Below are 54,679 nucleotides of genomic sequence, written 5' to 3'. Positions count from 1 at the left end.
TCTGGCTCGGCTGGCTCATGATCGGGGTGATGGCGCTCATCGCCCTTCCGCCGGTCTTCATAGGCCGCGCGAAGATGACGCTGGCCCAGGAACTGCACGACAAGGTGCTGTATGCCGATGCCGACATGAACAAAGCCGACTGGATGACCGCGGTCGGCTCGATCGTAGGGGTCACCGGCATCGGTCTCGGCGTCTGGTGGCTGGACGGAGCGGCCGCCATGTTCATCGCAGGCAGCATCCTTTGGGACGGGCTGCGGAACACCGGCGCGGCGGTCACCGATCTGATGGATGCCCGCGCCACGACCTTCGACGACACGGCGCCGCATCCGGTGGCGATCGCGGTCGATGACTACCTCCGAACCCTTCGCTGGGTGGATGACGCGGCCAGCCGCGTCCGCGACGAGGGTCATGTGTTCCACATCGAGGCCTTCGTCGTTCCGCGAAAGGGGCGGATGCCTTCGCTCGACACGCTGGAGGACGCGCGCACGGCGTGCATCGGCCTCGACTGGAAGGTGCAGGACATCGTGGTGGTGCCGGTGCGGGAACTCCCCGACGTCGTCGACCACCGCGGGTGACGCCTTCACGTCGCGTGAGCGGCCTCGATCTGGGCGGCGTTCGCCCGAAGGATCTCGAGCACCGTGCGCACGGCGAGGCGTTCGGCGGTGTCGGGCCGAAGCAGCGCGACGATGTCGCGCTCGGCGTCCACGCCTCGCAGCGGCTTCAGCACCACGCGACTCGGATCGATCCCGCCGGAGGTGGAGCGGGGGATCAGCGAGACGCCGAGGCCGGCCGCCACGAAAGCCTCGACCATCCGCAGATCGCTGATGCGCTGGAAGATGGTGGCTCGACGCCCCGCGGCCTCCTCGATGTCGTGCAGGATGCGCTCGAAGGGGAAGCCGATCGGCACGCCGATCCAGGGTTCATCGACGACGTCGCCGGGGGTGAGGTAGCTCCGGCCCGCCAGGCGGTGGTCGGCGGGGAGTGCGATATCGAGCGCCTCGGTCATGAGGGGAACCACCCGAAGGCCCCGACCGCCCCACGCGCGCGCACCGCGGAGCGAATGGGCGAGCACGATGTCGTAGTCGGCGGTCAGAGAGGGGAAATCGAGAAGCTCATGATCGCCGTCTGCGCACGACAGGATCAGTCCGGGGGTGCGCGACACCTGCTGGAGAACGCCGGGGAGCAGCACCTGGCCGGCCGAGGGGAAGGTGGCCAGCCGCACCTCGCCGCTGGGGTGGTTGCGGAACTCGTCCCACAGGGCCGAGGCGCGCTCGAGCGCGACCGCCACCTCACTTGCGCTCCGGGCGAGCGCGTGGCCGGCGCTCGTGAGCTGGATGCCGCGCCCGACCCGCTCGGTCAGCGGAACGCCCGCCTCGCGCTCGAGCACCTTCAGCTGCTGGGAGACCGCCGACGGCGTGCGGTGGGTGGCGGCGGCGACGGCCGTGATGCTGCCGCGCTCCGCGAGCTCGCGAAGAAGATCGAGCCTGCGAACGTCCATGAAGTAAACTTACATCGACATTGCAGAACGCTTCGCTTGTGCTGAAAGGTAGCGCGGCTCAGAATGGAGGTGTCGAGAAGAGCAACGGGGCTCGTGGTGCATCGACATCCACCCCTCTGAAAGGCCCGATCATGGTCGTCTTCTTCGCGCTCCTCATCACCACGGCCGTCGCCGCGATCGCCGGCGCCGTCACGCTCACGCTGACCGACGGCTACGGTCGCGTGCCGACCCGCACGTACGCCCGCGTCATCTGACCCTCGGGGCAGCGCTCCCGTCGGCAGGAGCGATCCTCCCCGTAGGCTTGACGACCATGGCCGCCGGCGCAGTGATGCACACCTTCGAGGTGCAGTTGGCCGATGTCGACCGAGGTGTCTACGACGAGGTGACGGTACGCGCAGCGCGGCATCCGTCCGAGACCGATGCGTACATGGTCACCCGGGTGCTGGCGTACCTGCTCGAGTACGAGGAGGGCATCGCCTTCAGCGGCGGCATCTCCTCGACCGAGGAGCCCGCCGTGCTCATCCGCGACGCCACCGGGCGCATCACGGCGTGGATCGAGGTCGGCGCGCCTGACGCCGGACGCCTTCATTTCGGAAGCAAGCTCGCCGACCGCACCACCGTGTACACCCACCGCGATCCGGCGAAGGTCCGCGCGGGCGTAGCGGGCAAGACGATTCACCGCGGCGAGGACATCGTGCTCCACAGCTTCGACCCGGGCTTCATCGATGACGCCGTTGCTGCCCTGGCGCGGCGCAACACCGTGACGCTGTCGGTGACCGAGCGGCAGCTCTATCTCGACCTGAACGGCACGGCTCTCAGCTCGGCGATCCGCGACGAGCCGCTCGTATGAGCCGGCATGGGACTGATCAGCGTCAGCGCTGGAAGTGCCCGACGAACCGGTTCTGCTCGATGACGGCGTCGGCGTAGTCGCGCAGGAACTCCTCGCGGCTGGGGGTGCCGGTCACCTCGCGGTCGAGCGCGTACACCCAGAAGTAGTAGTGGTGGCGGCCGTGCCCCGCGGGCGGCTGCGGTCCGTACCATCCGGTCTTGCCCGCACCGTTCGGTCCGGAGGTCGCGGCGGCGGTGTCGACCACCTGATCCACCGGCGGGAGCCCGTAGAGAACCCAGTGCGTGAACCCGTCCGGCAGCGGAGCGTCGGGATCATGCGCGATCACGACCAGCTCGCGGGTGCCCTCGGGGACCCCGCTGACCTCCAGGCGGGGTGCGTCGTTGCCGCCGTCGGCCGAGAAGCTCTCGGGGATGTCGCCGAGGTCGGTGATGTCAGGACTCGAGATGGTCAGCGTGTCGATGCGCATGAATACATCCTGCCCCCGGACGGATGCTGCGGGCGCGGCGATCCGCGATCGTCTGCGGGTTCTCCCAGGCGGCGCAGACGGATCACTCGGGATTTGAGGATGGCGCCCGTCGCCTGCTCCGCGAGAGGATGGCGGTACCCCGGAGGCCGTGCACCCCTCGCTGACGCGCGCCCCGGCCCACGAGAGAGGACACCCGATGGTCGAGTTCCGGTACGGGCCGGTGGAGCTGTACCTGGTCGGCTTCGACAGCGATCGGCCCCACCCCGATGCGGTGGCGGCGCTGCGCGAGATCATCGAGTCGGGCGTGGTGCGCCTCCTCGACCTGGTGGTCCTGCGGAAGTCGGCGGAGGGTGACATCGAGATGATCGAGGTCGAGGAGCAGAACGCCCTCGGCATCGAGGGCATCGAGCTCTTCGCCGCGGGGCTGACCGCCTCGGAAGACATCGACGAGCTCGCCGAGCTCATCGACCCCGGCACCTCGGCGGTGCTGGTCGCCCTCGAGATGACGTACGTGCGCGCTCTCGCGGAGAAGGTCGCGCAGAGCGGCGGCACCGTGCTGACGGCCGAGCGCATCCCCGCCCCGGTCGTCAACGCCGTGGCCGACATGATCGACGCAGAGGAGAACTGACATGCCGTTCCGACGCATGGGACGCCCGGGCCTGCTGGGCCTCGCCGCCCGCACCGCCGTGGTCGCGGGAACCGCATCGGCCGTGAGCGGTGCGGTGCAGGGGTCGCGCGAGCGCAAGGCGCAGTCGCAGTACGAGCAGGAGCAGTACCAGGCCGCCCAGCAGCAGGCCCAGCTCGGCGCGGCGGCTCAGGCGGCGGTCGCCGCACAGATGCCGCAGGCCGCGCCCGCGGCATCCGCTCCCGCCGCCTCTTCGCCGGGCGCCGGGGCAGGCGACGACATGATCGCGCGCCTGCAGCAGCTCGCCGCCCTGAAGCAGAGCGGCGTGCTGACGGACGAGGAGTTCACCGCCGCGAAGGCGAAGCTGCTGGGCTGACGCGCGCCGCGCTCCGCGCTCCGCGCGGCGTGGGTCGCGCTCGACACGCGACCCACCGCCCGCGAGAATGCAACGGGGCGCCGAGAGTGGGGGTGAACCCCGGATTCTCGGCGCGCAGATGCACTCTCGCGGAGGCCGAGGCCGAGGCGGAGGCGGAGGCGGAGGCCGGCGGGGCTGACGCGGGACAGGTGAGGGACGGACGAGGGAAGGGACGACGATGTCGGAAGTGATTGCCGTCGGAGTGACGGACGCACCCGTGACCGACCGCGCGGTGGCGTGGGCGGCGTCGCGCGCGCGCGACCGGAGACAGCGGCTGAGGCTCATCTCGATCCTCGGCGGTGCGGTGGGGGTCGTCGGCGAGGATGCCCTCGCCCAGAGCTTCCTCGCCGCGATGCGGGAGCGGTCCGAGACGATCGCCGCCCGGCTTCGCGCCGACGGCCTCGAGGTAGAGGTCATCGTCGAACGGGGCAACCCGACCGAGAAGCTCATCGCGGCCGCCGAGGGCGCCGCGCTGCTCGTGATCGGCAGCGACCATCGAGGCCCCGGCGCCGGCGCGACGCGGGGCCCGCACGGCTTCCGCATCGTCTCGACGGCGTCCTGCCCCGTGGTCGTCGTGCCCGACGTCGAGCTCGGTGAGCGTCGGGGCGTGGTGGTCGGCGTCGACGGATCCGAGACCTCGGAGCACGCGGTCGCCTGGGCCGCGGCCGAGGCCGACCGACTGGGTGAGCCGCTCATCGCCGTGGGCGCCTGGCTGCCGCTTCCGGCGCCGCGCAACCACGGCCGGTACCCCGAGCAGTATCTGCAGAACATGCAAGCCCTCACCGAGGAGACGGTGTCGATCGCCCTGGCGGGTCTGCGCAGTCGCTACCCCGACCTCGAGATCGTCGCGCGCGCGGAGCGCGGCTATCCCGCCGAGCTGATCAACCGTCACGCCGCCACGGCGCGGCTCGTCGTGGTCGGGACCCACGGCCGGGGCGCGTTCCGCCGTTTCGTGCTGGGCTCGGTCAGCTACGACGTGCTCGCCCACCTTGCGACGGTGACCGCCGCCGTGCGCTGACCCGCGGCTCGCCCCGCCCGGGCGCACGCACCGCCCTAGCCGTCCACAGCCCGACACGCCAGACCTCGCATCGGGCGCGTGGAATACGTACGGTCGAAGGATGGCGCGCGACGAGTACCGGCCGGAGGAGCTCTACACCGGCCCCATCGACCTCCCCCTGCTGCAAGAACTCGACACCGACTCCGACACCTCCGAGCCCGATACGCCGGAGATCAGCTACGACGAGCAGCGGTACCCCGCCCGCCCGCGGCGGCTGCGGCCCCGCGACAATCTCCGCGGCGGCGGACGCGTCCGCCGGGTCGCCACCGACCCCCGCACCGCGAACGGTACGAACCCCTCGTACGTCGAGTGGCTGGTGCGCCAGTCGATGCTGAAGGATGCCGACGTGCTGGCCCGGCAGGTGTCGGGGCAGCCGTCGATGTGGCGGAACCCCTACGCCCGCCCCGATGCGCGGCGCGCGATCGCGACCAGCGATGTGTGGTTCACCGCCTACCCGATCTCGCTCATCACCCGGCCCGGGCAGTCCTTCCTCGCGGCCCTGGGCGACGACGCCCTGTGGTCGGCGTTCGAGCGCGTGGGCATCACCGCCATCCACACCGGTCCGGTCAAGCGCGCCGGCGGCATCGCGGGGTGGCTCGAGACCCCGAGCGTCGACGGCCACTTCGACCGCATCAGCACCGCGATCGACTCGGCCTTCGGCACGGAGGACGAATTCCGCGCGCTGTGCGATGTCGCCGACACCCACGGCGGCAGCATCATCGACGACATCGTGCCCGGTCACACCGGCAAGGGCGCCGACTTCCGCCTCGCCGAGATGGGGTTCAAGGACTACCCCGGGATCTACCACATGGTCGAGATCCTCGAAGAGGACTGGGCGCTCCTCCCCGACGTTCCGGACGATGTCGACAGCGTCAACCTCGACCCCGCGACCGAGCACGAGCTCGCCGAGCGCGGCTACATCATCGGCGCGCTCCAGCGCGTCATCTTCTACACCCCGGGCGTGAAGGAGACGAACTGGAGCGCCACGGCGCCCGTGCTCGGGCCCGACGGCGTCACCCGCCGCTGGGTGTACCTGCACTACTTCAAGCAGGGGCAGCCCTCCATCAACTGGCTCGACCCGACCTTCGCCGGCATGCGCCTCGTCATCGGCGACGCGCTGCACTCCCTCGGCGAGCTCGGCACGAGCGCGCTGCGCCTGGACGCCAACGGCTTCCTCGGGGTGGAGAAGAGCACCGAGGGGCTTCCGGCGTGGTCGGAGGGTCACCCGCTCTCGCACGCGGCGAACCACATCATCGCCGGCATGGTGCGAAAGGTCGGCGGATTCACCTTCCAGGAGCTGAACCTCACCATCGAAGACATCCGCGACACCGGCGCCGTCGGCGCCGACCTGTCGTACGACTTCATCGGACGCCCCGGGTACCACCACGCCCTGGCGACCGGTCGCACCGACTTCCTCCGCCTCGCGCTCACCTCCTCCCTCGAGCTGGGCGTGCAGCCGGTGCAGCTCGTGCACGGCCTGCAGAACCACGACGAACTCACCTACGAGCTCGTCCACTGGGCGACCCGTCACGCCGACGACGAGTACCGGTTCCGCGGCCGCGAGATCACCGGCAGCGAGCTCGCCGAGGTGGTGCGCGCAGAGCTCACCGAGAGCCTCACCGGCACCGCGGACTTCAACCGCGTGTTCACCCAGAACGGCATCGCGTGCACGACGACGTCGCTGATCGCCGCGGCCCGCGGCGCCGCACGGCTCGACGAGATCACCGACGCCGACGTCCCGGCCATCCGTGACGCCCACCTGCTCCTGTGCGCCTACAACGCCTGGCAGCCCGGGGTCTTCGCCCTGTCGGGTTGGGATCTCGTCGGGATGCTGACGGTTCCGGCCGCCGAGGTCGCCGACCTCATCGCCACGGGCGACACCCGCTGGATCGAGCGCGGCGCGCACGACCTGCTCGACGTCGACCCGAAGGCCACCCGGTCGGCGGCGGGCATGCCGCGCGGGCGGTCGCTCTACGGCTCGCTTCCGTCGCAGTTCACCGACGAGGAGTCGTTCGCCTCGCGCCTGTCGCAGATCATCGACCTGCGGCGCCGGCACGGCATCGCCACCGCGACGCAGGTCGATGTTCCCGAGGTCGCCCACCACGGCATGCTCGTGCTCGTGCACCGACTCGACGACGGGGCGAACGATCCCGACGCGCCGCTCCAGGTCACGGTGCTCAACTTCGCCGGCGAACCGGTCGAGGGAACGGTCCGCTCGAAGCAGCTCGCGCGGCGGTCGGAAGTGCGTGACGCCGCCTCCGGCGAGGTCATCGGTCACGTTGACGATCTGCAGAGCTTCACGGTGTCGCTCCCCGCCTACGGCGCGACGTTCCTCCTGCTCGAGCCGGGAGAGCCCGACGAGGACGAGGATCTGATCGGATGACGCGGGCGGGCGCTCAGCCCGCGAGGGCGGCGTCGATCCCCGCGAGCGGCACGGGGAGCCAGGTGGGGCGGTTGCGCGCCTCGTAGATCGATTCGTACACCGCCTTGTCGAGCACGAGGGCGCGGAGGATCACCGAATCCAACCCCACCGACCCGTCGGCGCCGGCGTAGGCCTCGACGAACGCCGCGCGGCAGGCGGCGGCCCACGCCGCGGCATCCGATGCTCCTCCGACCGCACCCGCGTAGTCGAACGAGCGCAGCATGCCCGCCACGTCGCGCAGGGGCAGGTCGGGCACGGCGCGCTCGTGCATGGGCCGCAGGGGCTCGCCCTCGAAGTCGACGATGCGCCATCCGGCGTCGGGGACGGCGAGCACCTGCCCGAGGTGCAGGTCGCCGTGGATCCGCTGCAGCCGCGGCCACGGGCGCGCGAGCGCGGCTTCGTAGACCGCCTCGATCGCGGCGGCACGATCGGCGACGGCGGGCACCTCGGCGACGGCGAGCATGAGCCGTCGACGCCACGTGACCTCGGCGGCGGCGACCGCCTCCGCGCCCCCGTCGGCGGTGCCGAGCGTCCGCCCGAGCGCGCCGTGCACGCCCGCGACGGCGAGTCCGAGGTCGCGGGCGGCGTCGGTGAAGTCACGTCCCTCGCGCGCCGCCTCCAGGGCGATGGCCCATCCGTCGCGGACGCCGGGGAGGAACTCCTGCGCGAAGCCGAGCGTGCCGCGTGCGACCCCGCCCTCAAGTCCGCTGTCGGGCCATTCGGCGTCGAGACTGCCGAAGAACTTCGGGACGAACGGCGAACCGGCGGCGCTCAGGGCGCGCTGCACCGTGACATCCGGATTCTCCCCGTCGTGCAGGGTGCGGAACAGCTTCAGGATGATGGTGGGCTGACCGTCCTCGTCGAAGACGATCGACGTGTTCGACTGCTCCCCGGTGAGCACGCGGCTGCCGGTGACGCGGCTGACATCGACCCCCATGGCCTCGAGGGTGGCGATCGCGAAGGGCGGATGCTGCGCCGCGTCGATCTCGCAGCCCTCGGCCGTCCTGGAGATCAGGGCGGGAGTGTCGGGGGCCGTCGGCACGCTGGAGACCGGCACGTGGTAGAGCACCGGCCGCGCGCCGGCGTCATCCATCAGCAGGTAACGGGTCGCGTGGGGCGCGGGCTGGGTGTCGAGGAGCCGGAAGCGGGGCTCATGGCTCTTTCCCGCATACCAGCGCTGCTGCGCCACCCATCCGCCGAGTTCGTCTGCATGAGGCACCGTTCCACCTTGGCGTGCGCGGGCACCCCGGGTAAAGCACTGGACGCAGCTTGCCAGGAGGCGTAAAGGATCAGGCGTTGCGTGCTGGGTCGGGGAGGCGCACGGCCGAGCCGGAGACGACGATCCCGCCGGTTGCGGGGATGTGGACGGTCAGCACGCTCGGGCGTCCGACGTGCTCGCCCTGCGAGATGCGGATGCGACGCGGGGGCGTCACCGCCCGTGTCTCGCGGAGGTACCCGCCGAGGGCGGCCGCGCCGGCTCCCGTCGCCGGGTCTTCGGTGATCTCGCCCACGGGGAAGACGTTGCGCGCATGCCAACGGTCACCGCCCTCGGCCCACGCGATGATGATCGTTGCCGGCCACCCCTCGTCGTCCATGAGCGCGCGCGCCGCCTCGGGAGCGAACGTGATCCGATCGAGCGCCTCCCGTGAGCGGACCACGAGGAGCGGATGTCGGTTGCCGGCGTATGCCACGGCCGGCGGGAACGCGGGGTCGAGGAACTGCTCCAGGCGGCCCGGCGCATCGCCGAGGGCGAGGCCGATCGGGCCCTCCTCATCTGCGGGACCGGGCTGGGCGTGGCGATCTCGGCGAACAAGGTCCCGGGGGTGCGGGCCGTCACCGCGCACGACAGCTACTCGGTCGAACGATCCGTGCTGAGCAATAACGCGCAGGTGCTGACGATGGGGCAGCGCGTCATCGGACTGGAGCTCGCTAAGCGTCTGGTGGGCGAGTGGCTGGATTACCGTTTCGACCCGTCATCCGCCTCGGCGACGAAAGTCGCCGCGATCGACGCCTACGACCGAGAGGTGAGCGCATGAGCCGCATCGCGATCGTCGGCAGCGGCTACATGGGGGGAGGGATGGCGCAGGTGTTCGCCCTCGGCGGCCACGACGTCGTGATCTCCGATGTGACGGCCGAGATCGCCGCGGCCAACCTCGAGCGCATCCGCACCGAGACAACCCAGTTCGAGGAGCAGGGTCTCTTCGCTCCCGGCGCGACCGACACGATCACCTCGCGCATCACGGCTGCCGAGAGCATCGAGGCGGCCGTCGCGGACGCCGACGTCGTCGAGGAGGCGGTGCCCGAGCGCATCGAGATCAAGCACGAGACGCTCCGGCGCATCTCGGCTGCCGCTCCGATGTCGGCGGTCATCGGCAGCAACACCTCGACCATCTCCATCGCCGCTCTCGCCGAGGCGGTCATCCGCCCCGAGCGGTTCCTCGGCGTGCACTTCTCCAACCCCGCGCCGTTCGTGCCCGGGGTCGAGATCATCCCTCACACGGGGACCGACGAGGCGACGATCCAGGCGGCGGAGGAGCTGATCGCCGGGTCGGGCAAGGTGCCGGCCCGCGTGAAGGATGTCACGGGGTTCGTCCTGAACCGCCTGCAGTACGCCCTCTTCCACGAGGCGACGCAGCTGGTCGAGGAGGGGGTGGCCACGCCAGAGGACATCGACGCCGTCGTCCGGTCGACCTTCGGGTTCCGCCTGCCGTTCTTCGGGCCCTTCGCGATCGCCGACATGGCGGGACTCGACGTCTACGCATTCTGTTACGCATCGCTCCAGGGAACCTTCCCGGAGCGGTTCGCGACCCCGGCGGTCCTCGCCGAGCGCGTCGCTGCTGGAGAGCTCGGCACGAAGACCGGTTCGGGGTTCCGTGACATCGCGCCGGAGCGGATCGCCGAGCTCGTCGCGTATCGCAACCGGGCGTACGCCAAGATGGCCCAGCTTCTCGACGAGCTGGGGCCGTCTCCGTTCGACGCGGTGTGACGCTCGCACGGTGATCGGCGCAGCGTCGGTCGCCGTGCGCGCGATCAACCGCGCGAGGGCCGATCACCGAGCGTGGGACGCGCTTGCGGCGTGGGGCTCGGCGATCGGGGTGGCTCAGGTGCCTGCCGGTACGAGTTCGGCGAGCAGGGTCTCGATGCGACCCCGGATGTCGTCGCGAATGCGGCGGACGGCGTCGATCCCCTGACCGGCGGGGTCTTCCAGCTCCCAGTCCTCGTAGCGCTTGCCGGGGAAGATCGGGCACGCGTCCCCGCATCCCATCGTGATGACGACGTCGGATTCCTTGACGGCCTCCACGGTCAGCACCTTGGGCTGCTGGCCCGCGATGTCGATCCCCTCCTCGGCCATCGCCTCGACGGCCACGGGGTTGATCTGGTCCTTCGGTGCCGAGCCCGCGGAAAGGACCTCGACGCGGTCGCCTCCCAGCTCGCGGAGGAACCCGGCCGCCATCTGCGACCTCCCGGCGTTGTGGACGCAGACGAACAGGACGGTGGGCTTGTCGGACATCCGGTCCTCCCTTTCTCGGCGGATGAGAAAAGCATAGACCGCTATCTATCGATCGTCTACTCAGGCGCCTCAGCGAGATCGGCGAGCAGCCCGCGCACACGCGCCTCGATGTCATCCCGGATGCGACGGACCGTCGCGGCGGGCTTGCCGACCGGATCTTCGATCTCCCAGTCGAGGTACCGACGTCCGGGGTAGACGGGACACGCGTCGCCGCATCCCATCGTGATCACCCAGTCCGCGGCGCGCACCGCCTCGTCGCTCAGAGGCTTCGGAAACTCCCCGCCGAGCGGCACGCCGATCTCGTCGAGGGCGTGGACGATCGAGGAGCGCACATCCGCCGCGGGCGCGGATCCTGCCGTCCGGACGATGACCCGGTCGCCGGCGAGCTGCCGAAGGATTCCTGCCGCGATCTGCGAACGACCGGCGTTCTGAACGCACACGAACAGCACGGACGGTCGATCGGGTGCGCGGCCCTCGATGCGGGAGAGGTCGTCGAGACGGGATGCCGCGAACGAGGCCGTTCGCGACACCTCGAGGGCGGGCCTCCCGGCCGCGGTGAGCATCCGGTGACTGTCGGACACATAGCGGGCGATCGTCTCGGGGTTGAACACCCCGCGGTAGCGCGCGGTCAGGTCGTCGATGACGCGCGAGAGGTCGACCTCGCTTCCGGTCGGCGGGGGGCCGAGGAGGGTCGTCACGCGCTCCTCGTGCGCCGGGTCGAGGGAGTACCAGACCCGCCTGCCGTCCTTCTCGCGCTGCACGATGCCCTCGGCGTGGAGCGCGGACATGTGGTGGCTGACCGTGGGCTGGCGGAGCCCGAGCGCTTCGGCGACGCGCCCCACGAGCACCCGCCCGTCGGCGCTGTCGCGCATCATCCGCACGATCCGGGCACGGGTGGGATCGGCGAGGAGCGTCAGCCCCGCATCATCCGTCCCCGTACTCATAGACGGCAGTCTATGCGCCGCGGGTCTTCAGCGGCCGTTGCGGGCCGAGCGGCGCTCGAGGAACACGGTCGAGCGCCACTGGCCCGCGTGCGGGCCGTTCACCGACTGCGCGATCCGCTCGCGGGTGCCGACGACCCGGAATCCGGCGCGCTCGTGCATGCGCAGGCTTGCGGTGTTCTCGGGGAAGATGCTCGACTGCACCGTCCAGTAGCCGGCCGCGTCGGCGGCATCCAGGAATGCCCCGAGCAGAACGGCGCCGATCCCGCGGCCCCGCGCCCGGGAGTCGACGTACACCGAGTGCTCGATGACTCCCCGGTACACCTCGCGCGTCGACACGCGCGATGCGGCCACCCAGCCCATGACCTCGCCGCCCTGCTCGGCGACGAGGCGGGGATGAGCGACCTTGCCGGCGTCGAACTGCTCCCACCTCGGCACCGTGCTTTCGAACGTCGCCTCGCCCTCGGCGATGCCCTCGGCGAGGATGTGCTCCACGCGCGGCCAGTCCGCCGCGGTCATCGCTCGTACCGCGACCATCAGCAGCACGAACCCCCGAGATCGGTCGAGCACACGCCGGTCGCCGGCAGAGTGAGGGACACGGTGGTCGCGGCGGCCATATCGCCCGCGATCCACGCGACGATCGAACGGACCTGCTCGTACCCGGTGGCGAGGAGGAACGTCGGCGCCCGCCCGTAGGACTTCATCCCGGCGAGGAAGAAGCCGGGTTCGGGATGCCGCAGCTCGGCGAATCCGTGAGGTTCGACCGTGCCGCAGGTGTGGACGTTCGGGTCGATGAGGGGCGCGAGGCGTTTCGGGGCCTCGACGATGTCGTCGAGCTCGAGGCGGATCTCGCGGAGCATGTCGAGGTCGGGGCGGAATCCGGTGGCGGCGACGACGAGGTCGGTGTCGTGGTGCGCGGGCTCGCCGCGGCGGGTGCCGAAGAGGCGGATGCCGCCGTCGCGGGGCTCGACGCGGGAGATCTCGAACGAGTCGACGCGGCGGATGCGCCCGCTGTCGACGAGGGCGTCGACGCGTGAACCGAGTCGCGCGCGGTCGGTGAGCTCGTCGTCGGGGGAGGTGGTGACCCGGACGGCGGCGGCGTTTCGGATCAGCCATGTCACGCGGGTGCCGGGCTCGTCCTCGGCCAGCGCCGCCAGCGCGATGAGGGTGTTCGCCGCGGAATGTCCTGCGCCGACGACGGTGATGTCGCGCCCGGCGAGACGGGCGCGGTCGGCGCCGGCGACGTCGGGGAGGGCGTGGAGGATCCGGTCGGAGACCTCTTCGGCGCCGAGGGGCTCGAGGCCCGACGACGACAGCGGGTTGGGCGTGGTGTACGTGCCTGAAGCGTCGATGACGGCGCGTGCGGAGAGGTCGACGATCTCGCCGTCGCGCTCGAGACGGAGCAGGAACGGGGTGTCGGCGCGACCGGCGGTCCGTGTGCGGTCCATGCCCTCGCGGGTCACCGCGATCACACGTGATCCGTAGTGCACGTGCGGGGCGATCTCCTCGAGCGCCGCGAGCGGCTCGAGAAGCCGGTCGGCGAGCTCGTGGCCGGTCGGCGCCGCGTCGAGGCTCTCGGACGCCGACCAGCCGTGCCGCTCGAGCAGGCGCTGCGCCGCCGGGTCGATGAGGTGACGCCACGGGGAGAAGAGGCGGGTGTGCCCCCAGAGTCGAACACCGGATGCCGCGGCGGGGCCGGCCTCGAAGACGTCGAACGCGATGCCGCGTTCGGCCAGGTGTGCGGCGGCTGCCAGACCGATCGGGCCGGCGCCGATGATCGCGACGGGGAGTGTGGCCAGGCGCGGCGTCGTGCGCGTGCGCGGGGCGAGGTCGAGGAGTGTCATCCCGGAGCCTTCCATATCGATGAACGTCGATTCAGTATGTCGGGTCTATCGATGAGCGTCAATATCTATTACTGTCGATGTATGCCCACTGCTCTGCCCGTGATCGATTCGCCGGGTGTCGCCTGCTGCGCACCCCTGACGCGCGAGCCCCTGGCGTCGGGCGACGCCGAAGCCCTGGCGACGCAGCTGAAGGCACTCGCAGACCCCGCGCGGCTGCGCCTCCTGTCGATCGTGGCGTCCTCGCCCGACCAGGAGGCGTGCGTGTGCGACCTCATCGAACCACTGGGTCTCGCTCAGCCGACGGTCTCCCACCACCTGAAGGTGCTGACCCGGGCGGGGTTCCTCTCCCGCTCGCAGCGGGGGACGTGGGCGTACTACCGCCTCCAGCCCGACGCGCTTCCCTCGATCGCCGCGGTGCTCACGGCGCCCTGATCGGGCGGGGGCGGAGGCCCTCGAGCGCGGTCGCGAGCACCGTGTCTGCCAGTGCATCGGCGTCGAGGGCGCCGCCCGGGCGGTACCACTCGGTCAGCGAGTTCACCATGCCGAACACCAGTCGGGTCGCGACGGCGGGATCGACGTCGGGGCGCAGCATCCCCTCGTCCTGTGCGCGTGTGACGACCTCGCTCACGCGGTGGTCGAAGGCGCGCCGGCGCTCGAGCGCGGCCTGCTCGACGCGGCCGTTGCCGCGGACGCGCAGCAGCAGCGTCACCTCCGGCAGCTTCTCCACGAGAACGCGCACCGCGCCCCGGAGGACCCGTTCGAGCTGCGCACCGGCGTCGTCGGACGGCTCGTCGAAGACCCCCTCGAGCGCGGTGAGGGCATCGTCGAGGGCGAGACCGAGCAGCTCCTCCTTCGAGGAGAAGTGGTGGTACAGCGCGGACTTCGTCACGCCCAGCCGGTCGGCGAGATCGGCCACCGAGGTGGCGTCGTACCCCTTCTCGATGAAGAGGGCGACGGCGACGGCGAGCACGTGCTCCCGGTCGTTCCCCGGCCGTCCCCGCCGCCCGCGCGGCACGGCGTTGGCGGGTGCGGGCTGGCTCGTCACCCGCTCACTCTGGCATCTTCTCGGTCGTTGAGCGAGCGGAGCGAGTCGAAACGCGCTCGACGACCGGGGGAGCGTTGCGGGCGGAACCGCCGCCTGACAGAATTACTGAACGATCGGTCTGCAACACGTTCGCGACGAAGCGGAAGGCCCCGGATGACCCGCTCACCCCTGCGCGTCGAGCACGCCGGCGACCGCACCGTCGTCACGCTCGACCGCCCCGAGGTGCGCAACGCCATCGACCAGGCCACCGTCGACGCCCTGCACGCCGTCTGTGACGACCTCGAGCGAAAGCCCCGCACGCTCATCCTCCTCGGCGCCGGCGGCGTCTTCGCCTCGGGCGCCGACATCGCCGAACTGCGCGACCGCCGCGCCGCCGATGCCCGCCGTGCCATCAACCAGGCGATCTTCCTGCGCATCCACGCCCTCCCCATGCCGGTGATCGCCGCGCTCGACGGCTACGCCCTGGGCGGCGGGGCCGAGCTCGCGTACGCCGCCGACCTCCGCATCGCGACGCCCGCGCTGAAGATCGGAAATCCCGAAACGGGCCTCGGCATCATCGCGGCCGCGGGAGCGACCTGGCGCCTCCCCGCGATCGTCGGCGAAGCACGGGCGGCCGAGATGCTCCTCACCGGCCGCATCCTCGACGCGGACGAAGCACTGTCGTGGGGACTCGTGTCGGCGCTGCACCCGGCAGACGGGCTGCTCGCCGCCGCGCACACACTCGCCGACCGCATCGCCCGCAACGACCCGCTCGCCACCCGGTACACCAAACAGGTGCTGCAGACCGAACCGCTCGACCAGCCCGCGCTCGTGAACGAGCTCCAGGCGGAGCTGTTCGAGAGCCCCGAGAAGATCCGACGCATGACCGCCTTCCTCGAACGGAGAGCCCGATGACGGATGCCGCAGACGCAGCGCCCCGCGACGGTTCGCCCCCTGGCCCCGGTCCCGTCGCGCCGCCCTCGCGGGTCGGCGTGCTCGGCGGAGGCCGGATGGGTGCGGGGATCGCGCACGCGTTCCTGGTCGCAGGATCCGAGGTGACCGTCGTCGAGCGCGATGCCGAGGCCGCCGAATCCGCGCGCGGTCGCATCCTCGCGAGCGTCGCCGATTCGATCCGCCGGGGGGCGACCGATCGCAGCCAGGCGGCGCTCGCCGCATCCGTCCATCTCTCCACCGACGTGAGCGACTTCGCCGGGGCGGGGCTCGTCGTCGAAGCGGTGCCCGAAGACCGCGACCTCAAGCGCGACGCGCTCGCGCGCATCGAGGCGGTCGTCGCGGGCGACACCGTGCTCGCAACGAACACCTCGTCGATCGGCCTCGCCGCCCTCGCCGACGCGTTGCGCGACCCCGCTCGCTTCCTCGGGCTGCACTTCTTCAACCCCGTGCCCGCCTCGCGCCTGGTCGAGATCGTCGTCGGCGACGCCAGCGCCGCCGGCGTGGTGGAGCGCGCACGCGGATGGGTCGAGACGCTCGGCAAGACGCCGATCGTGGTCGCCGACGCCCCCGGCTTCGCGTCCAGTCGGCTCGGCCTGGCATTGGCGCTCGAAGCGATCCGCATGGTGGAGGCCGGCGTCGCGAGCCCGGCCAACATCGACGCGGCGATGGAGCTCGGCTACCGCCACCCCGCGGGGCCCCTCCGCACCACCGACATCGTCGGACTCGACGTCCGCCTCGCCATCGCCGAAGAGCTGCACGCCACCCTCGGCGACCGCTTCGCCCCGCCCGACCTGCTGCGCCGCATGGTCGCCGACGGCCACCTCGGCCGCAAGACCGGGCGCGGCTTCTACGAATGGAGCTCCCCGTGACCGACATCCTGCCCAGTTACATCCGTGACGGCTGGTGGGTGCCGGCCGAGGATGAGGATGCCGCGGTCGTCCGCGACGCCTCGACCGGCGAGCCGGTGGTGCGCCTGAGCACCCGCGAGCTCGACGTCGCCGGGGCGCTCGAGCACGCCCGAACGGTCGGGCAGGAGAGCCTCGGCGCGCTGACGTTCCACCAGCGAGCGGTGCTGCTCAAGGAGTTCGCGCTCGTGCTGCAGGAACGCAAGGACGAGCTCTACGCTCTCTCCGAGCGCGCGGGCTCGACCCGGCGCGATTCGCTGAACGACGTCGACGGCGGCATCGGCGTGCTGTTCACCTACTCGTCGAAGGGGCGCCGCGAGCTGCCGAATGCGAAGGTCTACGTCGACGGGCCGGTCGAGCCGCTGTCGAAGGACGGATCGTTCCTCGGGCGGCACGTCTATACGCGCCTTCCCGGCGTCGCGGTGCAGATCAACGCCTTCAACTTCCCCGTGTGGGGGGCGCTGGAGAAGTTCGCCCCGGCCTTCCTCGCCGGTGTTCCCACCGTGGTCAAACCCGCCTCGCCGACGGCCTACATCGCCGAGGCGTGGGTGCGCATGCTCGTCGAGACCGGGCGACTTCCCGCCGGGTCGCTGCAGCTGGTGAGCGGGCCGGTGCCCGACCTGTTCGATGCGCTCCGGCTGGGGGATCTCGTCGGCTTCACCGGCAGCGCGACCACCGCCGCGCGCCTGCGCGCGCAGACGCCCGACGGGGTGCGGTTCACCTCCGAGACCGACTCGATCAACGCCTCGGTACTCGGCCCCGATGCCGCCCCCGGCACCCCGGAATTCGACGCGTACGTGAAGCAGCTGCTGGTCGAGATGACCACCAAGGCGGGGCAGAAGTGCACCGCGATCCGCCGCGCGATCGTCCCCACGGCGGCGGTCGACGCCCTGGTCGCGGCGCTGGGGGAGAAGATCGCCGAGCGGGTCGTCATCGGCGACCCGCGCGCCGAGGGGGTCACCATGGGGCCGGTGGTCTCGCGCGCGCAGCGCGACGAGGTGGTGCGGCAGGTGCGTGCGCTCCAAGACGCCGGGGGCCGCCTGCTCCTCGGCTCGCTCGAGGATCCGGGGGTCGTCCACGCCGACGGCTCTGTCGGGCCCGCACCCGAGGGCGCGTTCGTGGCGCCGATCCTCGTCGGGTTCGAGGATGCCACCGCGCCGGCCGTCCACGAGATCGAAGCCTTCGGACCGGTCGCGAGCGTGCTGCCCTACGCCTCCCTGGCCGAGGCCGCCGACCTCGTCGACCGCGGCGGCGGGTCGCTGGTGACCTCGGTCGCGACGAACGATCCGGATGTCGCGGTGGAGCTCATGACGCGGATCGCCGCCTTCAACGGTCGCGTCCTGTTCCTCAGCCGTGAGAACGCGCGCACCTCCACCGGGCATGGGGCTCCGGTGCCGCACCTGGTCCACGGCGGGCCGGGCCGCGCCGGCGGCGGGGAGGAGCTCGGCGGCATCCGGGCGGTGCTGCACCATATGCAGCGCACCGCGGTGCAGGGCTCGCCCGAGATGCTCACCGCCCTCACCGGTGTGTGGCACGAGGGGGCGGAGGCGCAGCCGGGCGGGGCCCATCCGTTCCGCAAGTCCCTCGCCGAGCTGCGGATCGGCGATCAGGTCGTGTCCGCGACGCGCGAGGTGGGCCTCGACGACATCGAGACCTTCGCGCGATTCACCGGCGACACCTTCTACGCCCACATGGACGAGGAGGCCGCCGCCGCCAACCCGTTCTTCCCGGGGCGCGTCGCGCACGGGTATCTCCTGGTGTCGTGGGCCGCGGGCCTCTTCGTCGACCCGGCGCCCGGCCCGGTGCTCGCCAACTACGGCCTCGAGAACCTGCGGTTCGTCACGCCGGTGTCGCCGGGCGATGAGATCCGCGTCATCCTCACCGCGAAGCAGATCACCCCCCGCGAGACCGATGAGTACGGCGAGGTGCGGTGGGACGCGGTCATCCGGAATCAACGCGACGAAACCGTCGCGACCTACGATGTGCTCACTCTGGTGGCCAAGGAGGGCGCGTCGGTGTGAGACGGATGCTGCAGCAGGACCGGGTCTTCGATGCCTTCGGGATGGAGGCGATCGTGGATGAGCCGGGGCGGGCGGTCATCCGGATGCGGGTGCGCGACGACATGACGAACGGCTTCGCCATCACCCACGGCGGCGTGGTGTTCGCCCTCGCCGACACCGCCTTCGCCGTCGCGTGCAACGAGCCCGACGGCGCCATCACCGTGTCGGTCGGCGCCGACATCGTCTTCTTCCGCTCCACGCGGCCGGGCGATGTGCTCACCGCGGAGGCGCGTCACCGCGTGACCCGGGGGAGGACCGGACTCTACGACGTCACGGTGACCGACGCCGACGGCGAGGTCGTCGCCGAGTTCCGCGGGCACGCGCGCCGCACCGATCGGCGTCTCGACGACGCCTGACGCGCGGCCACCGGCATCCCGGGTGGTTCGCCTGTCACGTTCCGCGGTCGGGCGTAGCCGATCGCGACAGGCGAGCAAGGGCAGTGTGGGCAGCTGGTTGCTGTCGGAGCGCCACCCGCCTAGAATTACTGAACGAGCGGTCTGTAAAGGAGTCGACGATGACGGACCTCACCGCCGAGGAGCAGCACTTCGACGCGCTCATCGCCGCCGATCAGCGCATCGAGCCGCGCGACTGGATGCCCGACGCCTACCGGCGCACGCTCATCCGCCAGATCTCGCAGCACGCGCACTCCGAGATCATCGGCATGCAGCCCGAGGGTGGGTGGATCACCCGGGCGCCGAGCCTGAAACGCAAGGCGATCCTGCTTGCGAAGGTGCAGGACGAGGCGGGCCACGGCCTCTACCTCTACTCCGCCGCGCAGACCCTCGGCATCACCCGCGACGAGATGACCGACCAGCTCATCGCCGGCAAGGCCAAGTACTCCTCGATCTTCAACTACCCCGCCCCCACCTGGGCGGACATGGGCGCCATCGGCTGGCTCGTCGACGGCGCGGCGATCTGCAACCAGGTGCCGCTCTGCCGCGCATCGTACGGTCCCTACGGCCGGGCGATGGTGCGCATCTGCAGGGAGGAGTCGTTCCACCAGCGGCAGGGGTTCGAGATCCTCCTCACCCTCATGCAGGGGACCGACGCGCAGCGGCAGATGGCCCAGGATGCGGTGAACCGCTGGTACTGGCCGTCGCTGATGATGTTCGGCCCGCCCGATGACGCCTCGCCCAACTCGGCGCAGTCGATGGCATGGAAGATCAAGCGGTTCTCGAACGACGATCTGCGGCAGCGCTTCATCGGGATGCTGGTGCCGCAGGCCGAGATCCTGGGTGTGACCTTGCCCGACCCCGAGCTGCGGTGGGACGAAGAGGCGCAGCGCTGGCACACCGGCGAGCTGGACTGGGACGAGTTCCGCGAGGTGCTCGCCGGGCGGGGTCCGCTCAACGCCGAGCGGCTGCGGCACCGCAAGGCCGCGCACGACGACGGTGCCTGGGTGCGGGAGGCTGCGGCGGCGTACGCGCAGAAGCGGGCGGGGGTTTCGACGCGGTCCGCCCGCTCGGCCACCGGGGAGGACGCTTCCCCCTCGACCACCCCGCCCACCGAACGCGAGGTGGCGTGATGCCGACACCGGGATCGTCCGACCGCGAGACCTGGCCCCTGTACGAGGTCTTCGTGCGCTCGGGCCGTGGCCTCAGCCACGTCCACGTCGGGTCGCTCCACGCGCCCGACCCCGAACTGGCCCTCCGCAACGCCCGCGACCTCTACACCCGCCGGGGCGAGGGCACGTCGGTCTGGGTCGTGCCCGCGGAGGCCATCACCACGAGCGACCCCGACGCGAAGGGCGCGTTCTTCGAGTCGGCGACGGGGAAGAACTTCCGGCACGCGTCGTACTACACCGCCTCCGAGGGGGTGCCGCACCTGTGACCGGTCCCCACCCGCACGTCGAGCCTCATCCGCACGTCGACGTGATTGAGCACGAGCTCGCCGCCGAGCTGCTCGGCGACGATGCGGCGCCTGCGTCGCGCGACGTCGCCGAATACGCCCTGTGGCTCGGCGATGACGCCCTCATCCTCGCGCAGCAGCTCATGCAGTGGGTGGCCCGGGCTCCCGAGCTCGAAGAGGATGTCGCGCTCGCGAACATCGCGCTCGACCAGCTCGGCCACGCCCGCTCGCTCCTCCGCTACGCCGGCACCGCCGACGGCCGAAGCGAAGACGATCTGGCGTTCTGGCGCGACGACCTGCAATTCCGCTGCGCGTGGCTCTTCTGCCAGCCGAACGGCGACTTCGCCCACACGATCGCACGCCAGCTCGTCGCCGCGACCTACCAGTTCGCCCTGTACTCCGCCCTGCAGTCGTCCGGCGACGCGACGCTCGCGGCGATCGCCGCCAAGGCGGTGAAAGAGGTCGAGTACCACCGCGACCACGCCGTGCAGTGGACCCTGCGGCTCGCGGGCGGCACGGACGAATCCCGACGCCGCATGATCGCGGCCGTCGCCGACGTGTGGCCCTTCGTCGACGAGCTCTTCCGTGACGAGCCCCTCATCGACCAGCTCGCCGGCGTCGCGGTGCGGCCGTCAACGCTGCGCGACGAGGTCGACCGGGTGCTCGACGCCGTTTTCACCGAGGCCGAGCTCGACCGCCCTGACGTCGCGCCTTCGAGCGGAGGCGGCCGCCGCGGCATCCCGTTCCCCACTCTCGGCGGGATCCTCGCCGAGATGCAGGTGCTCGCCCGTGCCCACCCGGGAGCGACCTGGTGACCGAATATGCCGCTGTCCGCGACACCGCCGGCACCCGCCCCGCGCCCGACCTCGCGACCGCCCGTCGCATCGCCGGAGCGGTGGCCGATCCCGAGGTGCCGGTGCTCACCATCGCCGACCTCGGCATCCTCCGCGACGTCGCCGTCGACGGTGACGCGGTGACCGTCACCCTCACCCCCACCTACTCGGGATGCCCCGCGGTCGACGCCATCCGCGACGATGTCGTGCTCGCCCTCACCCAGGCGGGATTCACCCGGGTCGACGTGCGCCTGACGCTCGCCCCCGCGTGGACGACCGACTGGATGAGCGAGGACGGCAAGGCCAAGCTCCGCGCCTACGGCATCGCGCCGCCCACGGGCCGGGCTGCGGTGCGCGGTCCCATCCCCGTGACGCTCGGCGTGGCGTGCCCCCGCTGCGGAACGCTCCGCACGCGCGAGGTCTCGCGCTTCGGGTCGACCGCGTGCAAGGCGCTGTACGAGTGCCAGGAGTGCGGTGAGCCGTTCGACCACTTCAAGGTGCACTGAGGAGCCGGCCCGTGACCACCGCCCGCGCGACCGACGCGGTCGCCGAGACCCTGCTCGCCAACGCCCGCGGCGGTGACGGGACGCGCCGCCGCGCGCGCTTCCACACCCTCGACGTGAGCGGGGTTCGCCGGCTCACCGACGACGCGGTCGAGGTGACCTTCGCCGTGCCGCCCGAGCTCGACGACGAGTACGCATTCCTCCCCGGCCAGCATGTCGCCCTGCGCGCACATCTCGACGGCGAGGAGGTCCGCCGGTCGTACTCGCTGTGCCGACCGCCGACCCGAGGGTCGATCAGCGTCGCGATCAAGCGCGATGCGGGCGGACGGTTCTCCACGTGGGCCCAGACCGGCCTCCGGCCGGGAGACCGCATCGACGTGATGAGCCCGCAGGGCTCGTTCACGTCGTCGCTTGCAGACCTCGACGGCGCCCACGTCGCCGGGATCGCCGCGGGGTCGGGCATCACTCCGATCATGGCGTTGGCCACCGCGGTGCTCGGGCGATCGGGGTCGTCGCGCTTCACGCTGGTGTACGCCAACCGCTCATCGACCGACGTGATGTTCCTCGACGATCTCGCCGACCTCAAGGACCGGTATCCGACGCGTCTGGCGGTGCACCACGTGTTCTCGCGCGAGGAGCGGGCAGCCCCTCTGCTGTCGGGGCGCCTCGACGACGACCGCATCCGGGGTCTGCTGTCGCACGTCGTTCTCCCCGAGACCGTCGACGAGTGGTTCCTCTGCGGACCGCTGGAGCTGGTCGAGCGGTGCCGCACGGCATTGACGGATGCCGGGGTGCCGCGCGAACACGTGCGCTTCGAGCTCTTCACGACTGGGACCGAGGGTGCTGCGGGGGTGTCCGTCGCCGCCGCCGCCGCGCCGCGCCCGCGAGCGCGTGCTCGTGCGGACGAGCCCGTGCGCCGGATCGATCTGCGGCTCGACGGACAGAGCGCGAGTGTCGCGTCGCCCGTCCACGCCCGTGAGACCGTGCTCGCCGCGGCGCTGCGGGTGCGTCCCGACGCGCCGTACTCGTGCTCGGGCGGTGTGTGCGGGACGTGTCGCGCCCGCCTCGTCGACGGCGCGGTGACGATGGACGAGAACTACGCCCTCGAGCCCGACGAGATCGCGGCGGGGTACATCCTCACGTGCCAGTCGCGGCCCACCACCGAGCGGGTGGTCGTCGACTACGACGTCTGATCGCCGTTCGTTAGTCGCCGGTGTACGCCTTCGGGCTTCTCGCCCGTGCATATGCGACGACCGAGTGGGGGGCTCGAGTGCGGGCCCCGCCCGCGGGCGCCCGGCGTGCGGGCGCCCCGCCCCCGACGTGCGGGCGCCCGGCGTGCGGGCGCCCTCCCCCGACGTGCGGGCGCCCGGCGTGCGGGCGCCCCGCCCCGACATCCCTCGTGCGGGCGCCCCGTCCCCGACATCCTTCGTGCCGGCGCCACGAGTGCGGGTGCCCGGCTGCGGGTGCCCCGCCCCCGACATCCCTTTCGTTCGTCGCATATGCACGCCTTCGTGCCCCGTGGGCGTACGTATGTGACGAACGAGCGGCAGAGGGCCCGGCGTTCGGCGAAGGATGCTGCGGCGCGGGGTCAGCTCGTCGGTGTCCGCCGACTACGCGGCAACGCACCGCCGCGCGCGCCGCGCGCGCCCGTCACTCCGCTTCGTTCGTCGCAGATGTACGCCTTCGGGCCCCACGGGTGTACGTATGTGACCAACGAGCCAGGGGCGGGTCCGCCCTCCCGCGCGGGGCGCGGCGTCAGAGGAGCTCGGCGCGGGCGCGCAGCGCCGCCGCGCCGAGCAGCGGGCCGTCCGCCGACAGCCCCGACGGCCGCACCGCGACGGGTCGGGTGCGCGGGAGCGCCGTCCACCGGGCGACAGCCGCGCCCACGAGGTCGAGGTAGTCGGGGCGCACCCGCGAGAACCCGCCGCCGATAGCGGCGACCTCCAGGTCGAGCAGCGCCGACACGCTCGCGATCGCCTGCCCCACGGCCTCGGCCGAGCGCCGCGTCGCGGCCTCGGCGACCGGATCACCCGCAGCCACCGCGGCCGCCAGCTCTTCCCCCGTCTCGCCCCGCCACCCGCGACGCTGTGCCCACGCGACGGTCGCGGGGCCTGACGCGGTCTCCTCCAGCGTCGTCCCCGCGCCGCCGCCGCCCCCCGCGCCCCCCGCGCGCCCCGCATCTTCGTCAGGGTCGACGACGTGGATCTGACCGATGTGGCCCGCGTTGCCCGTCGGCCCGGAGAGCAGCCGGCCGTCGACGATGAGACCCCCACCGACCCCGGTCGAGACCACCATTCCGAGCGAGCACGTGGCGCCGCGCGTCGCGCCGAGCCAGTGCTCGGCCAGCGCGATGCACGTCCCGTCCAGGCGCAGGGTCGTCGGGGCCTCGGCGGTGTCTTCGACGACGTCGCGCAGCGGGAAGTCCCGGATCCCGGGCATGTTGAGCGGGCTGACCGTGCCGCGGGTGAGATCGATCGGCCCCGCAGCCCCGACCCCCGCGCCGACCACCCGCGCCGGTGTCGCCGCCAGCGCGGAGGACACCAGCGATCGGATGACACGGGCCAGCGTGTCCGCCGCGACGCCGCGTCCGGTGGGTTCCCGGTGTCGCGAGCCCGGAACAACGGTTCCTGTTCCGCTCCCCGCGTCGACGGCGATGAGCGCGGCTTCCGCCTTCGTGCCGCCGAGGTCCACTGCAAGGATCACATCACCCGTCACCCGAGAAACGCTATCGCCCTGGGCATATGCTTTAGTCGCTAAAGTAAAAGCATGACCACCATCGCCCTCTTCGGTGCAACGGGCAAGACCGGTCGCCGCGTGCTCGACCGAGCGCTCGCCGCCGGTCACACCGTCCGCGCCCTCGTTCGAGACCCTCATGCCCTCCTCACGACCTCCCCGCGCCTGACCGTCGTCCCCGGCGACGTCCGCGACCCCGCCTCCGTTGCCGAGACCGTGCGTGGAGCCGACGTCGTCCTGAGCCTGTTCGGACAGGTCAAAGGCTCGCCGCCCACCCTCCAGACCGACGGCACCCGCGTGATCGTCGACGCGATGCGCGAGGCCGGCGTCCGCCGCATCGTCACCCTCTCGGGCGGCGGGCTCCGCGACGACGAGCACGATCGCCCGAAGACGGCGGACCGGGTCATCCGATTCCTCCTGAAGACGCTCTCGGGTCCCGTGCTCGCCGACGCGGAGGGGCATCTCAAGGTCCTGCAGGCATCGGGACTCGACTGGACCGTCGTGCGCGGTCCGCGCCTGACCGAGAGGCCCGGCGTCGGCAGCTACCGCGTCGGATGGGTCGGCGTGAACGCCAGCACGCAGATCAGCCGCGACGACCTCGCCGACTTCATCCTCACGCAGGTCGATGACCGCACGTTCGTCGGGACGATGCCGTTCGTGAGCGCATGAGGACGGATGACCGCGACGCGGCCATCAGCAGGGTGCTCGAGGGGATCGTGGCGGCGCGACGATTGCTGGGTGACGCCCGGCGGCGGCCGTTCGCCGCGCTGATGCTCACCAGCTCGCAGCTCGAGGCGCTCTTCCTCCTCTCGCACGCGGCTGAGCCGGTCACCCCGGGGCTCATCGCGCAGCGGCTCGGCATCACCGCCGGCGCCGTCACGCAGCTGGTCGACAGGCTTCGCGAGGCCGGTCTCGTCGAGCAGGCGCCGCATCCCCATGACGCGCGCTCCCGCGTCATCCGACTTTCATCGATCGCGCGTGCGGAGGTCGATGTCTTCGAGGGCGGGGTCATCGCCGAGATGCGCCGGCACTTCGGCGGCCTCTCCGACGCGGACATCGTGCAGCTCGGCGCGCTGCTCTCGCGCGTCGGCGACGACGTCGGCGCCGGCGTCACTCGGCCGCGCGAGCGGTGACGCGCTTGCCGGCTGACGATGCCTGCATCGCCGCCTCGAGCCACGACCACAGCCGCTCCTGGCGGCCGGTGTCGAACGTGATCGCCTCGGCACGGGTCTCACGCCGGATCTCGATGTCCACTTCAGCCACCTGGGCACCTTCTGGGACCTCTCCAGCGTCGTGTTCAACGGCACGCTCATCGTCGGGGGCCTCCTCGTCACCGCATTCTCCGTCTATATCGCCCACGACCTCGCCGCGGTCGCCGGGGCCGGAGGCCTGGACGCCGGGGCGCGATGGCGGGCCGTGCCCACGCTCTTCGTGGTGATGGGCATCATGCTCGCGGGCGTCGGTGCGGTGCCGGTCTCGCTGAGCCTGCTCGTCCACAATCTCTGCGCGATGGGGCTCGCGGCGATGTTCCTCGCCCTGGTGTTCGCCCTCATCTTCGGCTGGATCGCGGTGTTCATCCGCTTCCTCACCGCCGACCGGCCGGTCGAGGCCGACGACGCTCTGGCATGAACTCCGACGGATCGCGGGTTCGATGCATCCGTTCGACCCCCGGGGGCCGAACAACTCTGTGACGGGGTCGATGGTGTCCGCCGGGCCGCCCCGGTTCGGCGGCGGTGGAAGGGGATCGCAATGGCGAAGAAGCTGACGGAGGCCACGGTCGTCGAGTACGACCGCACCGGTGACACCGACGTGCTGCAGGTGCGCACCACCGAGCTCCGACCGCCCGGCCGCGGCGAGGTCACCGTGGAGATCATCACCGCGGGGATCAGTCACATCGACGGCTTCATCCGCAGCGGACGTGAGGATGCTTTCGCCGACGACCCCTTCCCGCGGCGTTCGGGAAGCGACTTCGCCGGCACGATCGTGGCCGTCGGCGAGGACGTCCATGGCTTCACGCGGGGGATGGATGTCGTCGGGCACGTGCGCGCAGGAGCCCACGCCTCGGCGATCACGGTGCCCACGACGATGCTGGTGAAGAAGCCGCGCACCGTGTCATGGGAGGCCGCCGGTGGGCTGTTCCTCGCGGGCGCGACGGCATTGGATATCCTCGATCAGGTGCGCGTCGGCGAGGGGGACACCGTCGTGGTGTCGGCCGCGGCGGGCGGCGTCGGGAGCATCGAGGCGCAGATCGCCCGCTTCCGCGGCGCGACGGTCATCGGCACGTGCGGTGACCGCAACTTCGACTACCTGCGCCAGCTCGGCATCAAGCCGGTGCTCTACGGCCCGGGCATCGCCGACCGCATCCGGAAGGCGGCGGGGAAGCCGGTCACCGCCATGATCGACAACTTCGGGCAGGACGGCCGGGCCCTCGCCGAGGATCTGGAGGTGCCGGCGTCGCGCTACCGGTCCAGCGAAGACCGACGGGATGCCGAGGTGCGGTTGCTGCGGGACGACCCCGAGTCGGTCGCGCAGGCCACATCGCTCCTGGAGAGGGTGGCGCAGCTCGCCGAGAAGCGCGCGTTCACGCTGCTCGTGTCGGGGCTCTACTCTCTGGCCGACGTCGCCGAGGCGTACGCCGACCTCGGCAAGCTCCACGCCCGCGGCAAGGTCGTGCTGGCCACCCGCCCCGTCACCACGGTGCGGACGCTGAAAGCCCGTGACGTATGGGAGGCCGCGGGCTGATCCCGCTGCTCATGCACGATCGCGGTGCGCGCGACTGACCCACTGGGCGTAGGAGCGCCAGGGGTCGGCGCTGCCGGGCAGCGCGCGGATGTGCGCGAGCAGTTCGGGCCCCGAGGTGAACCATTCGCCGCCCTCGCGCAGGTGCGCGAACAGTTCGTGCCGCGCGCGTTCGATGCGCCGATCGCCGGGCTCGAAGGCGAGGAGTTCGTCATGCCTGATCGCGCGGAGACGCGCGCGGGGCTCGCGGGTCGTGCCGATCTTCACCCGATCGGCGTACCCGAGGTAGTAGACGATGTCGACCCGCGGCGCGGGGAGATCGGGATCGGGCGCGTCGCCCACCCGCCACTCGCAGGCGGCGCAGTACCAGGCGCGGTCGCGGCGGACACCGTGGTGCTCGCCGCACAGGACGCACGGCCCCGGCATGACGCGTCTGATCCCCACGGCGCCAGGGTACGGCGGGTCTCCGACACGCCCTCCCACATCACCGCAGGCACCCGCCCAGACACGACCCTAGACACCGAAACAGGCGTGACAGCCGGCCGTGTCGGAGGCCCGGGCTAGCGTCACGCTCATGGCCGAAAGGGTGGAGCTGTGGTGGGCGAGGCGTCAGTTCTCCCGCGGCGCAGAGGTGCCCTACGCCGTCGGCACGTACCGCGAGGCATGGGCCGCCTACCCCGTCGTCGCGCGGCAGTACCACCCCGACCTCAACGGCGGGATCGCGCTGTCGCAGATCCCGCCCGCGGCGGACGTGCTGCTGCGGTGGCAGTGCGACGCCGGACACCTCTTCGCCGCGACTCCGACCGAGCAGCGAAGTCGGCCCGGTCGGGTGCGTCGGAAGTCGTCATGGTGCCCCGAATGCCTCGCCGGGGCGACGGGTCGCGGTGCATTCCCGGCGCTCGCGCTTCCCGCGCCGGAGGAGAAGTTTCCCGCACAAGAGGCGACACCGCCCCCGCCGTCGCCGCGTCGCACCAGTCCAGCCCGGCGGCTCTGCCAGAAGACCCCCGACGTGCCGTCCGGTGCCTCCTTCACGAGTGTGTGCGCGCCGAAACCGGCCTCGGCAGCCGAAGCGCTCCTGCACGAACGGGTCTTCGGCGCTCTCGCGGTGACCCGGGGTCACACCGCGGTCCGTGTCTCCCGCCCGTTCTTCGAGCACCGGGAGGTCTGGCCCGACCTGGTCCTCCCCGAGCTGCGCATCGCGGTCGAGTACGACACGATCGGCCGGTTCGGACTCGAGCACGTCGGCGCCCGCGAAGAGGCCGACCGCCGGAAAGACCGCCTGCTGCGCGAGGCCGGATGGGAGGTCGTGCGCCTGCGGACGGGGAAGCTCGAGATGCTCGGTCCGCACGATCTCCGCATCACCACGATCGGGCCGCGGACGGTCGGGCTGCTGCTCGACGCGTTCCGCGGCATCCGGGGCTCCCTTCTCATCGATGCCTATGCGACGTGAGGGGCGTCTTCCCTTTGCGCATATCCCGTCGCCACTCGGACGAGCCTGCCCCGCCCACCACGTCTACGGCGAAGAGATCTTCACCACCGGCTTGACCACTTCGCCGGACAGGCTGTCTGCGATGGCCGTTTCGATCTCGGAAAGCTCGTAGTAGCGGACGAGCTCATCGAAAGGGAACCGACCCTGCTGGTAGAGAGAAATGAGCGCAGGGATCAGTCGCCTGCTGTCGCCGCTGCCGCCGAGGGTGCCGACGATACGCTTGCCCCACAGCGCAGGCTGGTGCTCGACGGAAAAGGACGAACCCGCGGGCGCGCCGCCGACCAGGATGCATGTGCCGAGCATTCCGATGAGCGACACGGCCTGTTCCACGACACCGATGACGCCCGTGCACTCGATCACATAGTCCGGCGTCCCACCGCACGCCGAGATGATCGCGCTCTGGACGTCTTCCTCGCGACCGGAGACGGTGTGGGTCGCGCCGTAATGTCGCGCGAGTTCCAGACGCGACTCGTGCAGATCCACCGCGACGATGGTCGTCGCCGGTGAGTTGCGGGCAGCCATGATCGCGGCCAGACCGACCGCACCTGCTCCGAAGACGACGATCGACTCGCCGACATCCGGACGTGCCGTGTTCAACACTGCTCCCGCTCCGGTTGCGATTCCGCAGGCGAGCGGGCCGAGCAACTCGAGCGGCACGCCGGGGTCGACGCGCACGAGCGACGACGCCAGGGCGATCGAGTACGTGGCGAACGACGACTGCCCGAAGAAGTGGCCCGAAACGGGAGATCCGTCGAGGCGGCGGTAGGCACTCGAGCCGGCGAGTGGGCCTGTGAACCGCGCTCCCGAAGCGACCGCCGGACCCAGCAGATCGCAGTACCTCGGCTCGCCGCGGAGGCAGTTGCGGCACGAACCGCACGAGGGCCATCCCATCACGACGTGGTCTCCGATCTGGAGATCGGCGACGCCTTCACCCACCGCATCGACGACCCCAGCGCCCTCGTGCCCGAGCACCCCAGGGAGTGGGAGAGGAAGATCACCGTCCCGAGTGATCGTGTCGGTGTGACATACGCCGGTCGCGACGAGCCGCACCCGAACCTCTCCCGGGCCCGGCTCTTCGAGCTCGAGCTCCTCGAGCCGTATGTCGCCGCGGATATGGTCAGCGACAGCAGCTGTGATTCTCATCTTTGATCTCCGTCCTTGAAGCGCCCCATTCGATCGTCGAACCCGACCGCCTCAGGAGGGCATCGCTTCGAGTTCGAACATACTCAGTGCGAGCCTTCTCGGGGGAAGGAGTGCGACGTCAAAGAGGGACGCGCGGCTGGCGGGTGCCCGCCTGGCGAGGGGGCCGCGCCGTGATCGACGGGGCTCACCGCCCCTGCAGGATCTGCCGCCAGTTCAGCGGAACCCGCCCCCGGGGTCCCGGAGCGGGCTGATCGTCGGGATGGCTCATGGGCGGCGCAAGCGCGGGGCCGTCGATCATCGTCTCGTCGACGTAGTCCCAGAACCAGTCTTCTCCGGGCTCGAAGCTCTGGATGACGCGGTGCCCCGTCTCGCGGAAGTGCGCCGTCGCGTGCCGGCCGAGGGAGTCGTCGCAGCATCCGATGTGACCGCAGGCGGCGCATCGCCGCAGGTGCACCCACCAGCCGCCGTCGGCAAGGCACTCCGCGCACCCGTCGCCGCTCGGCACCGCCTGCGGATCGATCGTCAGGTCGCTCATGCGGTCTCCTCTTCGTTCCGTAGGTCTCTCAACCGGCCAGGGCCCGATGCACCGATGCGACGGCGCTGGATCCCTCGCCGACGGCCGCCGCCACTCGCTTCATCGACCCGCGTCGCACATCGCCGGCGGCGAAGATGCGCGGGAGCGAGGTCTCGAAGGGCAGGGGTTCGCGCCCCATCGCCTGCCACCGCGTGAGCGACTGCACGGTGATGTCGGTGCCCGTCCGGACGAAGCCGTCGTGGTCGCGATCGAGGTCGGGGAGCCAGGATGTCGCGGGGTCGGCGCCGATGAAGCAGAACAGGCCCCGGGCGTCGACCTCGCCCACACTGTCGATGGCGACCTTGCGAAGACCGCGATCGCCGTCGAGGCCCGTGATGTGGGAGCGGGTGTGGATCTGCACGCGGGGATCGTCGGTCAACCGATCGACGAGGTAGCTCGACATGCGTGTGGAGAGGTCGTCGCCGCGCACGACGAGGTGCACGGGGCATCCGTTCGACGACAGATAGAGCGCAGCCTGCCCGGCGGAGTTGGCGCCGCCGACGACGACCACGGGCGACTCGGCGACCTGCCGGAGCTCGAGCGGGGTCGCGGCGTAGTAGATGCCGGAGCGTTCGAAATCCTCCCAGCGGTCCAGCTGCAGACGGCGGTAGCTGGCACCGGATGTCACGATCGTGCTGCGGGTGCGGATGCGCCTTCCGTCGGCGAGGGTCACGTCGAGATCGTCGCCGTGCGGCTCGAGGGCGACCGCCTCGCAGGGGGCGTAGACGCGCACACCGAACTTCAGCGCCTGGAGGGTCGCCTGACCGATGAGGTCGCCACCGCTCACGCCGAACGGGAAGCCCAGGAAGTTCTCGATGCGCGACGTCGCCGCCGCTTGGCCGCCGGGGGCGACGGCGTCGAGCAGGACGGTCTCGAGGCCCTCCGAGGCGCCGTAGATCGCCGCCGCGAGTCCCGCGGGGCCGCCGCCGACGACAACGAGATCGACCACTTCATCCGCCTGGCCCTGGTAGCTGAGCCCCAGGCGATCGGCGACCATTCCCGGCGTCGCCCGCACGATGGGCTCACCCTGGATGAAGGCGACGGGGAGGTCGTCCGCGGTGAACTGCAGGGTCTTCCCCGACGTCTCCGCCTTCAGGACCTCGTGATCGGTGACCGCATGAGCGGCGTGGATCAGGTCGATGCGTTCGGCGAAGCGGCGGAGCGCCAGGAACTCGCTCGAACCCTCCCGTCCGAGGAACTTCAGCGTCCACGCGGCCGAGCCACGGCGAAGGCTCTCCCGACGGGCCCAGAGCGCGTGGAGGATGATGTCGCACAGCTCGTCGTCCTCGTTCATGATCCGTCGGAGTTCCGAACGGGGGAGGAAGTGCATGCGCCCCGCCTCCGACACACGCGCGGAGAGGAACGCCGCCTGACCGTTGAGCAGGCCGAGCTCGCCGACGATGGCGCCGGGGCCGACGGTGGCGAGGATCTCCTCGTCGGCCCAGGCGAGGGCGTCGCGAACGATCTCGACCTCGCCGGTGGCGACCAGGACCATGGGATAGTCGCGTTCGCCCGAGCGGAAGACGTAGTCCCCGACGGCCACATCGCGCGGCTCGGCGGCGGAGGTGAGGCGCTCCCACTGGGAGTCGGTGAGGGTGGGTGATTGGACAGGGTCGAGATTCGGACCGGCCATGCCCAGAAGGTTACTCAGCAGACGCGTCGGCGCGAGGGGTCGCGGGCTGTTCCGGTGACGCCTGCAGCGAACGGATGAGGGTCTGCGCGTCATACGGGCCGTGGTGCCGCCTCCCGTTGAGGAAGAAGGTCGGCACCGAGGAGATGTTCATCGCCTCGGCGTCGAGCATGTCATCGCGGACGCGCGCGGTCACCTCGGGCGCGGTCAGGTCGCGCTCGAAACGCTCGACATCCAGGCCGAGCGAGGCGGCGAGCCGAACGATGTCGGAGGGGAGCTGATGCTCCTGGTCGGAGAACAGACCCCGCTCGAACTCGAAGAACCTCCCCTGCAAAGCTGCCGCCTCCGACGCTTCGGCGCCCGCCAAGGCATTGGGATGCTGCGTGGTGAGCGGCGCATGTCGCCACACGTATCGGAGCTGGTCCCCGAGCTCGCGCCGGACCTCCTCGATCGACCCCGAGGCCTTGAGGCAGAACGGGCACTGAAAGTCGCCGTACTCGACGATCTCGTAGGGGGCCTGCATCGACCCGAAGATGTGATCGCGTCGCGGGTCGACGGGACGGACGAGGGTCTCACCGGTCTGCACGTCGGGGTGCAGAGCGTCGGAGACGCGGAAGACGATCGTGGCGACGACGAACGCCAGGACCGAGGCGGCGAGCACGCCGACCCGCGCCTCGTTCTGGGCGACCTCGTCATCGATGGCGAGGTCGACGATGAAGAGGGAGATGGTGAAGCCGATGCCGCACAGTGGTGCCCCGCCGGCGATCCGATCGAGGGTCAGGCCCGGCCCGAAGTCGCCGATCTTCAGCAGCCGGAGCATCGCCGATGAACCGAAGACGCCGAGGAACTTGCCCGCGACCAACCCGATGACGATGCCCCAGGTGAGGGCCGAGGTCATGGCGCCCGCGAGGATCTCGGGTGTGAGCTCCACGCCGGCGTTCGCGAGCGCGAACAGCGGCAGGATGACGTACGCCACGTACGGCGCATAGGCGGACTGCAGGCGCTCGTTGATCGAGATCGACTCGCGCAGGCTGTTCGCCGCGGCGCGGGCGTACTCGGTGTTCGGCGATTGGCGGAACGTGCGCGCGAGGTCGAGCGCATGCTCCACGTCGCGCCGGTTGGGCCGGTAGACCGGGACGAGGAGGGCGATCGCGACGCCGGCGAGGGTCGGGTGCACACCGGAGGCGAGGAACGCCAGCCACACGATGATCGCGAGGGTGGCGTAGACCGGACCGCGACCGGACGGCAGGTAGCGGGTGAAGTACACGCCGACCAGACCGACCGCGGCGATCAGGAGCGGCAGCGGGGTGAAGTTCTCGGTGTAGACGAGCGCGATGATGCTGAGGGCGCCGATGTCGTCGACGACCGCCAGCGAGAGCAGGAAGATCCGCAGTCGCCCCGGGATCCTCGGACCCACCAGTGCGAGGGCGCCGACGAGGAAGGCGGTGTCGGTCGAGATGACCACCCCCCAGGCGTGGGCGTATCCCGAGGGGAGGGCGATCCAGAAGAACAGCAGGGCGGGAACGATGAGACCCGCGAGTGCCGCGACGACGGGCACCAGTGCGCGAGACCAGCTGGTGAGCTCACCGATGGCGAACTCGCGCCGCACTTCGAGGCCCACGGTGAAGAAGAAGATCGCCATCAGGGCGTCGTTCACGAGCGCATGGAGGGTGAAGTCGAGTCGGATGTCGCCGAGCCCGACCGTCAGCTCCATCTCCCAGAACGCCTCGTAGGCTCCGTGCGCCACATTCGCCCAGACGACGGCCACGACCGTGGCGATGAGAAGCAGCAGGGCCGCAGCCCGGTTCTGCCCGATCGCCCCGATCTTCTCCGCGATGGAGTGCCGCCGCCGCGGACGGGGTGCGCGCTCGGGGGACGGGGCGTCGGAGGTGGTGGATGCGCTCATGGTCGGACCCGGCACATGCTAGACCACCCGCGCGTCCGGCACATCACATGGCGCGTTGCGCGCCGCCTCTGTTGCAACGTTGTATATTCCGCAAGCGTTCGTGACGCGGGGAGGATTCTCAATGGTCGAGCGCAGGGTGACCCTTCGCGACGTCGCGCAGCGCACCGGCGTGTCTGTGACGACGATCTCCAAAGTGCTCAACGGCGGCAGCGACGTCTCGCCCCAGACCCGGGCTCTCGTCGAGGACCACCTCGACCGGAGCGGCTACCGGCGCCGGCTCGCCCCGGTCGGCACCGGGTATCTCCAGGTCGTGGTCCCCAATCTCGCCGGTGACTGGGTGTCGGGGATCGTCTCCGGCATCCACGACGCGGCCGCGCGCGCATGCCACGGCCTCTCGCTCGTCGTCAACGACGACCGCGAGGGGGCCGATCCCGGATGGGTCGACGAGGCTCTTCGGCGCAACGCGATCGCGGTCGTCGTGCTCGTGGACGCCGTGCCGGAGGCGTCGCGTGCGCGACTGCGCGCCCGCGGCATCCCGTTCGTCCTCATCGATCCCGCCGGCGATCCCACCCCCGATGTCCCCGCGGTGTCGGCGGCGAACTGGTCGGGTGGGCTCGAGGCAGCCCGCCACCTGCTGGGTCTCGGCCACCATCGGATCGCGGCCGTCACCGGCCCGGCGACCTCGCTTCCCGCCATCGCGCGCGTCGACGGCTTCCGTGCCGCGATGACGTCGGCGGGGAGGACGGTGCGTGAGGACTGGGTGCGGTTCGGAGACTTCTCCGCGGAGTCGGGCGAGCGCGAGGCGCGATCCCTGCTGGCCGCGGACGAGCCCCCGACGGCCATCTTCGCCGGCAGCGACATGCAGGCCGTCGGGGTGCTCGACGCCGCGGCCGCCGCAGGGGTCGCCGTGCCCGGGGAGCTCTCCGTCGTCGGGTTCGACGACCTGACCCTCGCCGGCTACGTCCGGCCGCGCCTGACGACCGTCCGCCAGCCGCTGCGCGAGATGGCGGCGCAGGCGACCAAGACCGTGCTCGAGCTCGTCGCCCACCCGCGTCTCGAGCGGCCGCGCATCGAGTTGGCGACGCGGCTGGTGGTCCGTGAGTCGACCGCGCCCCCGTCGCGCTGACCTCGCGAAAACTCTTGCTTTCGCGTTCTGTTAACGGTAACACTTAAGCACTCCCCAGGAGCGGCAGCCGTCTTCACAGCCGACAGCGGATGCCGCGCCCTCTCGTCCGGACCGACCGAGACAACCCTTGATCATCCATAAGGTGAGCGCTAACTTCTTAATGCGTTACCGCTCACAGTAGACGTTGTGTGCAGCGGTGACCCCGACGTCGCCGCCAGCGAAGGAGCTGAAATGACGCGTGACAGGGTGACCCCGACGGTGGATTCGACGCGCCGTCCGCGGCGACGGCTGCTGGCCGTCATCGCCGCCGGCGCAGTGATGGGAGCGGGCATGCTGCCGATCGGACACGCGGCCGCGGCCGCCGAGGAGTGGAATCCGGAGTCGTCGTACACCTCCACCGACAACGGCGACGGGACATATCGCGTGCCCCTGCTGAACTCCGATGTGCCGGATGTCTCGGTGGAGCGCATTCCCGCCGCCGAGAATGACGAGGGCCGCGACCTCTACTACATGATCAGCACGACCATGCACCTGAGCCCCGGGGCTCCGATCATGAAGTCGTACGACCTCGTGAACTGGGAGATCGTCAACTACGTCTTCGACCGGGCGAACATCGGCGACGACTTCTCGCTGCGAAATGGCCAGACCTCGTACGGCCAGGGCCAGTGGGCCTCGTCGCTGCGCTACCACGACGGGCTCTGGTACGTCGCGTTCAACACCAACAACCTCGGCGGGTCGTACCTTTACACCACCGACGACATCGACGACGGCTCGTGGGATCGCATCTCGCTCGGACGCTCGTACCACGACCCCTCGCTCTTCTTCGACGTCGACGGGACGCCCTACATCTTCTACGGCTCGGGCTCCACCAGCGCCGTGAAGTACAGCGCCGACTTCTCGACCGTCCTCGCGGAGTACCCGCAGATCATCCGTCCCGCCGACTACCCGAACGCCCCGGTGGGGGGCCTGTTCGAGGGTGCGCAGGTCACGTACATCGACGGCACGTACTACATCGTCATCATCACCTGGCCGTCCGGGCAGGGGCGGCAGGTCGTCCTCTTCCGGTCCGACGAACTGCTCGGACGCTACGCCACGGCGGACGGGACGAACCCGTACGAGGCCAAGGGCGTTCTCAACTCCAACGGCTTCGCACAGGGGAGCCTCGTCCCGATCGCTCGGGAGGATGGCGGCACCGACTACTGGGGCATGTTCTTCCGCGACACGTTCCCCATCGGCCGTATCCCCGCGCTCATCCCCGCGACCTGGGGTGAGGACGGGTGGCCGGTCTTCGGCAACAACGGCAGCGTGCCCGTCGGGGGAGCGTTCGAGAAGCCGATCGCGCTCAGCCCCGAAGAGGAGCGGCTGGAGCGGCTGAAGTCGGTCGTCGCGTCGGACGACTTCGCCAATGACGCGCCGGAGCGGGCGTACATGGACGAGGACTGGACCATTCCGCCGGGACCGAACGTCGACGAGACGCTTCTCGGGGTGGAGCTGGTGCAGAACGGCGGCTTCGAGAACGGCACCACCGGGTGGATCGTCAACGACACCGCCACCCTCACCGCGTCGTCCGACGCCGCCACCGGGGCGGGGGCCGTACAGGTCACCGCACGCCAGACCACCGGGTCGGGGCCTGCGCAGGACATATCCGGGAAGCTGCAGCGCGGGGTCACCTACGACGTCACCGCGAAGGTGCGCTACACCGACCCGCTCGCCCCGGCGACGAAGCAGTTCTTCGTCACGGCCCGCTACGGCGCCGGCACGTTCACCAACCTCGCCACCGTGACCGCGCAGCGCGGGCAGTGGGCGACCATCACCGGATCGTTCACCGTGCCGGCGAACCAGAACGTCGACACCGCCCGGATCTTCGTCGAGACGCCCTACACGCAGAACCCGCAGGCGAACCCCTCGCAGCACCTCATGGACTTCGTTGTGGACGACGTCTCGGTCACGGGTCGTCCGCTCACGCAGGAGTCGCCGCACCCCGACGAGATCGCCCCGAACGGCTCGCGGCTGGCACTGCAGTGGCAGTGGAACCACGCGCCCGACAACCGCTACTGGTCGCTCACCGACCGCGACGGCTGGCTGCGCCTGACCAACGGCAAGGTCGTCACCGGTGACACCCGTCACTACAAGCTCGCGGGCGACGATGAGGCGACCTACCTCGAGGAGGCGCGCAACACGCTGTCGCAGCGCACCTTCGGTCCGAGCCAGTCGGCGGAGATCTCGATGGACATCTCGGCGATGAAGGACGGGGATGTCGCGGGGCTGGCGGCCTTCGGCCGCAACTTCTCCTACGTCGGCGTCAAGCGCGTCGACGGGGTCAACACCGTGGGCGTGGTGAACCGCACGACGCCGTTCACCGCGACCATCGACCAGGACGCGGTCGAGACGTTCGTCCCCGGGACGACGGCGGTCCTCGGTGATGCGACGCAGGTGCACCTGAAGGCCGATCTGGACTTCGCCAACCCCTCCGGGCAGCTGTGGACCACCTTCTCGTACAGCCTCGACGGACTCAGCTGGACGCAGCTGGGCAACCGGGTCGGCCCCCTCACCCTCGACGGTGCGCTGACCCACTTCATGGGGCACCGGGTCGGGCTGTTCAGCTACGCGACCCAGGCCACCGGCGGCTACGTGGACATCGATCACTTCCTGCTCAGCGACGTGCGGTCGGCCCAGAACCTGCCGCTGGACACCACGGCGCTCGACGCCGCGATCGCCCACGCCGCGACCCTCGACGCCGCCGACTATCCGGCCGCGGACTGGCAGGCCATGCAGTCGGCCCTCGCGTGGGCGGAGGCTGCGGCCACCGGACCGGTGGGCACGCAGAACCAGATCGACGCCCCCGAGCGAGCCCTGAGCCTCGAGCTCGCCCGACTCGGTGTCATCCGGTCAGCGCCCAGCGTCGAGATTGATCTCACCGCCGCGACCCGGTGTGCGGCCGGGAAGGTGCAGGTGACCGCGCTCGTGTCGAATCCGAACGACGTGCCCGTCCAGGCGGTCGTGGCCTCGCCGTTCGGCACCAAGACCTTCGCCGCCGTGGCCCCCGGGAAGTCCGCGACCCACGCCTTCACCACCCGGCAGGCCGCGATCGACGCCGGCGAACTGACGGTGACGGCGACGGCTGAGATCGACGGAGAACCGGTCGCCAAGACGATGACCGCCGCCTACGCCGCGCGCTCGTGCGGCTGAGGCCGACCGGCGCCCGATGTGCCCCCACAACTGAACACGACCGACAACTGAACACCGTCATCCGAAACACAACAAGGAGATATCTCTTGCACGAGCGCGCCTCGAAGCGATCCCGGTTCCGGATCGCCGCCATGGCCGCCGCCGGCATCCTGATGGCAGCGAGTATCGCTGTCACCAGCCCGGTGTACGCGGCCGAAGAGGAGCTCATCGTCAACGGAGGGTTCGAGAACGGTACCGAGGGGTGGTTCGCCAACAACGGCAACGCCACCGACGGTGCAACTCTGACCATCGTCAACGATGCGTTCTCAGGGTCCAACGGTCTCCGCGCCTCCGCGCGCCAGACGACCGGCTCGGGTCCGATGCAGGACCTGTCCGGCAAGCTCCGAGCCGGCCAGACCTACACCGTGACGGCCCGGGTGAAGTACGACAACCCCAACAGCCCTGCAACGAAGCAGTTCTTCGCGACGATGCACTACGGCGGATTCACCTACACCAACCTCGGCAGCGTCACCCCGGCGCGTGGGGAGTGGGGGTACATCAACGCCACCTTCACCATCCCGGCGGGCCAGAACGTCACCACGACCCGTCTGTTCATCGAGACGCCCTACAACGCCTCCCCGCAGAGCGACCCGAACCTGCACCTCATGGACTTCACGGTCGACGACGTCTCGCTGGTCGGCGCTCCGCCGCCCCCGCCGCCGCCCGCTCCGTCCAAGACGATCGAGGTCGTCGGCAAGCTGCCCGGCGAGCACAACCCGCTCATCGGTCACAAGTTCGGCGCCGACGGCTACGGATTCGTCCACGACGGCCGCGTGTACATGTACATGACCAACGACACCCAGGGCTACGCGCCCAACCCCTCGACCGGGGTGTCGCCCGGCATCAACTACGGCGACATCAACCAGATCACCCTGATCTCCACGACCGACATGGTCAACTGGGTCGATCACGGCGAGATCCCCGTCGCAGGCTCGCAGGGCATCGCGCCGTTCACGAACAACTCGTGGGCGCCGGGCATGGAGAAGAAGGTCGTCGACGGCGAGGAGAAGTTCTTCCTCTACTACGCCAACGGCGGCGGATCGAGCAACGTCATCACCGGTGACTCGCCCCTCGGGCCGTGGGTCAGCGAGCGGTCGAGCACGCTGATCAACAGCAGCACTCCGGGTGCCCAGGGCGTCAGCTGGCTGTTCGACCCGGCGCCGCTCGTGGACGACGACGGGCAGGCGTACCTCTACTTCGGTGGGGGACCGGCCTCGACGAGCTTCCCGGCCGCGGAGCGGTTCAACAACCCGAAGAACATCCGCGTGATCGAGCTGGCCGATGACATGGTCAACACGCAGGGCACGGCAGCCGTCGTGGACGCCCCCGTGGCGTTCGAGGCCGCACAGGTGTTCAAGCGCGAGGGCAAGTACTACCTCTCCTACTCGTCGCACTTCGGTGGCAACGACTTCGGTGGCAACCAGACGCCGCTGCCGGGCTACCCCGGCGGCGGTCAGATCGGCTACATGATCTCGGACGACCCCATGTCGTTCCCGAAGGAGACCTACGCCGGTGTGCTGTTCCCGAACCAGTCGCAGTTCTTCGGTGCCGGGACCGGTGGCAACAACCACCAGTCGGTGTTCGAGTACGAGGGCAAGTACTACTTCACCTACCACGCCCCCACGCTCAACAAGCGCATCAACGGCAACACCACGCAGGGCTACCGCAGCCCCCACATCCAGGAGCTGACGTTCAACGAGGACGGCACCATCCAGCAGGTCGTGGGTGACTACGCCGGCGTCGAGCAGGTGCGCGACTTCGACCCGTTCCGCACCTTCGAGGCCGAGACGCTCGGCTGGACCAAGGGAATCGCCACGGCGAAGATCGACGGCGGCTCGGCGGAGTTCGGCGACACCGCGCCGAACCTCGTGGTGCGCGACATCGACAACGGCGACTGGACGGGTCTGTCGTCGGTGGCCTTCGGCGAGACCGGCGCCGCCTCGGTGACGGTCAAGGTCAAGCCGCTCCAGGAGGGCGGCGCGATCGAAGTGCGCGACGGCAGCGCCACCGGTGCGGTGCTGGGGACCATCCCGGTCACCGGCGAGATCGGGGAGTGGACCGAGCTGAGCGCCGACCTCGAGGGTGCCACCGGCACGAAGGACGTCTACTTCACCTACACCGGTGCCAGTGGCGACCTCTTCGAGCTCGACACCTGGGCCTTCACCGAGGGTGCGGCGCAGCCGTCGCTCGACGTGACGGCCGAGGCGGCGACCCGCTGCGCCGCCGGCAAGGTGCAGGTCACCGTCAAGGTCACCAACAACGACGACGTCGCGGTCCAGGTCGCGGCGGTGTCGGAGTACGGCACCAAGACGTTCGCCTCCGTCGCCCCCGGCAAGTCGGCCACCCACGCCTACACGACACGGACCGCGAGCATCGCATCCGGCGATGTGGACGTGACCGCGAGTGCGACCGTCGACGGGCAGCCCGTCTCGACGCTCGTGTCGGCACCCTACGACAGCCGCAGCTGCGGCTAGCGACCCCCTCCGGGGTCGGGCGATGCGCCCGGCCCCGGACCCCCGCGTCGTTCGTCGACCCTCCCGGGTCGATTGAACTCGCGAGTTGTTCTCGGTAACATCTGCTCGGGCGGCGAAGCCGCCGCCCGAAGAACGGAGCAAGACGATGAAGTTCCCCCAGGGCCTTTCGGCCCGGATCGCCGTGGCAGCCGCCGGTGGCCTCCTGCTGGCCGGCGGCGCGAGCGCTGCGATCGCCGATGAGCTCGACACCGGCGACGTCGACGTCACGGTCGACATCGAATCGACGGATGACGGCGCGCTGACCCTGACCGTCGGCGGTACCTCGACGAGCCTCGCCGAGGTGGTGTCGGGCGACCCGACCATCCGGCAGTTCGACGGTCAGCTGCCCCAGGTGACCGTCAGCGACACCCGCGACCCCGACAGCATCCCGGACGGATCCTTCTGGTCGGTGTACGGCCAGGTGACCGACTTCGTCGGCCAGGACGGCCAGCCGGACATCCCGGCCGAGAATCTCGGCTGGACCCCCGAGGTGCTCGGCGATTACGAGTACATCACCGAGGGCGACCCGATCGGCACGGTTCTCGACGACGGCCCCGAGGCCAATGTCGGACTGGTCGAGGGCGAGCTGCTGTACTCGGCGTTCACCTCCGAGGACGCCGTCAACGAGGGCAACACCTCGTGGTCGGCGACCGCCGGTCTGACGCTCAAGACGGACGCGGATGTCGCTCCGGGCGCCTATGCCTCGGTGCTGACCATCTCGCTGTTCGAAGACATCGGCTGACCCGCGGCCGACGTCCTGCCGAACGACCTGATCGGCAGGGGAGGGGGTCGAGATCTCCCCACGGATCTCGACCCTCTCCGGTCATCCCCCACCACCCGGACGTGCGAAGGAGTACGACGATGCGCCGACGGATGACGCGCGCCCGCATGATCGCGGCGATCACGCTCTCGGGCGTCGTGCTCGCGGGCTTCGCGTCGGGCGTTGCCGCTGCGCCGTCGGCCGCGGCCGCGCCGGCGCTCGTCGCCACGGCCGCCGATGACGGCGAGATCACCTGGGCGGTCACGCCCGCCGACGAGAGCGGCCCCGATCAGCGCGGTGTGATCGAGCAGGAACTCGATCCGGGCCAGTCGCGCACCGATCGCTTCGCGGTCCGCAACTTCAGCGCCATCCCCGTCACCTTCGCGTTGAGCGCCGCCGACGGGTACTACTCCGACAACGGCCGCTTCACGATGCTCCCCTCGAGTGAGCCGTCGACCCTGGCGGGCACCTGGATCAGCCTTCCCGACTCGGTCACCGTCGAACCCGGCGGCACGACCGTCGTGGAGTTCACCACCTCGGTTCCCGACGACGCCCTGCCCGGCGACCACGCGGCCGGTATCGCGGCCTCGGTGCTGTCGGCGGGCACCGACTCGTCGGGCACCGGTGTCGGCGTCGAAAGCCGGGTCGGATTCCGCATCACCACCCGCGTCACCGGAGAGCTCACCCCCGCCGCGACGGTGCAGTCGGTGGCAGGCTCCTACGACCTGTCGTGGAACCCGTTCCGCCCCGGCGAAGCCACGGTGTCGTTCGAGGTCACCAACTCCGGCAACACCGCCGTGCAGGCCCAGGGCACCCTGACGGCGGGGACGGCCGCGGCGGATTTCCCCGCCCCGGGTGAAGCCGTGCAGCAGCTCCTCCCCGGCGAGACGCGCACGATCACGCTGGCCCTCGCCGGCGTCTGGCCGACGGTCGTCGTGCCTCTGGCCGTCGACCTCGCGCCCTCCGCGCGCGACTTCGCCGGAGCCGACCTTCCGGTCGAGCCCAGCGCCGCGTCGGCGACGCTGTGGGCCCTTCCCCTTCCGCAGCTCGTGCTCCTCACCGGACTCGTCCTCCTCCTCGCGGCGCTCCTCTGGCGTCGGCGCCGCTCCCGAGCCCGCCTTGCGGCGGCGGTCGCCGCGGCCCGCGAGGAGGGATTCGCCGCCGCCCGCACCCGCGACGCCGCGAGTGCGCAGCCCGCGTTCGCCGAGTCTTCCGCGACGGCGACGACGCCCCCGATCATCGACCCCTCACCCCCAGGAGAATCAGTGACCCGACGGAGCCTCAGGTGATCGCCTCGACCAGCGTCGGTGATGACGCACCCGGCGAGGGCGGGGTCGATGTCCTCGTCGACATCGCCCCGGCGGAGACGCCGTCGCCGACGCCCACACCGTCGGTCACTCCGACCCCGTCGGTGACGCCGACTCCCGGCGTCACCGCCGCGCCCGGCTCGGGCGGCTCGGTGCCTGACGGGCTCGGGGTGACCGGCGTGGATCCCACGGCGGCGATCGTGCTGGGTGGTGCGTTGCTGCTCTCCGGCGTCGCGGCGCTCCTCGCTCGCCGGCGGAGACGGATCGGCGCGCGCTGACATCGCGCCGCGAAGCGACGACTACCTGATCATCGATCCCGGCGTCAAACCCCGCGCGGTGACCGGGTGGCGCTCCCTAGGGTCGTCGGATGGCCTCTCCGAACGCCCGCCCGAACCGCCCGCGCATCAGCGTCGTCATCCCCGTGAAGGACGACGCCGAGGAGCTCCGGCACGCACTGGCCGCGCTCGGGGCGCAGACGCTGGCGCCCGCAGAGGTCGTGGTGCTCGACAATGGGCGCCCCGCCGCCGGCTCCGTCGATGAGGTCGAACGGATCGCGCGGGAGGCCGGCGCGCGGCTGGTGCGCGAGCCCGGCGGCGGAATACCGGCGGCGAACGCCGCCGCCTTCCACGCCGCGACCGGCGACATCGTCGCGCGCATGGACGCCGACTGCCGGCCCGGACCGGCGTGGGTCGCGGGGATTGTCCGAGCCTTCGAGGCGGACCCCCTGCTCACCGCCGCGACGGGTGGCGCCGAATTCGTCGACGGCCCGAAGTGGCTCCGCCGTCCCCTCGCTGGCGTCTACCTCTTCGCGTACCGCGCCACACTGTGGCCGGCTCTCGGTCACACGCCGCTGTGGGGATCGAACCTCGCCGTCCGCCGCGAGGCCTGGGTGCGGATCGCGCCTCTCGTCCACCGGGACGACCCCGAGGTGCACGACGATCTCGACCTCTCCTTCCACCTCGGGGAGCGTCACCGCATCCGTCGAGTGCGCGGGCTTCCCATGGGAGTGTCGATGCGACCGTTCGCCGATCGGTCGGCGATGCGTCGGCTATTCCGCCGCGGCATCCACACGGTTCTCATCCACTGGCCGCGCAAGATCCCCCCGGTCCGCGTCCTGCGTATCGCGCTCGCCCGAGCGACGGGACGAACGTTCCCCGCCGCCGCCCGGATGTCAACGGGGTCGACCCGTGCCCGGCGCAGGAACCGTGGAGTCCATGAGCGACATGACGCCAGACCACCCCTCCGACCCGACCGACGCGGCCGACGGCGCGCAGACCCACGAGCCCGCGCCCGCCGCGGACGAGACCGACACCGCTTCGGTGGATGACGGCGACTCACTCCGCGACCGCAGCGACCTCCAGGATCTTCCGCCTGCCGACGCGACGACCTAGCGGAGGGAGTGCACCCTCGGCGGGTGGGAGTGCACCCTCGCGGTCAGGCGAGGCGGTCGAGGAAGACGTCGAGCGCAGCCTCGACGCTCGCCTCCAGCACCTCGCCCGGATCGTCAGTGTCGAGCGACAGCGCGCGGTGCCCGGTGCCGGTGTCATCCGCCCACCCCACGTACACGGTGCCGGGAGGATGTCCATCCGAGGGATCCGGACCTCCGACGCCCGTCACCGACACGGCGATGTCGGCGACGATGAGCCGGCGCACCCCCCGGGCCAGCTGCTCGGCGCACTGCGGCGAGCACGGATCCGTGCCGGGTTCCAGCCCGAGAAGGCGCTCCTTCACGTCGAGGGCGTAGCAGACCACGCCGCCGGCGAACCATTCCTGCGCCGACGCGCCCCCGCCGATCGTCGAGGCCAGCAGGCCGCAGGTGAGGGACTCGGCCACGGCCAGTCGTGCCCCGCGTTCCTGCGCGCGCTCCGCCAGCGCCTCGACGACGTCCATCAGGGGTGGACGCCCGGCGCGGTGTCGTCGTCCGCAGGGGTCTGCACCTCGCGGACCAGGGCGTCGAGGTCGACGTCGTCATCGAGTCCGGCGTCGCGCAGACGGCGCGACAGGATGTCGCGAAGCTGGTCCTCCCGCGCGTTGCCGAGCTGGATGTCGGCCCGGGTCTGCACCAGGATCCCGCGCACCTCTTCGCTCAGCGTCGTGGCGTTCTGATCCTCCAGGGGGGCGTCCTGGGTGGCGACGTCGTCGGATTCTCCGCCGCGGGGGCCGACGCCGGCGATGTCGTTCTGGCTCGACGCCTCGGCGTCTGCGGAACCCGTGCCCTCCGGGACGACGGCCGGCGCCGCACCCGAGTCGGCACCGCCGCCCCCCGCGGGCGTCGGGCTGACGGATGCCGCCTGGTCGTCGTCGTGCGGCTGGTTCGTGGTCATGTGGTGTTCCCTTCCCGGGCCCGGGGTCGTCGGTGGACGATACCGCTGCTGTGTCCACCCTGGCGCACTACGCAACGATTCGTACCCGGTTGACGGCGTCGGCGGAGCGGACTATCGAGATCACGCGAATCCGTTCTGTCAAGGGCCTGGGCGCCGACCCGTGCGGCGGCGCACGATCGGATCGGGTGAGTGCGATGTACAACGTCAGTGATCGATTCCTCGTCTTCGTGCCGGTGTCCGCAGACGCGTGGCAGCTGTGCGATCGGTCGCTTCCTGACGATGACCCCCGGGCGGTGATCGCGATCGCCACGCGCGCCGTCTTCGGTGTCGACGTGATCTGGCGTCACGGCATCCGCGCCCCTCGCCGCTTCGATCGACTCGATGATGTGGTCCGCACGGCGGCCGACGTGCTCTCGCCCCGCAGCGGCGGGCCTCGCCGGCCGGTGCCGATCCCGCATCGCCCGCCCGCGCGCGGGTGAGCCCGCGGCATCCGGCTGTCAACCCCCTCGCCCCCGCGCGGATCCGCGACGATCCTCGAGGCGTCATCGTCCGTCGATCGAAGGAGCCGCCATGTCGGATGACGCCGAGCAGACGTTCCCTCCCCAGGGCCAGGAGCAGCCCGGGCAGACCGGGGAGATGCGCCCCGAACCCGATCACGGGGAGGGCGGCTACACGGGGTCGGGCCGTCTGGCGGGAAGGCGTGCCCTCATCACCGGCGGTGACTCCGGCATCGGACGCGCCGTCGCGATCGCTTTCGCGCGGGAGGGTGCCGACGTCGTCATCACGGCGATGCCGGAGGAGGAGCAGGATGCCGCGGCCACCGTCGCGCTCGTCGAGGACGCCGGCCGCACCGGCGCGGCGCTTCTCGGCGATCTGCGCGAGGAGGAGTTCGCGACCCGCATCGTCGACGACGCGATCGGCCGCATGGGCGGTCTCGACATCGTCGTGCTGAACGCCGCGTACCAGGCTGATCGCGACAGCCTCGCGACGCTGTCGACCGCGGAGTTCGATCGCGTGTTCCGCACCAACCTCTATGCGCTCGTCTTCACCGCCCGCGCAGCCCTGCCGCGACTGACGGCGGGCGCGTCGATCATCGTCACCTCGTCGGTGCAGGCGTTCCAGCCTTCGCCCGGGCTCATCGACTACGCGATGACGAAGGCCGCGCAGGTGGCGTTCGTGAAAGCACTCGCCCAAGAGGTGGGCGAACGGGGCATCCGGGTGAACGCCGTCGCTCCGGGGCCGATCTGGACACCCCTCATCCCGGCGACCGGATTCGACGAGGAGAAGCTGACCTCGTTCGGTTCCGATACCCCGCTCGGACGCGCCGGTCAGCCCGCGGAGCTCGCGGGAGCCTACGTCTATCTGGCGTCGGACGACGCGTCGTACACCTCGGGCGCCGTCCTCGCCGTCACCGGCGGCAAGCCGCTCTAGCGGCGGCTTCGCCCCCGATCAGGACGCCGAACTGACTAGGATTTCCCTATGGGCAGGTTCATCTACGACACGATGGCGAATTCGGTTGACATCGAGGATCGCACCCTCGCCCATCTGCGCATCGTCGTGATGAACAAGCTCCGCAGATCCGAGTCGTTCATGTTCGACGTCGAGATCGGCGACGGCAGCGGACGGCGGAGCTTCTGGATGCACCCGTCGGTGCCGATGCAGTTCCACTTCTTCGGAAGCCGCAGTCCGCGGATCAACCGCCTGTGGATCGAGGAGCTCATGCTCGCCGCGAGCGGCCCGAACGGCCTCAGCATCACGCCCGAGCCGGCGGAGGAGGAGAACCCGCCGAGCCCGGGGTCTGCTCCGCGCGGCCTGAGCTGACCCGCACGCGGGCACCTGACCCGCACGCGCGTCGAGCCGCCTCGGGGCGGCCTGACGCGTGGCAAGTGACCGCGACCCGTCGATGGACGCTGCGTCCGCAGCATCAGGACCGCATTTTCTGACGGCTCGCGGTCACGGTCGACGGCTCGCGGACACGGACACCGGCTCGCAGACACGGACACGGCTCGCGGACACGTGCCGCGGCGGAGGAGCGAAGCGGCTCAGCGCAGGGCGCGGAGCTCGGCGATGTGTACGGGCGCGTTCTCGCCGGATGCGGACGCGTCCATGTGCTCGGCGATCAGGGTGATCCCGCCGCTGGCGTTGGCCGAGCCGACCAGCTCGTCGATCCACGCCCGGCTGATCGCCGGGGGCTCGGGTTCATCGAAGACGAAGCGCAGCGGAATGGACGGATGCAGCCAGATCGTGCTGCGTCCGGTGGGCTCCTCATCCGGATGCCGCCACGACACCGTGAAGCTCTCGTCTCGGCGGAGCTTGGTGGCGATGACGACCTTCAGATGGGACAGGGCCCGATCCTCGATGTGGATCGGGGTCGCCGACCCGCCGTAGTAGATCGTTCCCATGGCGGATCAGCCCCGTTCCGGGGGAAGGAGCGGGTTGGGCTCCGCCGGGTGGGGCGCCGTCGGTTCGTCCGGTGTCGGCACGACGGGCTCGGCGGGGGTGGAGCCGGGTGTCTCCTCGGGAAGAGGGAGTGCAGCGAAAGTCATGGCAACCTCCTTCACGCTCCACCCTGCGCCGAACCGGGTCGTCAGCCCAGTGGGTTGACGACCCGACGCGTCGGGTATACCGCGCGCCCGCGCGTGACGGGCGGCGGCGAAACGTCTATCAGCGCACGGTCGCAGGCACCGGGGCCGCGACGCCGTCGCTCGACGCGGGAGCCGGAGCCTGCGTGACCCGGGCGGTCGCGATCCGCGGGTCGCCCGCGCCGACGACGTGCACCGCTCCGGTGAGCTCGAGCGCGGCCGTCGTCTCGCGCTCGGCGACGGAGGCGCCGACCCAGAGCTGCACGGCACCGGGCTCGACGATGCGGGTGAGGTCGCGCCCGCTGAAAGCCAATCGCTGGGTCGGGACCTCGAACGACACCGTCGCCGACGCGCCGGGCTCGAGGGTCACCCGCTGGTAGGCGAGCAGCTGGGCCTGGGGGCGTGTGACCGAGGCGACCGGGTCGTGGGCGTACAGCTGCACCACATCGGTGCCGCTGCGCTCGCCGTCGTTGCGCACCGTGACGGTCGCCGTGAAGGTCTCGCCCGCTCCCACCGACGGGGGAACGGTGAGGTCCTCGTGTCGGAACGTCGTGTACGCGAGCCCGTGTCCGAAGGGCAGCACCGGCGCATTGGAGGTGCTCGTGACGTCGGAGGGGCCGCCCAGGAGAGGGTGCAGGTAGCTGTAGGGCTGGGCGCCGGCGGCGCGGGGGAGCGAGACCGGAAGCCTGCCCGACGGGTTGACCGCACCGGTGAGGATCGCGGCGAGTGCCGTGCCGCCCTCTTCGCCGGGGAAGAACGACTGCACCACGGCGGCGGGGGCGTGTGCGCCCTCGACGGCCCAGGCGATCGCGTAGGGGCGGCCGGTGAGGAGCACCATCACCACGGGGGTGCCGGTGGCGACGATCGCCTCGACGAGCTCGCGCTGCAGGCCCGGGAGATCGAGCGACTCGACGTCGTTGCCCTCGCCGACGGTGCCGCGGCCGAAGAGGCCCGCGCGGTCGCCCACGACGACGACGGCGACGTCGCTTCCCGCCGCCAGCTCTGCCGCGGCGGCGATGCGCGACCGGTCGTCGCCCTCGACGTCGCATCCCGCCTCGTGGCGGATCTCGGCTTCGGGCAATGCGGCGCGCAGGGCCTCGAGCACCGTCGGGATCTCGAATCCCATCTCGGTGCCGGGGTGGTGCGCGAGCACGTGGTTGGCGAACGAGTAGCAGCCCATGAGGGCCTCCGCGCTGTCGGCGTTGGGCCCGAGCACGGCGATCCGACGCGCTTCGGGGCCGAGCGGCAGCATCCCGTCATTGGTCAACAGCACCGTGCCCTCCTCGGCGAGCCGGCGCGCGACGCGGCGGTGCGCCGGGCTGTCGAGGTCGATCTGACGGGGCGGGCTGTCGAAGTCGGCGTCGAGCAGACCCAGCTCCTCCTTCTGCGAGAGGACGCGGGTCACCGCCCGGTCGATCACCGCCTCGTCGAGGAGGCCCGCCCGCACCCGCTCGATCAGGGCGGGGTAGGCGTCCAGGGTGGGCAGCTCGACGTCGATGCCGGCCTCGAGCGCGAGCTGCGCTGCCTCACCGGGGTCGGCGGCGATCTGGTGCATCGTCTGGAGGAAGGCCACGGCGAAGTAGTCGGCGACGACGACCCCGTCGAAGCCCCATCGGTCGCGCAGGAGCTCGGTGAGGTATTCGCGGGATGCCGCGACGGGCACCCCGTCGATCTCGGCGTAGGAGTTCATCACCGAGCGCACGCCGCCGTCACGGACCGCCATCTCGAACGGCGGCAGGAAGACGTCCGCCATCTCGCGGGGTCCCGCGTGCACGGGCGCGTGGTTGCGCCCGGCCTGCGAGCCGGAGTAGCCGACGAAGTGCTTCAGGGTGGCGTGCACGCCCGCATCCTGCAGCCCCCGCACATAGGCCGTTCCGATGGTGCCGACGACGTAGGGGTCTTCGGCGATGCACTCGTCGACCCGTCCCCACCGCGGATCGCGGATGACGTCGAGCACCGGCGCCAGGCCCTGGTGGATGCCGAGCTCGCGCATCGACCCGCCGATGAGGCGGCCCATCTCGGCGACGAGGTCGGGATCGAAGGCCGCGCCCCACGCCAGCGGTGTGGGGAAGGTGGCCGCCTGCCAGGCCGCGAGACCGGTGAGACACTCCTCGTGCACGAGCGCGGGGATCCCCAGGCGGGTCTCGCGCTGCAGCCGGCGCTGCTCGTTCCACAGCCACTCGGCCCGCGCGATCGGATCGACCGGGCGGGTGCCGTAGACCCGCGTGAAGTGCCCGATTCCATGCACGATCGCGTCCTCGAACCGGGTCGAGGTCTTCATCTCGCCCGCGAGGGGAGCGACCACCTCATCGCCCTGGTCGATCCAGAAGCCGACGAGCTGGCCGAGCTTCTCCTCGAGGGTCATGCGGTGGACCAGGCCCAAAACGCGTTCGGATGCCGAGAGGGCAGGGGAGAGTGTCACGATGCTGCTTTCTTCGATGTCGACGAGGGAGGAGGCGTCAGCCCTTGACGGCGCCGGTGAGGCCGCCGACGATGCGACGCTCGAACAGGCTGAAGAAGATCAGCGCCGGGAGCATGGACAGGGACGTGAACGCCAGCACCCGCGCGGTGTCGACGGAGTACTGCGAGGAGAACTGCTGCACACCCAGCGGCAGGGTGAACGCCGCCTCGTTGTTGAGGATGAACAGGGGGAGGAGGTACGCGTTCCAGCTGCCGATGAACGTCAGGATCGCCACGGTGATGACGCCCGGGATCGACAGTGGCAGGACCATCCGCCAGAAGAACGACAGCCGACCGCAGCCGTCGATGTAGGCGGCCTCCTGGATCTCGTCGGGGATGGCGCGCAGGAACGGCACCAGGATGATGATCGTCACCGGCAGCGCGAACGCGATCTGCGGGAGGATGACGCCGGGCAGGCTGTTCATCAGGCCGAGGTTCCGGATGACGATGTACAGCGGCGTGATCGCGACGGTGATCGGGAACATCAGCCCGGCGGCGAAGAGCGCGTAGAGCGCGCCGCGACCGCGGAATCTGTAGCGGGCGATGACGTAGCTGGCCATGAGCCCGAGCGCGACGGCGCCGAACGTGGTCGCCAGGCCCACGAGCGTGGAGTTGCCGACCTGCGTCCAGAACTGCGGGGCCGCCAAGACGCTGGCGTAGTTCTCCCAGCGCCACTCGGTGGGAAGGCCCGCGGGATTGACCGTGATCTCGGAGTTGCTGCGGAATCCGCCGATGATGATGTAGAGCACCGGACCCAGCATCATCCCGATGATGACGAGGGCGATGAAATAGACGCTCGGCGGACCCCAGGGGAGCTTCTTCGCCGGCGCACCTTTGCTTCGTCGACCGGCGACGCGGGTGGTGATGGTCATGGTGCTCATCCGGCACCCCTTTCGGTGATCGCGCCGGCGGTGTCGCGCCGCAGCACGTAGCGCTGGTAGATCAGGGCGACGGCCAGCGAGATGAGGAAGATGACGACGGCGACGGCGTTGCCGTAGCCGAAGTTGCCGGCGTTGCGACCGGTGGCGACCATGTAGATCGCCATGGTGTTGGTGCCCGCCACGGATGCGACGTACTGACCCCAGATGATGTAGACGAGGTCGAACAGCTGCAGCGCTCCGATGATCGACAGGAACGCCCAGATGCGCACGGTCGGTCCGAGCAGCGGCAGGGTGATCCGCCGCTGGATCTGCCAGTACGACGCACCGTCGATCGCGGCGGCCTCGTACAGCTCCTCGGGGATTGACTGCAGGCCGGCGAGGAAGAGGATGACCGCGAAGCCGACGTACTTCCAGGTGAGGATCGCCATCAGCGTCCAGATGGCGATCGCGGGGTCGGAGAGCCAGTCGGCGGCGAGGAAGCCGAGGCCGACGTTCTCGAGGAAGCCGTTCAGCGCCCCGCGGGTGGCCAGCAGCAGGCTGAAGCCGGTGCCGACGACCACCTCGGCGATCACGTAGGGCACGAAGATGAGCACCCGGATCACCGACTGCCCGCGCATCTTGCGGTTCAGCAGCAGCGCCAGCAGCAGCGCGACCGGTCCCTGCATGACGAGGGAGGCGATGACGATGAAGGCGTTGTGACCGAGCGCTGCCTGGAAGTTCGGGTCACTGAAGATGACGAAGTAGTTCTGCAGGCCGACGAAGTCGGTGGCGGGACCAAAACCCGACCAGCGGAAGAACCCGTAGTAGGCCGCCATCACCACGGGGAGGATGACGAAGCCGACGAAGAAGACGACGGCGGGCCCCACCATGAGGAGGACTTCGAGGCGGCCGGACCAGCCCAGGCTGCGCGGACGGCTCTTGTCCCGCCGCACGGACGGGGGCGGCGTGGCGCCGCCCCCGTCGTGCTGCGCGAGATCGGAGTCCGTGGCGGACATCTCGCGAACGGTCATGTCAGCCCTGCGCACCCGCCGTGTTGACCGACTGGATGAACTGCTCGGGGTCGCTGTTGCCCGCGAGCATGTCGACCACCGCGACGTTCAGCGCGTTGCCGACGTTCTGGCCGAGGACGGTGTCGAGCCACTGCGAGACGAACGGGGCGCTGTTGTACGCCTCGAGGATCTGCTGCAGGTAGGGCTCGGTGACCGCTTCCTGCGCCACGGTGTTGACCGGGGGCGACTGGAAGGCCTCGTAGTAGAGCTGCTGCTGCTCGGCGCTGGCGATGAAGTTCAGGAAGTCGGCGCACTCGTCGGGCGCGTCCGCGGCGCACGAGTACCCGTCGACACCACCCATCATCGAACCGGGCTCACCCTCGCCACCCTCGATCTCGGGGAAGGGGAACCAGGCGAGGTCGGGCAGCGGCTGCTCGTCGGGCGTGAGGGAGGCGATGACACCCGGGTTCCAGGCGCCCATCAGCTCCATCGCGGCCTGACGGTTGGCGAGGAGCCCCGCCGACGACCCGGCGCCCTGCTGGGCGGGAGTGGTCAGGAAGCCCTCGTTGAAGGGCTCGATCGCGGCGAAGTCCTGGAGGTTCTCGGCGGCGCGCATCCAGCACTCGTCGCTGAAGTCCTTCGAGTCGCCGGTCTCCTCGATCACCTCGGGGCTGCACTCGCGGAGGGCGAAGAAGTAGTACCAGTGGGCCGCCGGCCAGGCGTCCTGCGCGCCGAGCGCGATCGGCGCGATGCCGGTGCCCTTGATCGCCTCGACAGCCGACTCGAGGTCGGCGATCGAGGTCGGGGTCTCCTCGATCCCGGCCGCGGCGAAGGCGTCCTCGCTGTACCAGAAGCCACCGGGGAGCACGGAGAGCGGCATGGCCCACACCGAGTCCTGGTAGGTCTCGGCGGCGAAGGAGCCCTCGGGGATCTCGGCGCGCACGTCGTCGGAGATCAGGTCGGTGAGGTCTTTGAGCTGACCGGCGTTGACCATGTCGGCCATCTTGCCGCCGCCGCGCTGGAGGAAGATGTCCGGCGGGTCACCCGCGTTCAGCGCGGTCTGCAGCAGACCGTCGAGGTCTTCGTTCTGCACGGACTGCATCTCGATGGTGACGCCCGGGTTCTCCTCCTCGAACGCCTCGATGGCGTTCGTCCAGAACTCCTGGCCGGGGCCGGTGGTGGAGTTCTGCCAGAGGGTCATCTGCACGCTGCCGTCGGCGGACTCGCCGCCGCCTCCGCCGGAGCACGCACTCAGCACGAGCGCGCCGGCGAGCAGTGACACTGCGCCCGCTGTGATTCTGCTGGCTTTCATGTGATTCACCTGTTCTCTTCCTTGAGGTGCACTCTCGGTCCTCGAGGTGCTGCGAATTCCGGGCTGCTGTCGGGACCCGGACGGCGTCCAGTCTTCGGAATGGAGAGAAATGTGTCAAACGTTTTCGAAAACAGTTTCAATGGCGCTAGTATCCCCTTCATGGCATCCCGTCCGACCATCACCGACGTCGCCCGAGCCGCGGGCGTCTCGGCCGCGACGGTCTCCAAAGCCGTGAACGGGCGCTACGGCGTCGCGCCCGACACCGTCGAGCGCGTGCTACAGGTCGTCGCCGAGCTCGGGTACGAGTCGAGCCTCGTCGCCTCGAGCATGCGGTCGCGCCGCACGGGCGTCATCGGCGTGCTCGTGGCGGACTTCGAGCCGTTCAGCGCCGAGATCATGAAGGGCGTCGGGCGAGCTCTTCGCGACACGCACTACGACCTGCTGGCCTACAGCGGATCCCGCCAGCAGAACGGCGAGGGGTGGGAGCGCCGTTCGCTCAGCCGCCTGAGCGGCACCCTCATCGACGGGGTGATCATGGTCACCCCGACCGTCGTCGGGGCGAGCGCCGAGGTGCCGATCGTCGCGGTCGACCCCCACACCGGCCGGGCCGACCTTCCGACGGTCGAGTCCGACAGCTTCGCCGGTGCCCGCGAGGCCACCAGGTATCTGCTGGAGCTGGGTCACCGTCGCATCGGCTTCATCGCGGGGCGCCCCGACCTGCGGTCATCCATCCTGCGCGATGCCGGGTACCGGCGCGCGCTGTCGGATGCGGGCGTGGCCTACGACCCTTCGCTCGTACGGGTCGGCATGTACCAGCCCGACGTCGTGCGCGACCAGGCGCGCGGGCTGCTCAGCCAGGACCGTCCGCCGACCGCCGTCTTCGCGGCGAACGACCTGTCGGCGCTCGCACTCATCGATGTCGCGGCCGGGATGGGCCTGCGAATTCCGCAGGACCTGTCGGTGATCGGCTTCGACGACATCCCCGACGCCACGCAGGGGCCGGTCTCGCTGACGACGGTGCGGCAGCCGATGCAAGGACTGGGCGCCACCGCCGCGGGGATGCTCGTGACGCTCATGAACGGCGACACGCTCGACGCCACGCATGTGGGCCTGGCGACCCGCCTGGTCGTCAGGGGGACGACGGCGCCGCCGCCGCGCTGACCGCGGCCCGCTCGGGGAGCTCGGGGGCGCTCGACGGATCGGCGAGGACACCGTCGAAGACGATCT

General features: G+C 70.7%; 60 protein-coding genes and 1 pseudogene (2 of these 61 only partly in view). 36 read left to right on the top strand and 25 right to left on the bottom strand.

Annotation, left to right across the window (positions count from 1 at the left end):
• A protein-coding gene (locus MA875_RS08265; protein WP_248241645.1) for a cation efflux transmembrane domain-containing protein crosses the window boundary here: on the top strand, positions 1-575 show its 3' portion. 406 nt of this gene lie to the left of the window's left edge; 575 of the gene's 981 nt are visible here — the last part of the coding sequence; its start codon lies off the left edge, out of view; the stop codon is at positions 573-575.
• A gap of 5 nt (positions 576-580) precedes the next feature.
• On the opposite strand, the gene MA875_RS08260 is transcribed toward MA875_RS08265, so the two are convergent.
• The gene (locus tag MA875_RS08260) at positions 581-1,498 is read right to left on the bottom strand and encodes a LysR family transcriptional regulator (protein WP_248241644.1); all 918 of its coding nucleotides are present in this window, start codon (positions 1,496-1,498) and stop codon (positions 581-583) included.
• Positions 1,499-1,629: 131 nt separating this feature from the next.
• On the opposite strand from MA875_RS08260, the gene MA875_RS17505 reads away from it, so the two are divergent.
• Both MA875_RS17505 and MA875_RS08255 read left to right on the top strand, forming a co-directional pair.
• Complete coding sequence (locus tag MA875_RS17505; protein WP_282448806.1) at positions 1,630-1,752, top strand: hypothetical protein; 123 nt, start codon at positions 1,630-1,632, stop codon at positions 1,750-1,752.
• Positions 1,753-1,808: 56 nt separating this feature from the next.
• Positions 1,809-2,348 carry a YaeQ family protein gene (locus MA875_RS08255; protein ID WP_248241643.1) on the top strand — a complete coding sequence of 180 codons (540 nt, stop codon included), beginning with the start codon at positions 1,809-1,811 and terminating at the stop codon, positions 2,346-2,348.
• 22 nt (positions 2,349-2,370) lie between these two features.
• Here MA875_RS08255 and MA875_RS08250 read toward each other — a convergent pair whose 3' ends face one another.
• Positions 2,371-2,814, bottom strand: a complete 444-nt coding sequence (locus MA875_RS08250; protein WP_248241642.1) for a YbhB/YbcL family Raf kinase inhibitor-like protein — start codon at positions 2,812-2,814, stop codon at positions 2,371-2,373.
• Between the two features lie 196 nt (positions 2,815-3,010).
• Between MA875_RS08250 and MA875_RS08245 the strand changes: the two genes are divergently transcribed.
• The 4 genes from MA875_RS08245 to treS all read left to right on the top strand — a co-directional run bounded on the left by MA875_RS08245 (position 3,011) and on the right by treS (position 7,294).
• The gene (locus tag MA875_RS08245; RefSeq protein WP_248241641.1) at positions 3,011-3,442 is read left to right on the top strand and encodes a DUF6325 family protein; all 432 of its coding nucleotides are present in this window, start codon (positions 3,011-3,013) and stop codon (positions 3,440-3,442) included.
• 1 nt (position 3,443) lies between these two features.
• A complete protein-coding gene (locus tag MA875_RS08240; protein WP_248241640.1) occupies positions 3,444-3,815 on the top strand; it encodes an SHOCT domain-containing protein in 372 nt (123 codons plus the stop codon).
• Between the two features lie 217 nt (positions 3,816-4,032).
• Complete coding sequence (locus MA875_RS08235; protein WP_248241639.1) at positions 4,033-4,872, top strand: universal stress protein; 840 nt, start codon at positions 4,033-4,035, stop codon at positions 4,870-4,872.
• Between the two features lie 100 nt (positions 4,873-4,972).
• Positions 4,973-7,294 carry a maltose alpha-D-glucosyltransferase gene (gene treS, locus MA875_RS08230; protein WP_248241638.1) on the top strand — a complete coding sequence of 774 codons (2,322 nt, stop codon included), beginning with the start codon at positions 4,973-4,975 and terminating at the stop codon, positions 7,292-7,294.
• Positions 7,295-7,307: 13 nt separating this feature from the next.
• Here treS and MA875_RS08225 read toward each other — a convergent pair whose 3' ends face one another.
• Positions 7,308-8,552, bottom strand: a complete 1,245-nt coding sequence (locus MA875_RS08225) for a phosphotransferase (protein WP_248241637.1) — start codon at positions 8,550-8,552, stop codon at positions 7,308-7,310.
• Positions 8,553-8,622: 70 nt separating this feature from the next.
• Positions 8,623-8,991 carry a PhzF family phenazine biosynthesis protein gene (locus MA875_RS08220; protein WP_248241636.1) on the bottom strand — a complete coding sequence of 123 codons (369 nt, stop codon included), beginning with the start codon at positions 8,989-8,991 and terminating at the stop codon, positions 8,623-8,625.
• A 63-nt stretch (positions 8,992-9,054) separates the two neighbouring features.
• On the opposite strand from MA875_RS08220, the pseudogene MA875_RS08215 reads away from it, so the two are divergent.
• A pseudogene (locus MA875_RS08215) lies at positions 9,055-9,369 on the top strand (RpiB/LacA/LacB family sugar-phosphate isomerase); the annotation flags it as partial.
• On the top strand, positions 9,366-10,319 hold the full coding sequence (locus MA875_RS08210) for a 3-hydroxyacyl-CoA dehydrogenase family protein (protein WP_248241635.1): 954 nt from the start codon (positions 9,366-9,368) through the stop codon (positions 10,317-10,319). The pseudogene MA875_RS08215 and the gene MA875_RS08210, both read left to right, overlap by 4 nt.
• Before the next feature lie 114 nt (positions 10,320-10,433).
• On the opposite strand, the gene MA875_RS08205 is transcribed toward MA875_RS08210, so the two are convergent.
• From MA875_RS08205 to MA875_RS08190, 4 genes are read right to left on the bottom strand one after another with little or no spacing between them, the layout of a single operon-like run.
• Complete coding sequence (locus MA875_RS08205) at positions 10,434-10,844, bottom strand: arsenate reductase ArsC (RefSeq protein ID WP_248241634.1); 411 nt, start codon at positions 10,842-10,844, stop codon at positions 10,434-10,436.
• Between the two features lie 56 nt (positions 10,845-10,900).
• Positions 10,901-11,788, bottom strand: a complete 888-nt coding sequence (locus MA875_RS08200; RefSeq protein ID WP_248241633.1) for a metalloregulator ArsR/SmtB family transcription factor — start codon at positions 11,786-11,788, stop codon at positions 10,901-10,903.
• Positions 11,789-11,815: 27 nt separating this feature from the next.
• Positions 11,816-12,322: a GNAT family N-acetyltransferase gene (locus MA875_RS08195; RefSeq protein ID WP_248241632.1), complete on the bottom strand. Its 507-nt coding sequence runs from the start codon at positions 12,320-12,322 to the stop codon at positions 11,816-11,818.
• Positions 12,322-13,629 (bottom strand): NAD(P)-binding domain-containing protein, encoded by a 1,308-nt coding sequence (locus MA875_RS08190; protein ID WP_248241631.1) that lies wholly within the window; start codon positions 13,627-13,629, stop codon positions 12,322-12,324. Before MA875_RS08190 ends, MA875_RS08195 begins: the two co-directional genes overlap by 1 nt.
• A gap of 81 nt (positions 13,630-13,710) precedes the next feature.
• Here MA875_RS08190 and MA875_RS08185 point away from each other — a divergent pair, with 81 nt between their 5' ends.
• Positions 13,711-14,061, top strand: coding sequence for an ArsR/SmtB family transcription factor (locus MA875_RS08185; RefSeq protein WP_248241630.1), 351 nt, complete (start codon positions 13,711-13,713; stop codon positions 14,059-14,061).
• On the opposite strand, the gene MA875_RS08180 is transcribed toward MA875_RS08185, so the two are convergent.
• Positions 14,048-14,674 carry a TetR/AcrR family transcriptional regulator gene (locus tag MA875_RS08180; protein ID WP_248241629.1) on the bottom strand — a complete coding sequence of 209 codons (627 nt, stop codon included), beginning with the start codon at positions 14,672-14,674 and terminating at the stop codon, positions 14,048-14,050. The genes MA875_RS08185 and MA875_RS08180 overlap by 14 nt on opposite strands.
• Before the next feature lie 153 nt (positions 14,675-14,827).
• On the opposite strand from MA875_RS08180, the gene MA875_RS08175 reads away from it, so the two are divergent.
• The 9 genes from MA875_RS08175 (at position 14,828) to paaE (ending at position 22,949) form a co-directional block, all read left to right on the top strand.
• Positions 14,828-15,568 (top strand): enoyl-CoA hydratase/isomerase family protein, encoded by a 741-nt coding sequence (locus MA875_RS08175; protein WP_248241628.1) that lies wholly within the window; start codon positions 14,828-14,830, stop codon positions 15,566-15,568.
• Positions 15,565-16,476, top strand: coding sequence for a 3-hydroxyacyl-CoA dehydrogenase family protein (locus tag MA875_RS08170; RefSeq protein ID WP_282448805.1), 912 nt, complete (start codon positions 15,565-15,567; stop codon positions 16,474-16,476). Before MA875_RS08175 ends, MA875_RS08170 begins: the two co-directional genes overlap by 4 nt.
• On the top strand, positions 16,461-18,533 hold the full coding sequence (gene paaZ, locus MA875_RS08165) for a phenylacetic acid degradation bifunctional protein PaaZ (protein ID WP_372492551.1): 2,073 nt from the start codon (positions 16,461-16,463) through the stop codon (positions 18,531-18,533). The genes MA875_RS08170 and paaZ overlap by 16 nt, the downstream gene beginning before the upstream one ends.
• 5 nt (positions 18,534-18,538) lie before the next feature.
• Positions 18,539-18,928 (top strand): hydroxyphenylacetyl-CoA thioesterase PaaI, encoded by a 390-nt coding sequence (gene paaI, locus MA875_RS08160; protein ID WP_248241693.1) that lies wholly within the window; start codon positions 18,539-18,541, stop codon positions 18,926-18,928.
• Between the two features lie 158 nt (positions 18,929-19,086).
• Complete coding sequence (gene paaA, locus MA875_RS08155) at positions 19,087-20,097, top strand: 1,2-phenylacetyl-CoA epoxidase subunit PaaA (protein WP_248241626.1); 1,011 nt, start codon at positions 19,087-19,089, stop codon at positions 20,095-20,097.
• Positions 20,097-20,402, top strand: coding sequence for a 1,2-phenylacetyl-CoA epoxidase subunit PaaB (gene paaB / locus MA875_RS08150; protein WP_248241625.1), 306 nt, complete (start codon positions 20,097-20,099; stop codon positions 20,400-20,402). Before paaA ends, paaB begins: the two co-directional genes overlap by 1 nt.
• Entirely contained in the window at positions 20,399-21,235 is an 837-nt protein-coding gene (gene paaC, locus MA875_RS08145) for a 1,2-phenylacetyl-CoA epoxidase subunit PaaC (RefSeq protein WP_372492550.1), read from the top strand. The genes paaB and paaC overlap by 4 nt, the downstream gene beginning before the upstream one ends.
• Before the next feature lie 68 nt (positions 21,236-21,303).
• The gene (gene paaD / locus MA875_RS08140; RefSeq protein WP_248241691.1) at positions 21,304-21,759 is read left to right on the top strand and encodes a 1,2-phenylacetyl-CoA epoxidase subunit PaaD; all 456 of its coding nucleotides are present in this window, start codon (positions 21,304-21,306) and stop codon (positions 21,757-21,759) included.
• A gap of 11 nt (positions 21,760-21,770) precedes the next feature.
• Positions 21,771-22,949 (top strand): 1,2-phenylacetyl-CoA epoxidase subunit PaaE, encoded by a 1,179-nt coding sequence (gene paaE, locus MA875_RS08135; protein WP_372492549.1) that lies wholly within the window; start codon positions 21,771-21,773, stop codon positions 22,947-22,949.
• Between the two features lie 562 nt (positions 22,950-23,511).
• Here paaE and MA875_RS08130 read toward each other — a convergent pair.
• Positions 23,512-24,471, bottom strand: coding sequence for an ROK family protein (locus MA875_RS08130; RefSeq protein ID WP_248241624.1), 960 nt, complete (start codon positions 24,469-24,471; stop codon positions 23,512-23,514).
• 51 nt (positions 24,472-24,522) lie between these two features.
• Between MA875_RS08130 and MA875_RS08125 the strand changes: the two genes are divergently transcribed.
• Positions 24,523-25,158, top strand: coding sequence for an NAD(P)-dependent oxidoreductase (locus MA875_RS08125; RefSeq protein ID WP_248241623.1), 636 nt, complete (start codon positions 24,523-24,525; stop codon positions 25,156-25,158).
• Positions 25,155-25,622 (top strand): MarR family winged helix-turn-helix transcriptional regulator, encoded by a 468-nt coding sequence (locus MA875_RS08120; protein WP_248241622.1) that lies wholly within the window; start codon positions 25,155-25,157, stop codon positions 25,620-25,622. The genes MA875_RS08125 and MA875_RS08120 overlap by 4 nt, the downstream gene beginning before the upstream one ends.
• On the opposite strand, the gene MA875_RS08115 is transcribed toward MA875_RS08120, so the two are convergent.
• Entirely contained in the window at positions 25,600-25,752 is a 153-nt protein-coding gene (locus tag MA875_RS08115; RefSeq protein ID WP_248241621.1) for a hypothetical protein, read from the bottom strand. The genes MA875_RS08120 and MA875_RS08115 overlap by 23 nt on opposite strands.
• A 30-nt stretch (positions 25,753-25,782) precedes the next feature.
• Between MA875_RS08115 and MA875_RS08110 the strand changes: the two genes are divergently transcribed.
• Both MA875_RS08110 and MA875_RS08105 read left to right on the top strand, forming a co-directional pair.
• Entirely contained in the window at positions 25,783-26,118 is a 336-nt protein-coding gene (locus MA875_RS08110; RefSeq protein WP_248241620.1) for a hypothetical protein, read from the top strand.
• Between the two features lie 120 nt (positions 26,119-26,238).
• On the top strand, positions 26,239-27,231 hold the full coding sequence (locus tag MA875_RS08105; RefSeq protein ID WP_248241619.1) for an NADP-dependent oxidoreductase: 993 nt from the start codon (positions 26,239-26,241) through the stop codon (positions 27,229-27,231).
• Between the two features lie 9 nt (positions 27,232-27,240).
• Here MA875_RS08105 and MA875_RS08100 read toward each other — a convergent pair whose 3' ends face one another.
• Positions 27,241-27,672, bottom strand: a complete 432-nt coding sequence (locus MA875_RS08100) for a GIY-YIG nuclease family protein (RefSeq protein WP_248241618.1) — start codon at positions 27,670-27,672, stop codon at positions 27,241-27,243.
• 130 nt (positions 27,673-27,802) lie between these two features.
• On the opposite strand from MA875_RS08100, the gene MA875_RS08095 reads away from it, so the two are divergent.
• Positions 27,803-28,678: a zinc-ribbon domain-containing protein gene (locus MA875_RS08095; protein WP_248241617.1), complete on the top strand. Its 876-nt coding sequence runs from the start codon at positions 27,803-27,805 to the stop codon at positions 28,676-28,678.
• 63 nt (positions 28,679-28,741) lie between these two features.
• Here MA875_RS08095 and MA875_RS17785 read toward each other — a convergent pair whose 3' ends face one another.
• Complete coding sequence (locus MA875_RS17785; protein WP_248241689.1) at positions 28,742-29,728, bottom strand: NAD(P)-dependent alcohol dehydrogenase; 987 nt, start codon at positions 29,726-29,728, stop codon at positions 28,742-28,744.
• Between MA875_RS17785 and MA875_RS17780 the strand changes: the two genes are divergently transcribed.
• Positions 29,615-29,866, top strand: a complete 252-nt coding sequence (locus tag MA875_RS17780; RefSeq protein WP_248241695.1) for a hypothetical protein — start codon at positions 29,615-29,617, stop codon at positions 29,864-29,866. The genes MA875_RS17785 and MA875_RS17780 overlap by 114 nt on opposite strands.
• A gap of 178 nt (positions 29,867-30,044) precedes the next feature.
• Here MA875_RS17780 and MA875_RS08080 read toward each other — a convergent pair whose 3' ends face one another.
• From MA875_RS08080 to nhaA, 3 genes are read right to left on the bottom strand one after another with little or no spacing between them, the layout of a single operon-like run.
• The gene (locus MA875_RS08080; RefSeq protein WP_248241616.1) at positions 30,045-30,395 is read right to left on the bottom strand and encodes a UBP-type zinc finger domain-containing protein; all 351 of its coding nucleotides are present in this window, start codon (positions 30,393-30,395) and stop codon (positions 30,045-30,047) included.
• Between the two features lie 28 nt (positions 30,396-30,423).
• A complete protein-coding gene (locus MA875_RS08075; protein WP_248241615.1) occupies positions 30,424-32,067 on the bottom strand; it encodes an FAD-dependent oxidoreductase in 1,644 nt (547 codons plus the stop codon).
• A 10-nt stretch (positions 32,068-32,077) separates the two neighbouring features.
• Positions 32,078-33,970, bottom strand: coding sequence for a Na+/H+ antiporter NhaA (nhaA, locus tag MA875_RS08070; protein WP_248241614.1), 1,893 nt, complete (start codon positions 33,968-33,970; stop codon positions 32,078-32,080).
• Between the two features lie 121 nt (positions 33,971-34,091).
• Here nhaA and MA875_RS08065 point away from each other — a divergent pair, with 121 nt between their 5' ends.
• The 7 genes from MA875_RS08065 to MA875_RS08035 all read left to right on the top strand — a co-directional run bounded on the left by MA875_RS08065 (position 34,092) and on the right by MA875_RS08035 (position 44,231).
• The gene (locus MA875_RS08065; RefSeq protein ID WP_248241613.1) at positions 34,092-35,096 is read left to right on the top strand and encodes a LacI family DNA-binding transcriptional regulator; all 1,005 of its coding nucleotides are present in this window, start codon (positions 34,092-34,094) and stop codon (positions 35,094-35,096) included.
• 231 nt (positions 35,097-35,327) lie between these two features.
• Positions 35,328-38,285: a beta-xylosidase family glycoside hydrolase gene (locus MA875_RS08060; RefSeq protein WP_248241612.1), complete on the top strand. Its 2,958-nt coding sequence runs from the start codon at positions 35,328-35,330 to the stop codon at positions 38,283-38,285.
• Between the two features lie 86 nt (positions 38,286-38,371).
• Entirely contained in the window at positions 38,372-40,798 is a 2,427-nt protein-coding gene (locus tag MA875_RS08055) for a family 43 glycosylhydrolase (protein WP_248241611.1), read from the top strand.
• A gap of 145 nt (positions 40,799-40,943) precedes the next feature.
• Entirely contained in the window at positions 40,944-41,579 is a 636-nt protein-coding gene (locus MA875_RS08050; RefSeq protein WP_248241610.1) for a hypothetical protein, read from the top strand.
• A 119-nt stretch (positions 41,580-41,698) separates the two neighbouring features.
• Complete coding sequence (locus tag MA875_RS08045; RefSeq protein ID WP_248241609.1) at positions 41,699-42,886, top strand: DUF916 domain-containing protein; 1,188 nt, start codon at positions 41,699-41,701, stop codon at positions 42,884-42,886.
• Positions 42,883-43,182: an LPXTG cell wall anchor domain-containing protein gene (locus MA875_RS17775; RefSeq protein ID WP_248241608.1), complete on the top strand. Its 300-nt coding sequence runs from the start codon at positions 42,883-42,885 to the stop codon at positions 43,180-43,182. The genes MA875_RS08045 and MA875_RS17775 overlap by 4 nt, the downstream gene beginning before the upstream one ends.
• An 89-nt stretch (positions 43,183-43,271) precedes the next feature.
• Positions 43,272-44,231, top strand: a complete 960-nt coding sequence (locus MA875_RS08035; RefSeq protein WP_248241607.1) for a glycosyltransferase family 2 protein — start codon at positions 43,272-43,274, stop codon at positions 44,229-44,231.
• A gap of 107 nt (positions 44,232-44,338) precedes the next feature.
• Here MA875_RS08035 and MA875_RS08030 read toward each other — a convergent pair whose 3' ends face one another.
• Positions 44,339-44,794, bottom strand: coding sequence for a CinA family protein (locus tag MA875_RS08030; RefSeq protein ID WP_248241606.1), 456 nt, complete (start codon positions 44,792-44,794; stop codon positions 44,339-44,341).
• Positions 44,794-45,228 carry a hypothetical protein gene (locus tag MA875_RS08025; RefSeq protein ID WP_248241605.1) on the bottom strand — a complete coding sequence of 145 codons (435 nt, stop codon included), beginning with the start codon at positions 45,226-45,228 and terminating at the stop codon, positions 44,794-44,796. The genes MA875_RS08030 and MA875_RS08025 overlap by 1 nt, the downstream gene beginning before the upstream one ends.
• 185 nt (positions 45,229-45,413) lie before the next feature.
• Between MA875_RS08025 and MA875_RS08020 the strand changes: the two genes are divergently transcribed.
• The 3 genes from MA875_RS08020 (at position 45,414) to MA875_RS08010 (ending at position 47,049) form a co-directional block, all read left to right on the top strand.
• Positions 45,414-45,707: a hypothetical protein gene (locus tag MA875_RS08020; protein WP_248241604.1), complete on the top strand. Its 294-nt coding sequence runs from the start codon at positions 45,414-45,416 to the stop codon at positions 45,705-45,707.
• 91 nt (positions 45,708-45,798) lie between these two features.
• A complete protein-coding gene (locus MA875_RS08015) occupies positions 45,799-46,659 on the top strand; it encodes an SDR family oxidoreductase (RefSeq protein WP_248241603.1) in 861 nt (286 codons plus the stop codon).
• Positions 46,660-46,707: 48 nt separating this feature from the next.
• The gene (locus MA875_RS08010) at positions 46,708-47,049 is read left to right on the top strand and encodes a DUF7882 family protein (protein ID WP_248241602.1); all 342 of its coding nucleotides are present in this window, start codon (positions 46,708-46,710) and stop codon (positions 47,047-47,049) included.
• Positions 47,050-47,270: 221 nt separating this feature from the next.
• Here MA875_RS08010 and MA875_RS08005 read toward each other — a convergent pair whose 3' ends face one another.
• The 6 genes from MA875_RS08005 to MA875_RS07980 form a co-directional block, all read right to left on the bottom strand.
• Positions 47,271-47,630, bottom strand: a complete 360-nt coding sequence (locus tag MA875_RS08005) for a DUF7882 family protein (RefSeq protein ID WP_248241601.1) — start codon at positions 47,628-47,630, stop codon at positions 47,271-47,273.
• Between the two features lie 6 nt (positions 47,631-47,636).
• Positions 47,637-47,774: a hypothetical protein gene (locus tag MA875_RS08000; protein WP_248241600.1), complete on the bottom strand. Its 138-nt coding sequence runs from the start codon at positions 47,772-47,774 to the stop codon at positions 47,637-47,639.
• A 118-nt stretch (positions 47,775-47,892) separates the two neighbouring features.
• Positions 47,893-50,235, bottom strand: coding sequence for a beta-xylosidase/alpha-l-arabinosidase (locus MA875_RS07995; RefSeq protein WP_504915094.1), 2,343 nt, complete (start codon positions 50,233-50,235; stop codon positions 47,893-47,895).
• Positions 50,236-50,269: 34 nt separating this feature from the next.
• Positions 50,270-51,151 carry a carbohydrate ABC transporter permease gene (locus tag MA875_RS07990; protein ID WP_372492548.1) on the bottom strand — a complete coding sequence of 294 codons (882 nt, stop codon included), beginning with the start codon at positions 51,149-51,151 and terminating at the stop codon, positions 50,270-50,272.
• Positions 51,148-52,161, bottom strand: coding sequence for a carbohydrate ABC transporter permease (locus MA875_RS07985; RefSeq protein ID WP_372492547.1), 1,014 nt, complete (start codon positions 52,159-52,161; stop codon positions 51,148-51,150). Before MA875_RS07985 ends, MA875_RS07990 begins: the two co-directional genes overlap by 4 nt.
• A 1-nt stretch (position 52,162) precedes the next feature.
• On the bottom strand, positions 52,163-53,452 hold the full coding sequence (locus MA875_RS07980; protein WP_248241598.1) for an ABC transporter substrate-binding protein: 1,290 nt from the start codon (positions 53,450-53,452) through the stop codon (positions 52,163-52,165).
• Positions 53,453-53,611: 159 nt separating this feature from the next.
• Between MA875_RS07980 and MA875_RS07975 the strand changes: the two genes are divergently transcribed.
• Positions 53,612-54,613, top strand: coding sequence for a LacI family DNA-binding transcriptional regulator (locus tag MA875_RS07975; protein ID WP_248241597.1), 1,002 nt, complete (start codon positions 53,612-53,614; stop codon positions 54,611-54,613).
• On the opposite strand, the gene MA875_RS07970 is transcribed toward MA875_RS07975, so the two are convergent.
• Positions 54,582-54,679, bottom strand: partial view of an ROK family transcriptional regulator gene (locus MA875_RS07970; protein WP_248241596.1) — the end only. 1,126 nt of this gene lie beyond the right edge of the window; only the last 98 of its 1,224 coding nucleotides appear in the window; its start codon lies beyond the right edge, outside the window; the stop codon is at positions 54,582-54,584. The genes MA875_RS07975 and MA875_RS07970 overlap by 32 nt on opposite strands.

This window comes from Microbacterium kunmingense (genome assembly GCF_023155745.1).
GTDB lineage: Bacteria > Actinomycetota > Actinomycetes > Actinomycetales > Microbacteriaceae > Microbacterium > Microbacterium kunmingense.
The sequence above is the reverse complement of the archived record's forward strand: the minus strand, read 5'-3'. Positions and strand labels throughout refer to the sequence as shown.

What these genes read in the sequence shown, in the direction of transcription:
- MA875_RS08105 (WP_248241619.1), top strand. Translation starts at nt 26,239, where the DNA reads ATGGCGAAGAAGCTGACGGAGGCCACGGTCGTCGAGTACGACCGCACC.
- MA875_RS07975 (WP_248241597.1), top strand. Translation starts at nt 53,612, where the DNA reads ATGGCATCCCGTCCGACCATCACCGACGTCGCCCGAGCCGCGGGCGTC.
- MA875_RS07985 (WP_372492547.1), bottom strand. Translation starts at nt 52,161, where the DNA reads ATGACCGTTCGCGAGATGTCCGCCACGGACTCCGATCTCGCGCAGCAC.
- MA875_RS08035 (WP_248241607.1), top strand. Translation starts at nt 43,272, where the DNA reads ATGGCCTCTCCGAACGCCCGCCCGAACCGCCCGCGCATCAGCGTCGTC.
- paaB (WP_248241625.1), top strand. Translation starts at nt 20,097, where the DNA reads ATGCCGACACCGGGATCGTCCGACCGCGAGACCTGGCCCCTGTACGAG.
- MA875_RS08255 (WP_248241643.1), top strand. Translation starts at nt 1,809, where the DNA reads ATGGCCGCCGGCGCAGTGATGCACACCTTCGAGGTGCAGTTGGCCGAT.
- paaI (WP_248241693.1), top strand. Translation starts at nt 18,539, where the DNA reads ATGCTGCAGCAGGACCGGGTCTTCGATGCCTTCGGGATGGAGGCGATC.
- MA875_RS08060 (WP_248241612.1), top strand. Translation starts at nt 35,328, where the DNA reads ATGACGCGTGACAGGGTGACCCCGACGGTGGATTCGACGCGCCGTCCG.
- MA875_RS08260 (WP_248241644.1), bottom strand. Translation starts at nt 1,498, where the DNA reads ATGGACGTTCGCAGGCTCGATCTTCTTCGCGAGCTCGCGGAGCGCGGC.
- MA875_RS08235 (WP_248241639.1), top strand. Translation starts at nt 4,033, where the DNA reads ATGTCGGAAGTGATTGCCGTCGGAGTGACGGACGCACCCGTGACCGAC.
- MA875_RS08245 (WP_248241641.1), top strand. Translation starts at nt 3,011, where the DNA reads ATGGTCGAGTTCCGGTACGGGCCGGTGGAGCTGTACCTGGTCGGCTTC.
- MA875_RS07980 (WP_248241598.1), bottom strand. Translation starts at nt 53,452, where the DNA reads ATGAAAGCCAGCAGAATCACAGCGGGCGCAGTGTCACTGCTCGCCGGC.
- MA875_RS08170 (WP_282448805.1), top strand. Translation starts at nt 15,565, where the DNA reads ATGACGGATGCCGCAGACGCAGCGCCCCGCGACGGTTCGCCCCCTGGC.
- MA875_RS08045 (WP_248241609.1), top strand. Translation starts at nt 41,699, where the DNA reads ATGCGCCGACGGATGACGCGCGCCCGCATGATCGCGGCGATCACGCTC.
- MA875_RS08240 (WP_248241640.1), top strand. Translation starts at nt 3,444, where the DNA reads ATGCCGTTCCGACGCATGGGACGCCCGGGCCTGCTGGGCCTCGCCGCC.
- MA875_RS08025 (WP_248241605.1), bottom strand. Translation starts at nt 45,228, where the DNA reads ATGACCACGAACCAGCCGCACGACGACGACCAGGCGGCATCCGTCAGC.
- MA875_RS08125 (WP_248241623.1), top strand. Translation starts at nt 24,523, where the DNA reads ATGACCACCATCGCCCTCTTCGGTGCAACGGGCAAGACCGGTCGCCGC.
- paaA (WP_248241626.1), top strand. Translation starts at nt 19,087, where the DNA reads ATGACGGACCTCACCGCCGAGGAGCAGCACTTCGACGCGCTCATCGCC.
- MA875_RS08005 (WP_248241601.1), bottom strand. Translation starts at nt 47,630, where the DNA reads ATGGGAACGATCTACTACGGCGGGTCGGCGACCCCGATCCACATCGAG.
- MA875_RS08030 (WP_248241606.1), bottom strand. Translation starts at nt 44,794, where the DNA reads ATGGACGTCGTCGAGGCGCTGGCGGAGCGCGCGCAGGAACGCGGGGCA.
- MA875_RS08175 (WP_248241628.1), top strand. Translation starts at nt 14,828, where the DNA reads ATGACCCGCTCACCCCTGCGCGTCGAGCACGCCGGCGACCGCACCGTC.
- MA875_RS08210 (WP_248241635.1), top strand. Translation starts at nt 9,366, where the DNA reads ATGAGCCGCATCGCGATCGTCGGCAGCGGCTACATGGGGGGAGGGATG.
- MA875_RS08205 (WP_248241634.1), bottom strand. Translation starts at nt 10,844, where the DNA reads ATGTCCGACAAGCCCACCGTCCTGTTCGTCTGCGTCCACAACGCCGGG.
- MA875_RS17505 (WP_282448806.1), top strand. Translation starts at nt 1,630, where the DNA reads ATGGTCGTCTTCTTCGCGCTCCTCATCACCACGGCCGTCGCCGCGATC.
- MA875_RS08080 (WP_248241616.1), bottom strand. Translation starts at nt 30,395, where the DNA reads ATGAGCGACCTGACGATCGATCCGCAGGCGGTGCCGAGCGGCGACGGG.
- MA875_RS08120 (WP_248241622.1), top strand. Translation starts at nt 25,155, where the DNA reads ATGAGGACGGATGACCGCGACGCGGCCATCAGCAGGGTGCTCGAGGGG.
- nhaA (WP_248241614.1), bottom strand. Translation starts at nt 33,970, where the DNA reads ATGAGCGCATCCACCACCTCCGACGCCCCGTCCCCCGAGCGCGCACCC.
- MA875_RS08050 (WP_248241610.1), top strand. Translation starts at nt 40,944, where the DNA reads ATGAAGTTCCCCCAGGGCCTTTCGGCCCGGATCGCCGTGGCAGCCGCC.
- MA875_RS08200 (WP_248241633.1), bottom strand. Translation starts at nt 11,788, where the DNA reads ATGAGTACGGGGACGGATGATGCGGGGCTGACGCTCCTCGCCGATCCC.
- paaZ (WP_372492551.1), top strand. Translation starts at nt 16,461, where the DNA reads ATGGAGCTCCCCGTGACCGACATCCTGCCCAGTTACATCCGTGACGGC.
- MA875_RS08065 (WP_248241613.1), top strand. Translation starts at nt 34,092, where the DNA reads ATGGTCGAGCGCAGGGTGACCCTTCGCGACGTCGCGCAGCGCACCGGC.
- MA875_RS08075 (WP_248241615.1), bottom strand. Translation starts at nt 32,067, where the DNA reads ATGGCCGGTCCGAATCTCGACCCTGTCCAATCACCCACCCTCACCGAC.
- MA875_RS08000 (WP_248241600.1), bottom strand. Translation starts at nt 47,774, where the DNA reads ATGACTTTCGCTGCACTCCCTCTTCCCGAGGAGACACCCGGCTCCACC.
- MA875_RS08010 (WP_248241602.1), top strand. Translation starts at nt 46,708, where the DNA reads ATGGGCAGGTTCATCTACGACACGATGGCGAATTCGGTTGACATCGAG.
- MA875_RS08015 (WP_248241603.1), top strand. Translation starts at nt 45,799, where the DNA reads ATGTCGGATGACGCCGAGCAGACGTTCCCTCCCCAGGGCCAGGAGCAG.
- MA875_RS08095 (WP_248241617.1), top strand. Translation starts at nt 27,803, where the DNA reads ATGGCCGAAAGGGTGGAGCTGTGGTGGGCGAGGCGTCAGTTCTCCCGC.
- MA875_RS08250 (WP_248241642.1), bottom strand. Translation starts at nt 2,814, where the DNA reads ATGCGCATCGACACGCTGACCATCTCGAGTCCTGACATCACCGACCTC.
- MA875_RS08190 (WP_248241631.1), bottom strand. Translation starts at nt 13,629, where the DNA reads ATGACACTCCTCGACCTCGCCCCGCGCACGCGCACGACGCCGCGCCTG.
- treS (WP_248241638.1), top strand. Translation starts at nt 4,973, where the DNA reads ATGGCGCGCGACGAGTACCGGCCGGAGGAGCTCTACACCGGCCCCATC.
- MA875_RS07990 (WP_372492548.1), bottom strand. Translation starts at nt 51,151, where the DNA reads ATGAGCACCATGACCATCACCACCCGCGTCGCCGGTCGACGAAGCAAA.
- MA875_RS08195 (WP_248241632.1), bottom strand. Translation starts at nt 12,322, where the DNA reads ATGGTCGCGGTACGAGCGATGACCGCGGCGGACTGGCCGCGCGTGGAG.
- MA875_RS08185 (WP_248241630.1), top strand. Translation starts at nt 13,711, where the DNA reads ATGCCCACTGCTCTGCCCGTGATCGATTCGCCGGGTGTCGCCTGCTGC.